The sequence below is a fragment of the Rhizobium sp. AB2/73 genome, from assembly GCF_020871915.1.
GTDB lineage: Bacteria > Pseudomonadota > Alphaproteobacteria > Rhizobiales > Rhizobiaceae > Rhizobium > Rhizobium dioscoreae.
This window is the reverse complement of sequence record NZ_CP067074.1, coordinates 460,785-518,455: the sequence shown is the minus strand read 5'-3', so window position 1 is coordinate 518,455 and position 57,671 is coordinate 460,785. Positions and strand designations below refer to the sequence as shown.

Here is a 57,671-nt window from a genome sequence, read left to right as displayed (position 1 = left end):
TGCCTGCCAGCTTTCTGCCAGACTGGGTACGAACTCCTCCGGTCTGGTTGCCCAGCGACCATCGGGTGTCTTGACCAGCGTGTCGTAGATCTGAGCGCATACCCAGTTGTCCGCCCCAAGCAGACCCTGGAACTGGGGATTGAGCGCGACCGGCGATCTGGCTGCGAAGGCCATGGTGATGGTGTCGTTTTTGGCCTGTGCCATGGCAGGGGTTCCTCCAACCCCGACGATGGCCAGTGCCGATCCGGCTACACCGGCATGAAGAAGCTGTCTGCGTGTAATCGTCATTTCATCCTCCCAGATGGCGATTATTACCCGGCGATAGGCTGGCGCCGTGCCTCCATTTCCTTTTCATCGAACTGGATGCCCAATCCCGGCGTTTCCGGAACGGTAAAGCACCCATCGACCGGCTGAGATGGGTTGACGAAAATGGGCTCTCCTCTTTCCCATTTGTCGGCAAGCTCCACAGGCTTTGCGAGATGCATGATCGTGCTGAGCACGTGAATATTGGCTAGATGCCCGACGGTCGGCTGCGTCTGGTGCGGAACCAGTTCGACGCCATGGGCATGGGCAAGCGCCGCACACTGCATCATGCCGGTGATACCACCCATCTTGACGATATCCGGCTGCACCATGCGTACACCCGCCTCGATCAGGTCTTTCAATCCCTGAATGGTGTAGGTCTGTTCACCTGCGGATACCGTGATGTCCAGCCGGTGTGCGACTTCGCCCATGGCGGCAACGTTGTAATGCTGGACCGGCTCTTCGAACCACGTATAGCCGAGGTCTTCGAGGACACGCCCGACCCGCATCGCACCGCCGATCGAATAGCCATTATTGGCGTCGAAGCCGAGTACGAAATCATCGCCGAGCAGTTTTCTGACTGCTTTCGCCTTTTCTATATCGCCCTTGATGTCGACGTCCTGACGGGTGCGGTCGCCATCCCAGCGGATTTTGACTGCCGCTGGCTGTTCCTTATTAACGCGTGCTTCCACGGCACGTACGACTTCATCGACGGTGCGACCGGCGTTGCCGCCGACCGAACTGTAGCAGGGCAGGGTCTTGTTCCAGGCTCCACCCAGCAACTTGTAGACCGGTTGTCCAAAAGCCTTGCCCTTGAGGTCCCAAAGGGCAATGTCGAGCGCCGCAAGCGCACCCGTCACAATGCCATCGGGGCCGAGTTTGATGCATTTGTGCAGCAATGTGTCCACCAGAACCGCGTGATCGAGCGGATCCTTGCCGATCAGAAACGGCGCCATGTCCCGAGCGATGACGACCAGCGAGGCATAACCTCCCTGCATGGGGGACGCTTCACCGAGACCGAACAGGCCTTCATCGGTTTCGATCCTGACGAAAGCGCTTTTCGGCATCCAGCCACTGCCATCTCCCATGGCAAGCTGGAACACGTCGATTTTGGTGATTTTCAAGACAGTCTCCTCCGACCTGTTCCGGTTACCAGCTGACGGCGATGTATTTGGTCTCGCAGAATTCAAGGATGCCGTGATGGGCACCTTCGCGTCCCAGACCGCTTTGCTTGGTTCCGCCAAAAGGTGCCGCTGGATCGGACACCAGACCGCGATTGAGGCCCACCATGCCGCTATCCATACGCTCAGACACGCGCAGGCCGCGTGCGAGGTCTTTGGTGTAAACGTATGAAATCAGGCCATATTCGGTGTCGTTAGCGAGCTCGACGACTTCATCGTCACTCTCGAATGTCGTGATCGCGGCAATCGGCCCGAAGATTTCCTCGGAAGCGATATCGGAAGCAGACGAGACACCAGAAAGGACCGTTGGTGCGAAGTAGAAGCCGTTACGATTCAGCGGCCCGCCACCGGCCAGAACATTCGCACCCCTCGCCTTCGCGTCTTCCACCAAAGCCTGAATGCGATCGACGGCTTTCTGGTTGATCAGCGGTCCGCACTGGGCGCTGCGATCATAACCGGCAGCGACCGTCATCGATCCCATCCGCTCGGCCAGCTTGCGGGAGAAGGCTTCGGCAATGCCGGACTGAACATAAAAGCGATTGGCAGCCGTACAGGCCTCACCGCCGTTACGCATCTTGGCAATCATCGCGCCTTCGATTGCGGCATCGAGATCCGCATCGTCAAAGACGATGAATGGCGCGTTGCCGCCTAGTTCCATGGAGCAGGAAACGACTGTATTGGCCGCCTCGCGCAACAGAACACGACCGACCTCGGTCGAACCTGTGAAGGAGAGCTTGCGCACGCGCGGATCATTCAGCATAGCGCTGACTGCGGCACCGGATTTCGAGGTCGTGATGACGTTGACGACGCCATCCGGCACACCGGCTTCCTTGTAAAGTTCCGCCAGAACGAGAGCCGTAAGGGGCGTTTCTGTCGCGGGCTTGAGGACGCAGGTGCAACCCGCTGCCAGGGCGGGCGCTATCTTACGAGTGGCCATTGCTGCGGGGAAGTTCCACGGCGTAACCAGCACGGCAACGCCAATCGGCTGATGTTCCACGATGATCTTGTTGGCGCCGGACGGCGCTGTCGAAATTTCACCATTCAACCGAACGGCTTCCTCGGAAAACCAACGGAAGAATTCGGCGGCATAGGCCACCTCGCCCTGCGCATCGGCAATCGTCTTGCCGTTTTCAAGGCTGATGAGTTCGGCAAGCATTACCTTGCGCTCGATCATCAGCTCGAAGCAGCGACGCAAAATCTCCGAGCGCTTGCGCGGTGCGATTGCTGCCCATCCCTTGGCGGCACGGTGAGCGGAGGCGACTGCCTCCATCGCGTCCTCCACGGTCGCGTCTGCCACCGGTACGATGACATCGCCCGTCGAAGGGTCGATGACGTCAATCGTGTTACCGCCCTGCCCCTGACGCCATTCGCCACCGATGAAAAGCCCGGTCGGCAGCGAAGCGATATCGAAGCTCAGCATGGAATCGATCTTTGCAGCAATATTCATGTCAGCTGGCCTTTCTATGATTTTCAGATGCCCGAAGAGATGTGCAGTCGCCGGAGAATGCAGCGCTGACCAGCATATCCATAGACGATGCGTCGAGCGGACGCGGGTTGTTTTTGATGAGGCGGGCAATACCCAACGACTGCTCGCACACGGTAGGCAACTGCTCGCGGGTGATACCCAATTCCTGCAAGGTGGCGGGTATGCCAATCGCCTTGAACAGCGAAGCCACGGCGTCGATGGTGGCGTCCGCTGCCTTGTCGCCTCCGCCTTCCGGCAGGGAAACGCCAAGCGCGCGGCCGATTTCAACGATTTCCGAAACGCACCAGTCGCGATTGATCTGCATGACATAGGGCATCATTAGCGCAACCCCGGTGCCATGCGGCGTATGTGTCATCGCACCGACCGGATATTGCAGGGCGTGCGCAGCGGCAGTTCCCGCCGTACCGAAGGCAAGTCCGGCAGCCATGGCACCGAACATCAAGCGCTCACGCGCGACCTGATCATCGCCATTTTCGACAGCTTGGCGAAGACTGGCGCCGATATGCCTGATCGCCAGTAAGGCATAGTGATCGCTGAACGCATTCTTTCCGAGAAATACATGATCGTGCACCAGACTGGAAGTCGCTTCACGGCGGGCGGTCGTGAATGCTTCGATGGCATGTGTCAGCGCATCAGCGCCCGACACGGCAGTCAGTGATGGGGGGCAGGAATAGGTCAGTTCCGGATCGCAGATGGCGGTATCGGAAATCAGATACGGGCTGGCGATACCGATTTTCAGCGCCCGGTCGGGATCAGTCAAAACCGCAACGGGCGTAACTTCCGAGCCCGTGCCAGAGGTCGTCGGCAACAGGACGAGCGGGAGAACCGGCCCCGGAACCTTGAATTCACCATAATAATCCGACGCCGTGCCGCCGTGGGCAAGCAGCAGCGAAATCGCTTTGGCCGCATCGAGGCAACTGCCTCCGCCGATGCCGATCACGCAATCGGCACCGAAAGCTTTGCCCGTCGCGACACCTGCCGCGATGCATTCGACGGGAAGTTCCGCGATGACGCCAGTGAAGGTGTGCGTATCGACACCTCCAGAGTGGACGGCGTCGATCATGTCACGAAAGTCAGGATCGGCTGCGAGACGTTCGTCTGTTACGATCAATGCACGCAGTCCGGAGCGCGATGCGAATTGTGGAAGCGACCTGCGCTGGCCCGCACCGAACACGATGTTTCGTGGTGTGCGGATGGCTCCGAATAAAGTCACTTTGCTCCTCCCAATGCTTACAAAATCAAGAAATCATTTAATTCAGGCCGCAGCAGATGCCCCGGCAAGCTGAAGCAGGCTCTGGTAAACCTCGGCGACAACCGGAACGCCGTCGCGCAGCCTCTGCTCACGGCAGGCACGTCCCCTCTCCCCGGGGATAAGCACCTTATCGAAACCGTCAGCTGGCGGCATATCTCGGATCGCCTGCAAATAGCTGGCAAGCTCGCGGCGCGGACCCGGCATGACGATGATAAGGTCGCCCTTATTGCAGACACTCGTGTCATCCAGCGTGCCATGCACATCACGACCGATTGCAGACGCCGCCAGGCCGCTGACCAGAAGTTCGAAAGCGAGACCAAGGGCGTAGCCTTTCGCTTGGCCGAATGGTGCAATCGCGCCTTTCTTGGCAGCTTCCGCATCCGTCGTCGGATCGCCGTTGTCATCGAGCGCCCAGTGCTTTGGGATGCTTGCCTTACGGTGCGCATGGTCATGGATTTCACCCATCGACACCAGGCTCGTCGCCGTATCCATGACGAATGGGCCATCTTTCGTCGGCACGCCAATCGCAATCGGGTTCGTCCCGATCATCGCCTTGCGCGCGCCCCAAGGATGAACGAGCGCTTCACTCGTCGACAGGACGACGATCGAAAAACCTTTCGATGCAACCTTCTCGGCATACCATGCGAGCATCCCGATATGATTGGAATTGGTGATTGCCGCAGCCGCGATGCCTGTTTCCCTGGCGCGCTCAAGCAGCGCATCTATCGCGGCGTTTGCAACGACCGGACCAAGGCCTTTTTGACCATCAACCGTCAGAAACGCGCTCGACGCCCAATCATGCGAGCCAGTCGCTGCCGGATCGGAGACGCCATTCTGAATGCGAGCAATGATGCGTGAAAGTCTCAACAGACCATGTGACGGCACGCCACGCAGTTCAGCTTCCAGAAGAATATCTGCCTGAAGGGCTGCATGCTCCGAAGAAACCCCTACCTTTTGAAGGGCTGAACTCGCGAGGTTGAGAAGGGCTGTGGCGTCGATGGTGGACACAATATAAAATCCTATCGGATATCTGATTGATGTCAGGGAGCTTAATTGATAGATTGCAGTCGTCAAGGCCAAAATTTATTGCGAGGAAAGAAATGAAGTTGTTGGAAGATGGCGAGATGGAACAATTGCGGCGACCGACAGGCCTTGGAAACGAGGTGTATGAGGCTCTATACGGCCAGCTCATGTCCCTGAAAATTCCGCCCGGTGGCCGGATTTCAGTCGACAGGCTCGTTCGCTCTCTCGGTGTTTCTCAGACACCGATTCGCGAAGCGCTGTCACGGCTGGAGGCTCAAGGACTAGTCATTAAAACGCACCTCGTCGGCTACCGAGCCGCCGAACAGCTTGATCGTGATCGCCTCAATCAACTCTACGAGTTGCGTTTGTTGTTGGAACCGTTTGCTGCTGGCAAGCTGGCACTCAAGCGCAGCGCCGAGATCATTGCCAAGTTGAAAGCACTTGATGCCGATATGCAAGGCGAAAACAAGGTCCAGTCGAGGGCAGCTTATGGTGAGTTCGCCAAGCGCGACGCCGCTTTCCATAACTTCATCGCGCGCAACTGCGGAAACGAGCTCGTTTACAACAGCTTGCAGCGCCTTCACACGCATGTGCATCTGTTCCGTCTTTATTTCCACGCGAGAGCGACCACCGACGCGAACCAAGAACATAGGGACCTGATCACAGCTATCGAAGACGGGAACTCTGAGAATGCGGAAGCGGCAATGCGCCACCATATCCTGTGCTCGAAATCACGTTTCGAAGACGCGTTTTTGAATGAATGAGCCGGGATAGGAAATCGACGATGCCTTTATTCCATTCCTGGGATTGCCATTGCAGCATCTCAACCGAGTTTCAATAGTAGTGTGAGAGCACGACGTCGACGACAACCAAACCCGAAACATTGAACGCCGCTCTTGAGATTTCAAACGCTTCTTGAACCGCTTCACGACAAAGTGTCGGAGTGAGGTTGATCCGACCTGAGAGATAGGTGACGTTTTGTACCGGAGACATTGTGCGCTCTTGAAGGGATCCGAACCGGCGATCCTGTTAGAAAACTCACTCAAAACGCGATCAGTAGCTAGGCAGAACACGCGATGGCTGGAATGGCTGATTTGGGACTGGAGCCGGAGTGAGACCTCCCAATATCCAAACTGTGACAACGTTCTTTTATCGAGATATGTAAAGGAGGAGGCTTCCGATCTCACTCAAGTCATTCACAGTTTGGATCGTGGCATCACAAAGTGGCATGATTCGATAGGCGGAACGGATCACAGGCTTTGGGATATTTGCGACAGCCCGCTCGATTTCAGGCTCCAGAACCCTCCACAAGATGATGGCCCTGCTGTTAGCTATCTGCCGATATTCCTCTGTAAAGCCAGTTCCAGGTCCTGTCGAAATACAGATCGACAGACTGCCTTGTATCAAATTCGGCGCTGCCCATCATCGCCGATGAGGTGGGCAATGCGACAAGACAGTGGATGAGATGGTTGGCGATCAGGCTCACATCCCCGGTCGAAACCATGCCCGCATCCTGCGCTGTCTGTACGGCATCAACGAGCCGGTTCATGATCGGATCGGGCTGCGGCGGGATCGGTCTTTTCTTTTCGAACACGACAGCTTCACTGAAGGTGATGCGCTTCAGTGCAATGAGGTCCGGCTCCATGTTGATATGCAGCAGTTCGCGCATCAGGGTCCGCAGGCGCTCAAGAGCGTTGCCCTGTGCCATCGGCAAGTCTCTCAGCCGCGCCACCGCTCGGGCATGAGCATGTTCCACCACGGCCTCGAACAGGGCGACTTTCGAGGGAAAGCGGCGATAGACAGTATCCTTGCCTGCGCCGCACTGCGAAGCGACCTGCTCCATGGATGTACCGGCAAAACCGCGCGTCGCAAACAGCGTGGTCGCAGCGTCGATTATCCTTTCCGCTGCGGCGTTCTGTTCCGCCTTCAGAGGACGACCTACCCGCGCTGTTGCGTTCGTTCTTTCCGACACCAGATTCCTCCGCATTTGCCCGTGCTCGACCTGCTTGAAGACGTCGACCAGGATTGCCAACATAAAAGTTGACCAGCGCTTTCATATTAACTGGACAGGACGGTCCCGTTTGATTTATTCACTCTAGCAGATTTCCCAAGCTTCGACCATGGGGGCGAATAGTGAAGCAAGGTCTTTCCTTTAAAAACATTCTGACAGCCACAACCTTTCTGGCGGCAACCCATGCCCTGGCTCAGGAGCAGGGCACACGGTTGGAAACAATCGTTGTGCAGGGCAATGCCGACGCCGCTGGGATTGCTGCCAAGTTCACTCGGTCGGCAACAAAAACCGGGACACCTTTAGCGGAAACGCCGCAATCTGTTACGGTGATAACGCGCAAACAGATCGACGACCAGAACCCGCAAACGGTCAGTGAAGCGCTGCGTTACACGGCCGGTGTATTGTCCGACCGGGACTCGAACTCGCGTTACGATTCCGTATTTCTGCGCGGCTTCGGCGCATTTGGCACGGCGACCAATTATGTGAATTATCTGGATGGTTTGAAACTTCAACGTGGTCAGGCCTTTGCGAAACCCTCCATTGATCCGTTTCTCCTTGAGTGCATCGACGTCCTGAAGGGGCCGGCGGCACTTCTTTATGGCCAGGTGAGCCCCGGCGGCCTTGTCAATCAGGTCAGCCGCAAGCCATCGAGCGTGCCGTCAAACGAGGCAAGACTTGAAGTCGGGACCGATGGAAGGGTTCAGAGCGGTCTTTATTCCACCGGCCCCATCGCCACCGATGGAACGTGGCAATATGGTATCGGCATTGTTGGCCGTTCCTCCGGCACACGCTATGACGATGTGGATGAAAAGCGTCTCGGCATTGCGCCATCCCTCAAGTGGCAGCCGGACGAGGATACCTCGCTCGTTGTGTCCGGTTATTATCAGCGCGATCCGGAAGGCGGCTATTTCAACTCGCTTTATCCGAAGTTTCTGGCGCCCGCAGGCAATGCCGGTTTCCTCAGTCGGGACCTCAATGTCGGGGATCCCAACTACGACGCGTTCAGGCGCACCCAGTATGGTGCCGGTTACGAGTTCGAGCAAAGGTTCGATGACCAGGTCACCATCCGCTCCAACTTCCGATATTCCGGCGTGGATACCGATATGCGTTCGCTCCAGATGAACGGGCCAATGTCCGCGACGGGTATTATTCCCCGCTGGGCTGTCCATTCCATCGAGGACGCCGAAGGCTTTTCCTTCGACAACCAGGCTGAATTCAAGTTCGAAACCGGCGCCATCGGTCATACGCTTCTTGCCGGCCTCGACATTCAGCACTCAAGCAGCAGCTGGGAATATCTGCTGGGTGGCGCGACGCCGCTTGATGTGGCCAATCCCGTCTACGGCCGACCGGTCGGCCCGTTCATGACGGCAGTCGACAATGATCAGTCGCTTCGCCAGACAGGCATCTATCTCCAGGATCAGATCGAGATCGGCGGGCTGCGCGGTGTTTTCGGGGTGCGGCACGACTGGGCCCGTCAGGACACTGACAATCTCCTTGCCGGAACATCGTTGAAACGATCCGACAGCGCAACAAGCTATCGCGCCGGCCTGCTTTACCTTTTCGATAACGGCATTGCGCCTTATGTCAGTTATTCCACCTCGTTCGAACCTTCCACCAGCGTTGGCGCCAATGGCAGTCCGTTCAAGCCGACGGAAGCGCAGCAATATGAGGTGGGCGTCAAGTACCAGCCTACAGGGCTTGACGCCATGTTCACGCTCTCCGCTTTCGATATTCGTCAGCAGAATGTGGTCTATTACAACGCCTCATCAGGCTTCAACGAACAGCAGGGAGAAATCCATTCCCGCGGGCTGGAGTTCGAGGCGAGAGGAAACCTCACCAGCAATCTCGAACTGATCGCTGCGGTTTCCCTGCTCGACACGGAAGTTTCCGAATCCGGCATCACATCGATCATAGGCAACCGCCCGCAGGCCGTGCCGCGTTATTACGGTTCTCTCTGGGCGAACTACACCGTCTCATCCGGTGCGCTGGAAGGCTTGAGCATCGGCGGCGGACTGCGTTTCGTCGGCTCCAGCTATAGTAACGACACAAACACGGTGAAAGCCGATGGCTATACCCTGCTCGACGCCGCACTTCGTTATGATTTTGGAGCAACGAACCCGAAACTCAAGGGGCTGCAGGCGACACTGAACGTCACCAACCTGCTCGACAAGGACTATTACTCCTCCTGCAGTTCCGAGTATTATTGCCAGTACGGCAACGGTCGCACGGTGCTCGCCGGCCTCAGATACAAATGGTGATGTCGCCGTGATCATAACGAGACGAGGCTTTTGCATCTCCTTTGCGGCGGCCGGCATCCTTTCCGGCATTCAGCCCGCCGTAGCCGAACAGTCGGTTACCGTGAGGGATATGGCGGGGCGCGAGGTGCGCCTCCCTGCCCTGCCGAAAAGGATCGTTCTGCTGGAGGCGCATGACCTGCTGACGATGTCGCTCCTGCATCGCGATCCTGCGTCGCTGGTCGTGGGCTGGGCCGCCGTCGATCGGCTCGACAGCGGTGAATTGCAGACGATCCTGCTGAACGGCCATTCCGTCAGCACGGTCGGAACGCTGAGCCCGGACACGCTTTCCCTGGAAGGACTGATCGCCCTGTCTCCCGACCTGATCGTGACCACGGCCTTCATGACGCCGCAGGGGGATGAGAATTCCCTGCTGCAGAGGCTGCAGGAGATCGGCATTCCCGTGGTGTTCAGCGACGCCGCCTCAAACGCGGTCGATGAGGCGCGGGCAAGCGGCCCTGTTGATGCGATGAAAGCATCTATGCGCATGTGGGGAACACTTCTGGGCGCTTCAGACAAAGCCGAGGCCTACATCGCCTTTGTCGAACGGGAACTGGCGGGCATTGCAACGCGCATTTCAGGTGCGAAGCCCGTCACGACCTATCTGGAGGTCCAGTCGACGCTCGACGACTGCTGCTGGGCGGCGGGCAGAAAGAACTGGGGCGAATTGCTGGCGCTGGCCGGTGGTCAGCCGCTTCCGGGCGTGGTCGCGCCGTGGTTTGAGAAGCTGGCGCTCGAATATCTTCTCGCCACACCGCATGAGGTCTACATCGCCTCCGGCGGCGGCTGGGCCTCGGGTGGCCGTCCGTCCATCGGCCCTGGAATCGACGCCGAACAGGGTCGACAAGGATTGCAGCATCTGATCGAGGGCCGCCGGAGTTTCGAACATCTGCCGAGCGTTCGTTCAAAGCGTGTTTACGGGATATGGACCGGGTTGATTACCAACTTGCCCCTCAACGTGCTGTTTATCGCCCAGGCAGCCAGATGGCTGCATCCGGATCGATGTGCCGATATCGATCCAACCGCCATTCTCGACACCATCAATCGCGACTTCGCAGCATTTCCCATAAAGGGACCGCTGTGGGCGGCGATCTGAGACACGGAGCCACGCCCGATGCCATCGACCAGCAACAACCGATACCGCGCACATGCCTCGGTCCAGTTTGAAAAGATTAACGACTATATCGAACCGATTGTTGAATCGATTGCAACGCACGACATGACCGTTAAGAAGGCAGGTGGCATTCATCATATCCACTCGCCATTCGGCAACGCCACATTCGAGGCGACCGGAAACGGTTTCCGGTTGACGGCGGAAGCTTCCGATCCCGGCGGTCTGAACCGGCTGAAACATGCTCTGGTCGGGCCGATCGGTTTCATCGCCGCCCGTGAAAATCTCGATATTCAATGGGAAGGCGACCATGCGGATCCCGCCTTACCTGACGATCTGCGCATTTTGCAGGTGCAGACCATTGAGGACCTGTCGCCCCGCTTTCGCAGGATCGCCTTCAAGGGCGAGAACCTCGAACGTTACGACCGTAAAGACCAGCTCCACTGTCGTCTCATTTTCCAGCCGCGCGACATCGCCGCGCCACGCTGGCCGCTACTTGACCATCGCGGGCATGTCGTCTGGCCGGACAATACTGCGGTTCCCACGCGTGTCTACACGATCCGCTTCATCGACATGGCAAGGCAGACAATCACGATCGACTTTGCGCTTCATGCTCATCCCGGGCCGGCGACCCAGTGGGCGATGAATGCGCGGACAGGCGATGTCGTCGGCATTCTGGGGCCGGCGGCCAACGGCCCCAGGCCGGCAGACTTTTATGTTCTCGCCGGAGACGAGACTGCATTGCCGGGCATTGCCAGAATTCTCGAGTATCTGCCGCCGACGGCAACCGGCCATGCCTTCATTGAAGTCGACACCTCCGCCGATAAACTGCCGCTTTCCTCTTCCAGCCGCGTTTCGATCCAATGGTTGTATCGCGACGGTAAGGGTGCAGGCACAACGACGCTGCTTCAGGACGCAATTCGCTCCATTCAATGGCCAACATGCCGAGAGAGCGTTTTCTTCTGGGGTGGATGCGAACACAAGGCCTTCAGTGCCATTCATCGTCACCTGAGGAATGTCGTGGGGCTATCGCGTGATCGCTTCGTGCTCTATTCGCACTGGCACCGTTCCCTTAGCGAAGAAGACATCATTGCCAAGGGCGGCGATGCCTATCTGCCTCAGCAAAGAGAATGATTTAACCTCTTGATAAGATCGGAGCCATCAACCCTGTCATTTAAGCAGCACAGATTTTTACTGACGTTGATAAGCGGAAGATTAACTTTTACTCCAGGATCGCGGGGATTGAGCCAAGACAGACCGACAGGTTTGTTTGTTCAAGACTGATAAATTCGCCACGGATGGCAGACCTATTCACCGCTGCAACAAATGGCTGATGCAGCGGTGTTTTATTCAGTTCGGACGCAAGTCTTCAGATTTTATCATAAATGCCCGATGACCTCACGGTGATCGTCAAGGACGCAGCGTGGTCTTACTCGACCGTGGTTGACAAGCTGTATGAGATCAAGCTTTGACATGCCCTCGATACCCATGCGCCGCAAATTCCGCCCGGCCTCGAAATAGTTAACGTTGTTGATCACCGAGGCGAGCTCTACAATTGCGTGTATCATCGGAACCTTGACGCCAACCATAGAAGCTAGTTCACACCACGGCACTAGGACGAAGGGAACATCTTCAGCAATAAAGCGGTCACGCATGTTCGCAGGCGCCGCCTTGGTAGCGTTATGAACTTTCGTGTGGAACGCGAAGTCCGAAAGGCGTTCATAGTTCCCGCCGTAAAAGCCCGTCAACTCGCTGAGGACAGTCGGCAACTCGAAACCAAAGGCCTTGCAGATCTTTAGGCGTTCCTTGTCAGCCGCCTCCACCACATTCCCGACCGAGGGTGAAATACCCTCGCGATAAAAGTAGAAATCCCCCTTGGTGCTTTCGATCCACCCGGTATGCAGAACCGAAGGAATCGCGTGCAAAACTCCGTTTGTACAAAATAACCCGATCTCGAGAATGTTTTTATACCAGTGTAGCGGTACTCCCAAAATATCGGCGGCCACCTTCTGATCCTGCGTGCTGATGTTTGAAGGATATGCAGCAATGGGCAGGTTGGCTTTGATGCCGGTTACTTTTATCTCACCGTCGCTCATGCGAGAGGCGTAGGTCGATCCGTTGGCTTCAAGAATTAATCTGGCATTCAACCGGCCGAAGGCCGCCAGCGTGAAGAAGTTTCCACTCATAACAGCGATGGTATGGTTACTGAGGTCAAATCGCTCAAGTTCAGAGACGATAGTCTCGTGTCCGTAAGAGGGAACGCCGATGATCAGGAACCTCGAGAAGTTAACGGCGTCGGCAATATCCGTCGTGGTCAAAGGGTGAAAAGTACCCTCGATTTTCATACTCGCCGTTAAACCACCTCTTTGCCGGATGGCATCGATATTACGGCGGTGATCGGGATGGCTGTAAAGCAACACATCCATCCCCCTCTGACAAAGATCCGCAGCAAAGGCACAACCGCAATTTCCTGCGCCGATTATAGAAACAGAATACGTATCAGACATTCGTTTACCTCCACAAATCGTTGTTTGATTGCAGGTTCAGGGAATTAACCGCTAATCTCAGCTGGAAAGTTGAGCGCACTCGGCATTCGCCGCTGACGATTGGATCGCCTCTGCGAGGCGTTCCATATGCGCTTCACTGGGAACGGTGATGCGCAGCCAGTTTTCTGTCTCGGGATAGCCGAACCTTCGAACGAGAACATTGAAGTGTTCGAAATGCTTCTGAAGGGAAGTACCGGTGATCTTGGGGTGACTTGTGAAGATAAAATTTCCGTGCGGCTCAACAACGTCGAAGCCGTAGCGAGAAAGCAGGTTTAGCAATTGCATACGGACGTGCAGCATCCGAGCTGCGGACGCTTCAAACTCATTCGCATCGGTCAGCGCCTGGATAGCCATGGCCTGGGCGACGCCGTTCACATTGTACACATCTTTAATCTGGTTAAGGCTGGAAACCAGCTCAGGACTACCGATGCAGTAGCCAATCCGCAGACCTGCAAGACCATAATATTTGGAGAAACTACGAACGATGGCCATATTCGACATGTCATCCGGGATCTGTAATCTTCTGTCTTCGAAGTCACCGTAGCAATTGTCCCAGATGACGAAGTTCGCAGATGCGCCAGCGATATTCTCGTAGACAGACGCGGGAACTGTCGCTCCAGTGATCGCGTTAGGCGAGTCTATGACCGAAAGCCCCACAAGTAGGCTCGTGTCTTTCTCGTTCAGGATACTCCTGTACCGCCTGACGCCATAGTTAAAGCGTGCTGCCAAAATGTCGTAAACCTTATAGCCGACATCGGGGAGATTTACCCGTTCAAACCTGAGCCGTAGCAAGGCGAGTATGTCTGCCAGGACTCCGTCCGACCCGTTGCCAACGTAAATATTAGACGAGTCGACACCATAAAGCTTCGCGAGCTCTTCTCTGATTGTAGCGGAAAATGGGTCAGGATAGCAGTCGAACCTGATGTTTGCGCTTGCACGAAGCGCGCGTTCTGCCCACGTAGGGGAGATAAAATGATTTTCGTTTTTGTGTAAGGCGATCCACCCGCTGCCTTCCACAACTCGTCCTGCGTCGTAAGATACAGACATCAAACACCCTTCCATGTTGGATTGTAAGGCGCTTGGATAGTCTACCAATAGGAGAGCCAATCAATACATGATCGGCGGCAATGACATTCCAATTGGTTATGTTTATTCCGCGCGGTGATCATGCCGAGGCACGCTGATGGCCTGTGTCATCAAAATCGTTGGTGAAGTAGGCGCGCGCTGACGTAAAATTCGGTGAACGTAGTAGCTCCGACAGCTCCGAAGCTATCACCGAGCGATATGGATCTAGGAAGCACCAAAGGTGGCGTTGCGTAATCGCGGAAGGGCTATCGTCAATGTCAGGCCCCTCAATATCAGAAAAATGTGCAGTGCCAGCCAAAGGCCGTAATTTGCGAAAAAGTGCCCAAGTATGAAAAGTGCTGCAATGTAAATAGTAAACGACAGCAACATCATATTCCGGAGCGTTGCGGACCACGTAGCCCCCAAGTAGATTCCATCCATCTGGAAGGCAAGAACCCCCGTCAGACCAGTGAGAGCCGCCAAAGGAAGATATTTGATAGCTTCCGACCTCACCTCTTCTGAAGTCGTTATTACTCCGATCAGAGAGCCACCCCAAATGAGAGCGACTGCGCAAAATATTAGGGCAAGAACAGCTCCCCAAAGTGTCGTGAGTTTGATTGCTTTGTCGAAAGCCGGCCGGTAGCGCGCACCGACGGCCCGACCTGACAGCTGCTCCACAGCCGCCGCAAAGCCATCCAGAAAAAAGCCGGCAATGACCAAGAAATGCATCAGGATTGCATTTGCCGCGATCTCAACAGTTCCAAGATGCGCGCCTTGCCTTGTGAATAGCGCGAAAGCTCCCATCAGCACAAACGTTCTAATAAGGATATCTCTATTAAAAACCATCAACCTTTTGACCGCCGTACGCTCTGCCAGTTCTTTCAAAGAGAAACTAGCGAAGCGCTGAAATCCACTAAGGACGATCCCGGTACCGAGAGCGGCGGCGAGGGTTTCGGAAGCTACCGCTGCCCACGCCACACCACCAACCCCCAGGTCCAGGTACAGTCCCCACCACACCGAGAGGGTAATGTTCAGCACATTTATAAGAACCTGAAGACCAAGCGCGATCCGTGCTTCTCCCTTCCCGAGCAGGTAACCGAGGATCACGTAATTCAACAACGACAGAGGCGCGGCTAACAGGCGGATTTTGATGTAGGTGCTCATCGCGGCACTAACAGCTTCAGATGCGCCGATAAACCACATCCCTACGAGGGAAATGAGCGGAGAAGCGATCGCTAGGATTAAACCGCATAAAATCGCCAGGGCAGAAGCCCGCCAGAATATCGTCTGCTCCTCAGCTGGATTCCCTGCGCCGTAGGCCTGAGCTATAAGTCCTGTCGTTCCCGCACGCAGAAAGTTAAAGCTCGTGAACACGAGATCAAAAATGACCGCGCCAGCCGCCAGTCCGCCTAACAACGCAACATCTCCCATTTGCCCGACGACTGCGGTGTCGACCAAACCTAAGAGGGGCGTGGTGAGGTAGGCGACCGTCATCGGTGCCGCGATGGAAAGGACAACTCTGTTGGTAACCTCGAACGGGCGCCGATCAGAACCGTCAACGGTCTCAATGGACATCATACGTCGCACTCCTTCAAATGCCAGCCAAGTCGCTTGTGCCAGGCATCCAGGCCACACACTCTTCCGGAGTCAGTTTGGGACCTTCGATGACTTTCATTTCAGGACTGCTATGGCTACAACATGATAGCTACTAATAACTCGCCATAGGTCGGCTGAAATCAATACAAGATTGGCCTTTCTGACATTCCAAAAGGTTATAGAAGAGGTGGGAAATTGCGGATCCGCCAAATCGAGTTGTTCCGGCTGATCGTTCGTCATGGGACATTAACCGCCGCAGCGGATGCCTTATCTATAACACAGCCGGCCGCAAGCAAGCTTCTTTCTCAGCTTGAAAGTCGCGTTGGCCTGGAATTGTTTGAGCGAACACGGCGACGTCTAATCTTGACGAGGGAAGGTGAGGTGTACGCCGCGGAGGTTGAACGCGCCTGGGAAGGAATACAGCGTCTTCACCGCACCGCTGTCGATATAAGGCAGCTGAAATTTGGACGCCTGAATATCGCTGCTATGCCGAGCGTCGCCGGTTCTTTCCTGCCATCGATCGTCACCTCTTTTTCTCAGAAGAAGAAGGGCGTTTCCATCTCTGTACACGCCAGAACTTCCGAGCGCATCCACGAGTGGGCGATAGCGGGGCAGATCGATATCGGCTTTACCCACAATCGAGCCACGCATCCTCAGGTTTCCAGTGAACTTTTGACGCGAGTGCAAGAGGTCTGTGTAATGCCGTCGAGCCATAGACTGGCCGATCGCCAGAATATCAGCCCAAAAGATCTCGACGGCGAACAGTTTGTGCGGATCGGAGATATCGGCGATGTCACTGAAGCGGACCAGGTGTTCCTCGACGCTGGGGTTTCGCGCAAATTGAATCTGGAGACGCCGATGTCACTCGTTGCATGCGACTTGGTCGCCAACGGCGCTGGTGTTTCTCTGGTCGATGAACTCACGGCGGGAAGCTACGGGAGACCGGGTTTAGTCTATCGCCCATTCGTGCCGACAGTCTTTTCAGAAATTTGGTATGTTAGGCCCAAGATGCTCAGAGCATCTGGCATTGCGGAAGAGTTTCTCGCTGCTGTCCGGTCGTCCATTTCGAAACTCGATAAGTCAGCTTCCAAGGCGGCGGACGCGCATCAAACACCCCGTTAAACTCCGATGGCGCACCAGCAAATTGCTATAGCTCTTGAACAGATTCGAACTGTCGGCCCGCCATAGCTTTCGATGAATGCCGGCAGATAAATGAGGCAGTTCAAGTATCTAATCAATTTAAACGCCTGGAATGGGGCCGCGAGCGGGACTGTCCGCTGAGGTGGCGCAAGGCCGTAACGCGACATTCGCGCGCCTCGGGTAGAGTTATCTGCGTTCGACCCTTAGCGGACCCTGAAGTTTAAGTTTGATTGGAAGCACCATAACTCGGTGTCCAGGAAAGCCGCAGCAGGCCGCAAAGTTTAGATAAAATTTACGCTAAATGCTAACGGTTTGAACCGATCCGCCCATGCTACGTTTCAGGTAAAGTCGAACCGGGAGCCCGCCTGTGATTATCTGGAATCTGGAAAAGTTCGAAGAGGAACGTCTCGACCTCATTGAGGTCATCGACAATCTCAAAAGGTGGGAACGTTTCTCGATAGATGATCGGCACATCATCTCATTGCAGATCACCGCCCATATGATGAGGCTGAGCGAATTGGATGAGAACTTGGCACGCCTGCGCGATGAAGAAAGGCGCGTTACGGCGTGTCTTGCCGCCAGCTAAGCCTTGTCATGAATGAGGCAGCAAGCATCGGGGACGAGTCGCGCGCAGGCAAGAAGGTATCCTGCGCGCACATAGGCATCACCCTTTTTCAGGGTTTGCTTCAAGGAGTTGCTTGACCTCTTCCAATAGCCCGCTGACCCCCGGCATTGCGATGCGATAATAGACAACAAGTCCGTGGCGTCTTGTTTCCACGACACCCGCCTCGCGCATTTTTGCAAGATGCTGCGAAAGCGCCGATTGCGACAGATCGATCTGGTGCGCCAACTGCGTCACGCTCCGCTCGCCTTTGAACAATGTTAGCACGGCCTCCTGTCTTTTTGCGTTTCACAGGACGCTGAGCACCTGACTGCAACGCTGGAAATAGAGGGAGCTATCATGTTCAGACAATCGACGCATCTTCGTTCTCCCTGTAAGGGGGTGGCTTCAAGCTTGAAGTGCGACTTGCGAATGATACCAATGGGTTATCAGTCACAAGGAAGATGCAATGGAACGCTCCTACTCCCACATCGATCTCGATGAACGTCGGAAAATCGCCTGCTGGCGAACGGCCGGCTGAGTGTTGGTGCGATCGCAGAGCAGCTCGGCTGGCATCGCTCGACGATCTTTCGCGAGATCAAACGCAACACTTTTGTCGACAAGGTGGTGCTCGATCTAACCGGCTATTACTGCGTGACTACGCACGACATGTCGTGTGATCAACATGCGAAACTCTGCAAGCTGGCGCGGTTCTCTCACGTTCGACAGTCGGTGATCGAACGCATCATGCATGGCTGGGCGTATCCGAAGCGGAAATCGCCAAAGCGCTCGAACGAATGTCCCACGATCGTTGCTCTCCTATCTAAAACCAGTTGAAATGGATGCACGACACCGGATTTTCCGAGGTGGACTGCAGCTCCAAAGAATTGCGTTTCGCGGTCCTGGCCTGAGCCGCAAAACTTCCTTCAAATCCTGGTAGGGTCGGTTGTTCTGAAGAGACAGGCAGCACCAAGCACCGGTCGCTTAAAAGACGGCTAGCGACTATTTGATCAGCGGATCATTTACCGGAGGCGCCCACAGATCCTGAATGACCGCATCGATCAGGCGGGTCTGTGGGATCGAGGACGGAGGTGCCGCTCTCCAGAAAGCACACAAAGAAGAGCAACCGAAATATTCAGTTGAACTCTCGTAGCAATTTCAATCCTGAGGCACTTGCAGTCACCGCCGCCATTATTCTCGGTCACATCCTGACAACGATCAGCAGTCCGCCGCTTCAACGGCAGAAATAACCCCGTGATTTTAGCGATCTCGTTGGCCGCTTAATTCTTTCTCATTCGACCAATAAATGGTCAAATCCCACAAGTTTCGCCGACCCAAAAGCGCGATATCCGTCTGAAAATTGAATTGGCACGCCGTTTGCTTGTGACTGATTTGACCGTTTTGACTGATTTGACGGTTTATTCAAAATAGAAAAGGGGAACTCGATGGGTTCAGAATTCAGTCGTCGTCGCTTCCTGCAAGGATCCGCGGGCGCAGCCGCCGTCGCTGGCTATATGCAGATCAATCCTGACTTCTTCATCTCGCCGGCCTTCGCGCAGGCCGGCAAGACCATGACCTTCCTGTCGGCTGAAAACATCACCGGCAACTGGGACCCGACCGCTCATACGACACTTTCTCAGAAGAATATCGAAGGTTTCGTCATGGGCTTTCTTACCCGCACGCCGATGAAACTCGATGATCCCGGCGCGGTCGTCTACGAACTGGCCACCGACATCAAGCTGCTTGACCCCCACCGGCTACAGATCAAGCTGCGAGAAGGCATCGTCTTCCATGACGGCAAGCCGTTCAAGGCAGAAGACGTCAAGGCAACCTTCGAATACGGCTCCAGGGCAGATCGTCCGGCGCAGTGGTATCCCGGCCCGACCGAGACTCTGACGATCGAAACACCTGACGATTACACCGTCATCGTCGACACATCCAAGGGCGGCTATCCGGCCCATCTCTTCATCTTTCTTGCATCCTTCCTGCCGATCATGTCGGCCAAGGACGTCGCCGGCGGCCCCGGCGGCCCGCTCTCCCAGCGGCTCAACGGCACCGGTCCATTTAAATTCGTCGAACAGCGCGGCAACGACACCGTGATGCAGGCCTATGACGGCTACTTCAAGGGCAAGCCGGTCATCCCCGGCATCAACTTCACTTTCACAGGCGACTCCACCACCCGTATGTTGTCGCTGATGAACGGCCAGGCTTCGATCGTTGAACGTCTTGAGCCTGAACAGGTTGACACGATCAAGGACAATCCCGCGATTTTCATCAACAAGGTCGTTTCGGTCGAGAACAAGTATCTGTGGTTCCGCTGCTCGAAACCGCCTTTCGACGATCCGCGTATCCGTCTTGCCGCATGCCATTCGATCGATCGCGACATGATTATGGAACTGATGGGCTCGGCCGGCCATGCCTCGTCGAACTTCGTCTCGCCGGTCAAATTTGGCTATGTCGATCTGGCGAACTACCCGAAATTCGACCCGGAAAAGGCTCAAGCCTTGCTCGCCGAAGCCGGTTTCCCAAACGGCAAAGGCCTGCCGCCACTTGAATACATCACGTCCGTCGGCTTCTATCCGAAGACCAAGGAATATGGCGAGATGCTGACCGCCATGCTGCAGGAGCAGGGATTCAACGTCAGCCTGACCGTGCTTGAACCTGCGGCCTGGAACGAGCAACTGTACCATCGCCCCGGCGGCGGCCCGGGCCATATGGTCGATTGCGGCTGGTCGACAGCGTCTCCGGAACCGGATCTGGTGCTGCGCACCCATTTCCATTCCACCTCGCACCGCATCTGCGGCATCGAGGACAAGGAGATCGATGCCAGCCTCGACAAGGAACGTTCGGCACCGACTCTGGAAGAGCGCAAGAAGATCCTTCAGGAAGAGACCATGCCTCTCATCACCGCCAAGATGCCGGCACTCTCGCTGTTCACATCCGTGATGATCCACGCAATGCAGAAGGACTTTGAGGGCATGTACATCTATCCCGACGGGTCGATCGACGCCGCCAAACCTGCTGCCTGACCGTGATCAGCCACACGCCGCGATCAGGCGGCGTGTGGACATGCCCGTGACTTCTCGAGCGGAGTGACTGAATGTTTGCCGTGAACTTCCTGATGCGACGCCTCATGCAGGGCGCCATCATCATATTCCTTGTGTCCTTGCTGATCTTTACCCTCTTGCGGGTGGTGCCGGGTGACCCGGTACGCCTCATGGCGGGCGGCATGGCGCCCGAAGCACTGATCGAAAAGATCGCAACCGACATGGGCCTTCGCGATCCCATACTGGTGCAATTCGGTCGCTACATGGGCGGTGTGGTTCGTGGCGATCTTGGCCAGTCCTTCGTGCGCCCGGCAAACGGCGCCTCGACCGGTGGCGCGACATTCAACGACTCAACTCGCGGCGAACGAGCAAAGGTCTTCGACCTGATTTTCGATGCACTTCCAATGACGCTTCAACTGGCGGCCGTGACGCTGGTGATTGCACTGATCTTCTCGGCAATCATCGGCATTGCGGGCGGGCTTTCGATCGGCAGATGGCCAGACAAGCTTGCCTTCTACATTTCATCGATATTCATCTCGCTGCCAAATTTCTGGCTCGGCATCGTTCTGGCATTGCTTTTCTCGGTGAAGCTCGGATGGCTTCCTGCCATTGGCTATCAGGGCTTTGCCTACACAATCCTGCCGGCAATCGTGCTGGCGGTCGAATTGTCTCCGGTGCTGATCCGCACGCTGGTCAGTTCCGTATCCAGCCAGATGATGGAGCCCTATGTGGCAGTCGGACGCGTACGTGGCCTGAGCCGTTCGCGGATCATCTCCAACCATGCCCTGCGCAACGCCTCGGTGCCGCTTCTCAACCTGCTCGGTGTGCAATTCTCCAGCCTGCTCGGCGGGGTCATCATCGTCGAATATATCTTCGATTATCCCGGGCTCGGCCTTCTGACCATCAATGCCGTGCTGCAGCGCGACTTTCCGTTGATCCAGGGTATCGCGATCGTCACGAGCGCCATCTTTGTACTGATCAACATTGTCGTCGATCTCGTCGCAACAACCATCGATCCGAGGCTTGAATACTGATGTCCATCACATCCGCACTCGACACCCCGATCACTTCGAAAATGGCAAGCCGCTCGATTGCGCGCCGCATATTCGATCGCGCCGCATCGACGCCCGGTTTTCGCATTGGCCTTGCGATCTTCCTGCTGCTTGCGATTGCCGCCGCACTTTATCCGGAAATCAGTGGCGTCGACCCGACCAAGATGGATGTGAAGGCCCGCCTTCTGCCGCCACTTTTCTTCGGCGACAACTGGAGCTGGGGCCACCCGCTTGGCACCGATCAGATTGGCCGCGACATGCTGGTGAGGTCGCTTGTCGGCCTGCGTTACTCCTTCCTGATCGGGATTGCATCGGTTGCAGTGACACTCGTCATCGGCTGTGCCCTCGGCACGATCGCCGGTTACTTCGGCGGTCGTATCGACATGCTGATCATGCGTCTGACCGATGCGCAGCTGTCTATCCCGATGATCATTCTGGCGATCGCCGTTCTTGGCGTGTCGCGCCCGACAATTCCGGCCATCGTCCTGGTGCTTGGTCTCTCAAGCTGGCCGGTCTATGCGCGCATCATGCGCAGCATTGTGATGACGGAAAGGCAGCGGGAATATGTGCGCGCTGCCAAACTTGGGGGCTCGACCGATTTCCGCATTATCGTCAGCCTGCTTCTGCCGCTGCTCCTGCCGCCGGTGATCTTCACCTCGGTGCTTGATGTGGCGCGCATGATGATCTTTGAATCGACACTCGGCTTCCTCGGCCTGGGTGTCCAGCCGCCGACGCCGACCTTCGGCAATATCATTGCCGATGGCCGAAAGTATCTTCTAAACGCCTGGTGGATCGCAACCATGCCCGGCATTTTCCTAGGCCTCACTTTAACCAGCATCAATCTCATAGGCGCTTCGCTGGAACGGGCCCGCAACACCATTCACGGAGGGTCCGAGTGATGATCAAGCCGCTTCTTGAGCTGCAAAACCTCACCGTTAATGCCGGTCGCTCGGACAAGGCGAAGATTATTCTGGACAATATCTCCTTCAGCCTCGCGCCGCGAGAGATCGTCGGTGTGGTCGGGGCCAGCGGAGCCGGCAAGACGGTGCTGTCCAAGGCAGTCGTCAACTGGCTGGAACCGCCGCTTTCCGTGCGTTCCGGCAGCGTCCACTTCGAAGGCAAGGATATTTACGGCATCTCCGAGAACGAGATGCGTACCCTGCGCCGCCGGGTCGCCTATGTCGGCGCCAATCCGATGGGTGCACTCGATCCGACACTGCCGGTCGGCGTCCAGATCGTCGAGAAGCTGCGTGCGGTCGTTCCAGGAACCTCGCGGAAAGAGGCGGAAAAGCGCACGATCGAGCTTCTGGAGGCCGTCCGCATTCCCTCGGCCCGCAGCCGTTTCAGCGACTACCCTTCGCAGTTTTCCGGCGGCATGATGCAGCGCGCACTGATCGTTGATGCGTTGGTAACGAACCCGGCGCTGCTGATTGCAGATAACGTCACCCAGCCGCTCGACGTTACCGTCGCAGCCCAGGTCATCCGTCTGATGAAGGAACTGACAGATGGTTTCAATACCGCTGTGCTGTTCGTCTCCTCCTCCCTTCCCGTTGCCCGCGAAGCCTGCAACCGGATTTTGGTGATGGAGAAAGGTCGCATCGTCGAGGAACAGGAAACCGAAAGGCTGATCGCCGCCCCTGCATATGCCTATACGAAGGAGCTTGTCGAACAGACGCCGAAGATCTGGATCGAAAAGACCGAGATGCCGCGTCTCAACGACAAACGCGACGTTGTCTTGAGCCTGCGCGATGCCTCACAGGTCTACAGGGTAAAGAAGAAGACCGGCTTCGGTGGCTTCAACCATGTGCGTGCGGTTCGCAACGTCACATTCGATGTCCGGCGCGGCGACAGTTTCGCGATCGTCGGTGAATCCGGTTGTGGCAAGTCGACGCTGATGCGGCTTCTGAGCAGGCTGGAACTGCCGAGCTCCGGCCAGGTTCTGTGCGGTGCCGACGATATCGCCATGCTCGGTGGCAAAGACCTTCTGACCTTCCGCAAGAAGCTGCAAATGGTACTGCAGGATCCGTTCGGCTCCCTGCCGCCACGCACATCGGTCGGGAAGATGCTGGAGGGCCCGCTTCGCACGCACGGATGGAAGGACAGTGCCAAAATTCGTGAGCGGGTGCTCAAGGTCATGGGCGAAGTCGGCCTCTCCGCCGATCTCTACGAGGAATTGCCGATCGGCCTGAGTGCCGGCCAGCGCCAGCGCATCAACGTTGCCCGTGCGCTGGTTCTGGAGCCTGAAATCCTGATCATGGACGAAACGCTTTCTGCCCTGGACCAGACAGAACAGTTCAAGCTTCTCGATCTTTTCCAGAAGCTGCAGAAGGAATACGACCTCACTTACATCTTCATCTCCCACGACCTTGCGATGGTCCGCAAGGTCTGCAACCGGGTGGCGGTGATGTATCTCGGCGAGGTCTTCGAACTGGCTGATAACGAGCGGTTGTTCTTCGATCCCGGACATCCGTACACAATGGCGTTGCTCAGCGCGATGCCGACACTTGAAGAACGCCGCTACAAGGCGGAAGACTGCCTTCTGGAAGGTGAACCGCCAAGCCCGATCGATATTCCTCCAGGTTGCAGCTTCAAGTCGCGCTGTCCGCGTGCGATGGAGAGATGCGGCAGCCTGCAGCCTGCGCTTACCGCGCGTGGCAGCCAGGATTTCGCCGCCTGTCATCTCATCCAGCCATTGGCTCTCGATGACGCAACCCGTCAAATGGCTTTAGCCTGACCATGGTTGCGGCGCCACAGACGGGGCCGCGACGATCACTAGAATCCAGGGTGCATTCATGAGTTTCACCGAACATCGCCTCAAGCTTATCCTCGACATGCTGAAGCAAACCCAGCGCGTCAATGTGAGGGAGCTTGCCGATTATCTGCAGGTCAGCCAGGAGTCCATCCGGCGCGACCTTAAGGAACTTGAGATGCGCGGTTATGCCCGCCGCGTCTATGGCGGCGCGGTCCTTGACCAGCAGGAAAGCGATCAGCCGTTTACCGACCGACTGCGCGTCAGCTCACGCGAGAAAGCCAAGATCGGCGAGGCCGCAGCGTCGCTGGTCGAGGACGGCATGAAGGTGTTCATCGATACCGGCACTACAACGATTGCCTGCCTGAAACATATCGAGACGCGCAAGGACTTGACTGTTGTCAGCAATTCGCTGGCGGTCGCAGCCCACTTCTTCAATCTGCCGCAGGCAAGTGTGCGGGTTCTTGGCGGTCGCATGCGCCCGGATTATCAGGCGACCTACGGCCATGAGACCGTGGCCGCGCTGAAGGAGCATTTCTTCGATCTCGCGATTATCGCCATCAGCGCCATTCACGCCGAACGCGGGTTCATGGATTTCGGCGAGGACGAGGCGATCCTGCGCCGCGTCGCCAAGGCCCAGGCAAAACGTTCGATCATTGTTGCCGACAGTTCCAAGTTTGGTCGCCTCGGCTCCATCCACACATTCGGCCTCAGCGAAATCGACGCGGTGGTGACCAGCGGCGTCATCGCGCGGGAATTTGAAGATCAATTCAATCAATCCAAAGTGGAAATCATACATGCCTGATGTCTCCTCCTCCCCTGCCCCGATCAATGCCGCGCGGCTCCAGATGCTGATGGAGACCCTCTCCACTTTTGGCGGCGGCCCCGATGGCTCGATGACCCGCCTGACGCTTTCCAGGGAAGACGGAATGGCACGCGACTGGCTGGGGCACTGGTTTGCCGAAAACGGCTTCGAGCAGGCCGTAGACGCGATCGGCAACCAGTTCGGCAAGATGACCTTGGCGGGCGCAAATGCGCCCGTCATCATGGTCGGTTCCCATATCGACAGCCAGCCGAACGGCGGTCGTTTCGACGGAGCGCTTGGCGTCGTCGCCGCCTGCGAGGCGGTTTTATCCGTCAGCGAACGTCTCAAGGCGGAAGGCAGGTTGTCCGCCTGCAACTTCCAGATCGTCAACTGGACCAACGAGGAAGGCGCCCGTTTCCAGCCGAGCCTGCTCGGCAGCAGCGTGTTTACCGGCGCCATTGACCTGGAATGGGCGCTGGAACGGGCCGACGGTGACGGCATTACGGTGCGCCAGTCGCTGGACGAGATCGGTTATGCTGGCAAGGAAAAGGTGGAAATTCCCGACGCATTGATCGAGCTGCATATAGAAGGTGACACGACGCTCAGCCGCGCCGGGGAGCGGTTCGGTATCTTCACGCGGTTCTGGGGCGCGACAAAATATCGCCTCGCCTTCCATGGACGCCAGGCACATACCGGCGCAACCCCGATGGCAGATCGCAAGGATGCGCTGCTTGCTGCTGCCTATCTGATCGCCGATCTCAAGCAGATATCGACCGAACACGGGCTGGACCTGCATACGTCGGTTGGCCGCCTGGAAGTCTTCCCCAATTCACCCAATGTCGTGCCGGCCGAAGCCGTGCTGTTCATCGAGCTGCGCTCGGGATCGCCAGACGTCCTGACGGAGGCGGAACGCAAGATGAAGATCAGGATCGAGGAAGCGGCGATGAGAGCCGGCGTCACCTCGGAAGTCCGCTCTATCGACCGCCGCAAGGCAGGAAGGTTCGCGCCGGGCCTGGTGACGCTTGCGCAAAGTGCTGCGGCGCATCTCGGCCAGAGCGCCCGTCACCTCGATACGATCGGAGGCCATGATGCCGTTGCCGTCTCCGATGTCTGCCCGGCGGTGGTACTGGCGGTTCAGAGCCGTGACGGCGTTATCCACCACCCCACCGAGTATACCTCGCCTGAAGACCAGGCCCTTGGCACGCAGATAGTGGCGGACATGCTTTACAAGATCGCCTGCGAAGGTTTGAAAGTTGTCGAACTCAGCGAGGCTGCCGAATGAAGAGATCGGGCTCTCCTCAATCACCGATGGAAGCCCGCGCGGAGAAGGCGCTTTCAGTCTTTTCCGCAGTGATTGGCGACACCCCTTCCTATGCGCCGGGGACGGCAGCTGTCGCATCGCCGTCCTATCATGCCGTCGAATCCTGCGGTTTCGTGGTCGCGCCGACAGACGGGGAGGCACGTTATTTCCTGCGTCTCGGTGCCGATGAGGTAACCGATCTCGTGGATGCTGAGACCGCAAATGCTGCAGCACACCGTTTTCACAGCCTTGGTCTTTCGCCTGAGCCGATTGGTTACGATGCCGGAACGGCCAGCATGCTGTTTGCCCGACTTGGCGACGGCTGGCGAGCGGCAAGGATCGACGATCTGATGCAGCCGAAAACTGTTGCCCGCCTGATCGAGATGCAGACGACGATCGCAGGGAGTGTTTCCACCGGCCGAACATGGTCAGTCTTCGACGGCATCGATCAGCTCTGGGCGATCGTGAGTGCCGGTGACACCAGCCTGCCCGGCGATGTCGAATGGATGCTCTCCTGGATGACGCCGATCCGCGAGGCAGTTTCAGCGGCCGGCGTGGACCTGAAACCGGCCCATGGTGATCCGCAGGCTTCGAATGTCATGCTAGGCCCAGACGGGAAAATGCAGCTCGTGGACTTCGACATGGCTGCCGACATTGACCCCTACTATCAGCTCGGCGTCCAGATGAACGAACTCTACCAGTTCGAAAGCCAGATGAGGCCCTTGCTGGAAATGCACGATGGAGGTTTCAGCGAAAGAACCTTCAACCGCTGCCGTGTCTATGCGGCGGCAGACGACCTCTACTGGGCGTTGCGCAGCCTCGTACTGGAGCTTCGTTCGCCGCCGCGGGGTGTCGAATTCCTGAAATATGCCGGCTGGCGGTTCCTGCGTTGCCGAATGCTGCTCGGCCAGCCGGATTTCGAGGCCAGGCTGAGAGCGCTCTAGGCATACGATAACGACAACGGGCTAGAAACAATAACGGGAACAAGCCTATGAATGAACTGGGAATGGCACGATCCGATGCCGAACGGGCAGTTGAGGCTGCAATCATCCAGGTGCCACCTTGGGAAGGACGGCGGCTGCGCTACAGTCCGGTTTCCGGCGGAATCAGCAACACCAATTTCCGCATTGAGGTCGAAGGCGAAGAGCGCGGGTATTTTCTAAAGATTCCCGGCCGAGGCACCGAGATGTTCATCGATCGCAAGGCCGCCGCTGCCGCCAGCAAGCAGGCAGAAGTCATCGGAATCGGCCCGAAGACATTCGACTATCTCGATCACCTCGACATCGAAATCGCCGAGTTCATCGATGGTCGCCGCGCCTCGACACATAGGGATTTTGCAGACCCGGCGATCCGCAACGAAGCGGTACGCGTCTACCGGCAGTTTCACGATGCCCCTGCCCTGCCGCTGACAAAAACCGTCTTCGACATGATCGAGGAACATTTCGACCAAGTGCGTCAGCTTGACGGCCACTGGCCGCTCGACCACGACTGGCTCTTCCGCAATTACAGACAGGCGCGCGCCGCGCTTGAGGCATCCGGGCTCGATCTGGTGCCCTGTTTCAACGACCCGATGCCGGGCAATTTCCTGATCGGTGACGACAAGTCGATTAAGCTGATCGATTTCGAATATGCGTCGAACAATGAGAGGCTCTACGATCTCGCGATCTGGAGTGGCGAGATGTTCTATTCCGAGGCGACCGACTGCGAGATAATCGAGGAGTATTTCGGTCGTTACGACAAGGCGCATCACGCTCGCTTCATCGTCCACAAGGCACTCGCCGACATCAAGTGGAGCACCTGGGCGATGGTACAAAACCGGATATCGACCCTCGATTTCGACTTTTACAAGTACGGAATCTGGAAGCATATGCGCGCCCGCTCGATCATCCACGATCCCCGTTGGCCCCTGTTTTTGAAAGCCCTTTGATGCCCGTCACCGATATCAGCCCGCAAGAAGCTGCGACCTATATCACCTTCGCCGCGGAACTCGCCGACGCCGCGCGTCCGCTGGCGCTCTCCTATTTCCGGACCCCGCTCGACGTGATCTCAAAACTCGACGATAGCCCGGTGACAATCGCCGACCGGACGATCGAAAAACATCTCCGCGAGATGATCGAGGCGCGCTTTCCCGATCACGGCATCCATGGTGAGGAGTTCGGCGTAAAGGAAGGTAACGCCTTTACATGGGTGCTGGACCCGATCGACGGCACCAAGAGCTTCATCACCGGTTTCCCGCTGTTTGGTACGCTTGTCTCACTGACATTTCAGGAAAAGCCATTCTGTGGTCTGATCGATATTCCGGCCACCGGCGAACGCTGGCAGGGCCGGCCGGGAGAGACACTCTTTGCTGGCAAGCCGGCCCACGCCAGCGGCTGCGAGAACCTCTCCAGCGCCCGTTTTTATACGACTTCGCCGGACATGTTCGTGGACAGCGAAGCCGAGAGCTTCGAGCGTCTCTCCCGCAAAGCCAGGCTGCGGCGTTTCGGTGGAGACTGCTACATCTATGGTCTGATCGCTTCCGGCCATTGCGACATCGCTCTCGAGACGGGACTTCAACCTTACGACTACATGGCTCTCGTGCCCGTTGTGACGGGTGCCGGCGGATGCATTACGGACTGGCGAGGCAATGCGCTTTCGATCCATTCCGACGGACGGGTTCTGGCGTCGGCTACCCCGAGACTTCATGACGAAGCCCTGGCCCTCCTCAACCGGTGACGTGAACAAATGCCCTATACTACGACAATCGAGCAGACTGTCTTCCGCTTTGATGACCTGAAAATGCTGCTGGCGAAAGCAACCCCGGAGCGCTCCGGCGACCAGCTGGCCGGTATTGCGGCGCAAGGCCCGGTCGAGCGCTTGGCAGCCCAGATGGCGCTGGCCGATCTCCCCTTGAAAGCATTTCTCGGCGAGGAGCTCATTTCGTCGGAGGATGACGAGGTTTCCCGACTGATCGCGCAACGGCACGATCCGGCAGCCTTTTCCGCAGTTTCCTCGCTTACTGTCGGTGAATTGCGCGAATGGCTGCTCAGGCCCGAGACGACGCACGAGCGGCTGGAGGCGGTGACCTTCGGACTGACACCGGAAATGATCGCGGCCGTGTCGAAGATCCATGCGCCTGCAGGACATGATAGCTGTTTCTGCCAAGCGACGTGTCGTGACGCGATTCCGCAACACGATCGGGCTCGCCGGGCGGCTTTCCACCCGCAACCAGCCCAACCACCCGACGGATGACAGCCGCGGCATCATAGCGTCTGCCATCGACGGGCTGCTGATGGGGTCGGGAGATGCCGTGATTGGCGTCAATCCCGCGACCGATGCGACAGATGACTATATCCGCATTGTTTCCTTGCTCGACGAATTGCGGGAAAAGCTTGCGATCCCGACGCAGACATGTTGCCTTGGCCATGTAACGACGGCGATCCAGGCAATCGAACGGGGTGCGCCGGTCGATCTCGTCTTCCAGTCGGTGGCGGGATCGGAAAAAGCCAATCGCGGCTTCGGCGTCGATCTGGCGCTTCTGAAGGAGGCGCACGAGGCGGGGCGGTCGCTGGGTCGTGGCGGGCCGGGCGCAAACGTCATGTATTTCGAGACTGGGCAGGGCGCGGCGCTTTCGGCCGATGCGCATTTTGGCGTCGACCAGCAGACGATGGAGGCACGTGCCTATGCCGTGGCGCGCGAGTTCGATCCACTGCTCGTCAATACGGTCGTCGGTTTCATCGGGCCGGAATACTTGTTCAACGGCAAGCAGATCATCCGTGCCGGCATCGAGGATCATTTCTGCGGCAAGCTCCTTGGCCTGCCGATGGGCGTCGACGTCTGCTACACCAACCATGCCGATGCTGATCAGGAAGATATGGATACGCTGTTGACGCTCCTCTGCGCAGCCAGTGTCAATTTCGTCATCACCGTTCCCGGCGCCGACGATATCATGCTGAACTACCAGTCGCTATCGCATCACGATGCCGTCTATTGCCGCGAGACGCTGAAGCGGCCACCCGCACCAGAGTTCGAGAAATGGCTTTTCGAAATCGGCCTGACCGATCCAGATGGCGCGCTGGTCGGCGAGCCTGCCGCGCTTTCCCATTATGTCCGCAACAGCGCATTGATCGGAGCCTGACATGGAAAAGGTGCGAGAACCCACTGCTGCCGGAAAAAACCTCACTATCAAGGATATGACCGATGCGCGTGTTTCGCTCGGCCGTCATGGCGCGGGTCTTCCGACACGCGCTCAACTTGCCTTCCTTCTGGACCACGCGCGGGCACGCGAAGCGGTCTGGACGAGCGTCGACCGGCCCTCGCTGGCAGAGAGGCTCGATCGTCTCGGCCTTCCGGCTGTCAATGTCGATAGCATGGCAAGTGACCGCAGCACCTATGTGCGGCGGCCGGATCTTGGCCGGCGGCTTGCGGCGGAATCCGAAAAACGGCTGAAACATGAGAGAACGATCAATGGCTATGATGTCGCAATTATCGTCGCGGACGGCCTGTCGTCCCACGCGATCGATCTCAATGCCGTGCCGTTGATCGAGGCGCTTGTTTCGAAGCTCGCTATCCTGAACCTGACGGCTGCACCAATTGTGCTGGCGTGCCAGGCGCGCGTCGCGCTCGGCGATCCTGCCGGTGAGGCACTAGGTGCAAAACTGACGATCGTGCTTGTCGGCGAACGTCCGGGACTTTCAGCTGCCGACAGCCTCGGTGCTTATATCACTTACGGTCCCAAGTCGGGAAACCTGGATTCCAGCCGAAATTGTGTCTCCAATATCAGGGATGGTGGTCTGCCGGTCTGCGAAGCTGCCGAGATCATTGCGACGCTGACCAGGGATATGATGAGGACCCGCGTCAGTGGCGTGGCGCTCAAGGCTGCCATGGTGGAGTTTCTCGAAAGACATGACAATTCGCTTCCAGCTAAAGACCTACTGACAATTTGAAGTTTTTGGGGTGCGAAACCCTCGGAACGTGGCGCATCTGCTTTGGAAGGATTGCGGCCTGTCGTCGAAAGTCCAGTCGGCTGCGTCGTGTTGAGTGCGGAGAGGCTGATGAAGGGAAGTTAGACATCGCTCGCTGGAGCAAGGAGGGTGTGCGTATTCTCGATGCTCAGGCGAAAACGTGGAGGAATTTTGATCTCATGATTTTACATTTTCGAGTGTTTTCGGCTCTCCTCCATGTTGCCACCGGACAAGGAAACTGACATCATCATTTTGCAGGCTTCAACGGGCCGCTAATATTCCATGAGCAGGGTAGCTCTCGACCGGAAACGGGCGGGAGCTTTTTTATTTTTTGGTGGGCGATGATGCATTCAGAAAGCTGGCGGGTCGGTGTGCTGTTCTCCGAGACGGGTGTGACCGGAGCCGTCGAAAAAACCCAGAGGTTCGCGACCTTGCTGGCGATTGACGAAATCAATGCGGCTGGCGGCGTCCTCGGCCGGATGATCGAGCCTGTCGCCTATGACCCTAAATCGACGCCCAATTTCTATAAGGAACTTGCGGTCAAGCTTTGCGACGAGGATCGGGTCCGGGTCGTTTTCGGTTGCCATATGTCTAGCACCCGCAAAGCCGTACTGCCCGTCATCGAAGCTCGAGAGGCCCTGCTATTCTATCCGACACTGTATGAGGGGTTTGAATACTCTCGGCACTGTATCTACACCGGGGCCGCACCCAACCAAAACTCCGTGCAGCTGGTCGACTTCCTCACAAAGCATTATGGAAAGCGGGTTTTCCTTGTGGGTTCGAACTACGTCTACCCTTACGAATCCAACCGGACGATCAGCGATCTCTTTCTTCAGCTGGGCGGTCAGGTGCTGGACGAAATATATGTTCCTCTCAACCTAAAGCCCGAAGACGTCGCCAAAATCATCCGGCACATTCGAGCGGCGAAACCGGATGTCATCTATTCAACGATCGTCGGCGACGGTATCATTCCCTTCTACACGGCGTTCAAGGAGGCAGGGTTTGATGCGGCGACGATGCCCATCGCCAGTCAATCGACAAGCGAGGCCGACGTGATCCGCATGCGGCCGGAGGTGGCCGAAGGACATATCACGGCTGCGCCCTTTTTCGCCTCCCTGGATACGCCTCGCGCGCGTGCCTTCGTCTTGGCTTACCAACAGCGATACGGCCAGCAGATGCTGCCGACGGCGCCGGCCGAAGCGGCCTATTTCCAGGTCTATCTCTATGCGGGAGCTTTGCAGCGGGCCGGTGGCGATGGGCTGGAGCAGCTTCTTCCAGCCCTTTACGAGGTCGAGTACGACGCTCCGCAGGGCGCTGTGAAGATAGACCGGCTGACGAACCACACCCATCTGTGGCCAAGGGTTGCAAAAGTAAATGCGCAAGGCAGCTATAACATCGTCCATGACCCGTCGCTGCGCGTGGCGCCAGATCCGTTCATGCGAGAATATCGCCCGGACCTGACACAGCCGTTCCCACATCGTGTTCAGGTCTGAGAAGGAGCGACGATGTCTTTCGCCCTTCTCAGAGATTTGCGGGACCTCAAGGTTCTGGTGATTCATCCCCGGACATCCGAAGGAGAGTTTCTCGTCGATCACCTGCGCCGTATCGGTTGTACGGTCAGTTGCCTCTGGCCGGTCCCTGCCGAGTTGCCACACGGCACGGATGTCGTCTTTCTTGCCATGGAAGACGAGGCGCGACCGGAAATCGAACGCCTGCTGAAGTGCCTCCCCAATCCCGCTCCGACCATGCTCGCCATCGTCGGTTACGAAAACCCCTCGACGTTGCAGATCGTTCTGGAGAGCGGCGCTCTCGCCATTGTCGAGAGACCGATCAAACCTTTCGGCCTGCTGACCAATCTCGCCATCGCCCGCAGCCTCTGGCTCGAGCGGCAAAAGCTGGTCAAAGAGGCGCGCAAATACAAGCGCAAGGTATTGGGCGACCAGAAACTCGCCCGGGCAAAAGCCATTCTGATGGCCAATCGCGGCACCAGCGAGAATGAAGCCTATCGCGAAATGCGCGAGCAGGCTATGGCCCGGCGCGTGCCGATCGATGAGATCGCCAATTCGATTATCAGTGCCGAACAGCTCTTGCGCCCTCCCCAAAAACATGATTAGTTTTTCGTGTGTTCCAGATGAACACCTCCGGCACATCCCTTCCTTTTGCGAAGCCATGTGTCGCTGTTGCACGCGGCAAAAGCCGTGATGCGGTGATGGCAAGGGTGCCCGCAGGCTGTGACAAGCCTCGCGGGTTTTTTGTTATCTGCTGACAGTGACGTCAGCCCTCCAATATTTTCGGCATGAAAGCCTCGCCATAGAGCCGGGCAGTGCCGTCGCGTGCGCCAATCAAAAAAAGGGGAACCAAGATGGTGTTCAACAGACGTGAATTTCTGAAAACCGCAGCCACCGCTTCAGCCGCACTCGCCTTGCCGGCGCTGGGCGGCCGGGCCTTTGCAGCCGATGCTATAAAGGTCGGTGCGCTCTACTCCCAGACCGGCGGGCTTTCTGTCGCCGAGAAGCTTCTCGCCAACGGTGTCATGATGGCCGTGGCCGAAATCAACGCGGCGGGCGGCATTCTCGGCCGCCAGGTCGAAGTGGTGGTGGAAGATGGGGCTTCCGATCCGAAAACCTTCAGCGAGAAGGCTTCGAAACTGATCCTCAAGGACAAGATTTCCACCGTATTCGGTTGCCATACCTCTGCCAGCCGCAAGGCGGTTTTGCCGATCTTCGAACGGCGCGGCGCAATGCTGTTCTACCAGACGCATTATGAAGGCTTCGAATGCTCGCGCAACGTCGTCTATTCCGGCGCCGTTCCAAACCAGCAGCTCTCCAACTACATTCCCTGGATCGTCGAGAAACTGGGCAAGAAGAAGTTCTTCATCGTCGGCTCGAATTATGTCTATCCGCGCGAGATGGCCAAGGTTTCCAAGAAACTGATCGAAGCGGCGGGCGCCGAATGGGTGGCGGACGAATATCTGGAACTGGGCCACTCCGAATGGGCCGTGATGGTCAGCAAGATCAAGGAATCAGGTGCCGATGTCGTTCTTTCCAACGTCGTCGGAGACTCGATCATCGCCTTCTACCGCGAGTTCAAGAACCAGGGCCTGTCGCAGGAGGTTATCCCGATCTGCGCGACGGTCACGTCCGAGATCGAGATAGCGGCCATGGGTGCTGAATATGCGGCGGGCAGCTACACCTCATTCCCTTATTTCATGTCGATCGAAACGCCTGCAAACAAGAGCTTCATCGACCGCTTCAGGACATTCGTCAACGATCCGAAAGCCGTGACATATCATTCTCTCGAGGCGGCCTATTTTCAGGTATTCCTGTGGAAGCAGGCTGTCGAGAAATCCGGCGACCTGTCCGCCGACGCGATCCGGGCCGGTATTCGCGGCCAGACCTACGATGCGCCCGGCGGCAAGGTGACGACCGACCCCGACAACCTGCATTGCTGGCTGACGCCGCGCATCGGGCAATGGCAGCCGGATGGCCAGAGCAAGGTCGTTAACGCCTATCCGGCGCCGATCAAACCACTGCCCTATTCGGCCTATGGCGAGACGGAAAGCAATCTGTTCTGCACCGCCAACGGTCTCGACGCCGCAAAGCTCAAAGGCTGACCCCTCCCCGCGTCGTCCCGCCGAACCATGTTTGGCGGGACAATGTCTCGGCAAGGCGGATCTGCGTTTTTGTCTGCTCGGCACCAACCCGATTTCGGCAATGGTAAGAAGTAGAACAAAGTCTGGTCCGCCCTTCTCACGAACGGTGGCGTTATGCTCGACATTCTCTTTATCGGCCTCAGTCTCGGCTCGATCCTTCTTCTGGTGGCACTCGGTCTCGCCATCACCTACGGCGCCATGGGCGTCATCAATATGGCGCACGGCGAAATGGTCATGATCGGCGCTTATGTCGCCGTCCTCTCGGGTATCTGGCTGAAAACAAGCCTTCTGCTCGCAATACCACTGGCTTTTGTCGTAACAGCGTTGCTCGGTCTGATAATCGAGCGGGTGGTAGTGCGCCGGCTCTACGGCCGCCTGCTGGACACGCTTCTTGCCACCTGGGGCATCGCCATCCTTCTACAGCAAGTCGTAAGGCTCGAATTCGGCCTCACCTTTTTCGGCATTCATATCGAAGGTCTGGGAGCCGGACTGCAAAACGTCGCCGTGCCTTCGTATCTCCAAGGCACCTTCAGGTTCGCCGGCGCCGACATCAACGCATACCGCACCTTCATCATCGCAGTGACCGCCGCGCTGACGCTGGCGACATGGTTCATCCTCTACCGGACGACGGCGGGCATGCAGGTGCGGGCAATCATCCGTAATCCAAAAATGGCTGCGGCCTGCGGCATCGACGTAAAACGCATCAACGCGCTCACCTTTGCTTTTGGTTCCGGTCTGGCCGGCGTCGCGGGCGTCATGATGTCCGGCTTCAAGACCGTTTTCCCGGACATGGGCACAACCATGGTCGTGGACGGTTTCATGGTCGTGGTAACGGGCGGCGTCGGCAGTCTCTTCGGCACGGCCCTTTCATCAGGGCTTCTGGGGGAAATCAATGCGCTGGTGGCCATCGGCACGAACGACATTCTGGCACGCGCCGTCGTTTTCGGGGTCGTCATCCTCGTCATTCTCGTAAAGCCCAGCGGGCTGTTCTCGTTCAAGGGGCGCTGACATGAGCAACGAACGAAAATTTCAGATCGCCGCCTATGTGCTTTTCATCGCGGTCATTTTCGCAGCACCCGTTTTCGGCGACGAATTCTGGCTGAACCGCATTTCGAAATATCTGGTCTACGGGATGCTCGGTGTCGCCATTGCGCTGACCTGGGGGTATGCGGGCATTCTCAATCTCGGCCAGGGGCTGTTTTTCGGCCTTGGCGCCTACATGCTTGCCATGTCGCTGAAGCTGTCAAGCCCGACCAGTCTGCAACAGGGCTCCGACAAGCCGGTTCCGGATTTCATGCTCTGGAATGCCGAGCCCGGTGCGCCGACCGAACTCTGCTGTATCAACAAGGGCTCCTTCCTCTGGCTTCCGTTTCAAAGCCAGTCAGTCGGTCTCGTGCTCGGCATCCTGCTTCCGGTGGTGGTGGCCGGCGCGCTCGGAATGCTGGTTTTCCGTAAACGTATTTCCGGTGTCTTCGTCTCGATCATTACATTGGCGCTGGTTCTGCTCGTGCGTCTCGTGATGGTCGATGCGCAACCGGTGACGAATGGCTTCAACGGCCTGACCGATCTTGGCTGGCTGACGATCAGTGGCATCGAATTCGACCCTTACAGCCGGGCGACCTATTATTTGTGTGCCATATGTCTGTCGTTGACGCTCATCGGTGCGCGTCTCGTCGTGGAAACCCGTGCTGGCATGATCCTGCAGGCGATCCGCGACGATCAGGTGCGCGCCCGCTATCTCGGTTTCGACGTCTCGCTCTACCAGGTGTTCTTCTTTGCCATTTCAGCCGGGATCGCCGGCGTTGCAGGTATGCTTTATGTGGTCGTTGCGGAGTTCGCCTCTCCGACCTTCATGGATCTGTCTTTCTCGGTGACAATGGTCGTCTGGGCTGCCGTTGGCGGTCGCTCCTCCCTGCTCGGTGCCTGTATCGGCGCGATCCTGATCAACATGATCGAGGCCGAGGTCAGCGAAACCGAAGCGCTGGTCGAGGCGTGGAAAGCGATCATCGGCCTCATCTTCGTCCTCGTCGTCCTGTTCATGCCGCGCGGACTTGGCGGCCTCGCGCATGATGTGCTGCGACAGTTCCTCCGCCGGGTCAAACCAGATGCGGCGTCTTCATCGTTGCAGCAACAAAACGAGGCATTGTGATATGAGTGCAATCGCATTGACCATCGACGGTCTCAGCGTCGATTTCGGCGGCTTCAGAGCCGTCAACAATGCCAGCATCACCGTCGAAGATGGCGAACTGCGGGTGTTGCTTGGCGCAAACGGCGCCGGCAAGACGACCCTGATGGATCTGATCAGCGGTAAAACGCGCAGCACGCAGGGCAAGGTCTTCGTCTACGACACCGACATCACCAACTGGCCTGAGCACAAAATAGCGCGCGCCGGCATCGGTCGAAAATTTCAGATCCCCAGCATTTTTCGCGATCTTACCGTGCGTCAGAATCTGGAAGTGGCGAATTGCCGAAATCCCTCCGTTTTCGCCAACCTCCGGTTTGGGTTTTCGCGCGCGGAAGCCAAACGCGTCGATGAGGTGCTCGCCCTCACGGGCCTCGAAGCGGAAGAGGACATGACGGCCGCTTATCTCAGCCATGGCCAGACGCAATGGCTGGAACTCGGCATGCTCATCGTTCAGGATCCCAAGGTCGTTCTGCTGGACGAACCGACAGCCGGCATGACCCAGGCCGAGACCCGCAAGACGGCCCAGATCATCAAAAACCTCAAAGGCCGCCACACCATTCTCGTCGTCGAGCATGACATGGGGTTTGTGCGTGAAATCGCCGAGCGCATCACCGTCCTTCATCTGGGAGAGGTTCTGGCAGAAGGAAGCGTCGAGGATATCGAGCACAATCCGAAAGTCCGTGAAGCCTATCTCGGTTCGAAAGGAATTTCCTGATGCTGACATTGAAAGACGTGCACAGCTATTACGGCCGCAGCCATATCCTGCACGGCGTCACACTGGATGTTCCAACCGGCAAGGTGACGAGTATTCTCGGCCGCAACGGCACCGGCAAGACGACCCTGTTGAAAACCCTGATGGCGCTGACCGACCGCATGACGGGCGAAATGCACCTGCAGGGAAAAGACATCGCCTCTTCCCCGACGCATGTAAGGGCTCGGGCGGGGATCGCCTATGTCCCCCAGGGCAGGGAGATCATTCCCGATTTCACCATCCGCGAAAACATCCTGATGGGCGCTTTCGCGCATGCCGATCGCAAACGCGAAATTCCAGCACTCGTCCCGGAACTTTTTCCCTATCTGATGGCCAACCTCGACCGACCGGGCGGTGTGCTTTCCGGTGGCCAGCAACAACAGCTCGCCATCGCCCGCGCCCTGGCTGCGGACCCGAAAGTGCTGCTGCTCGACGAACCCAACGAAGGCATCCAGCCCTCTATCGTCGAGGAGATTGAAAAGATCATCATCCGGCTCAATCGCGAGATCGGCATGACGATTATCCTCGTTGAGCAAAACGTGGCGTTTGCGCGGCATGCGTCTCACCACTTCGCCATGCTGGAGAAGGGAGGCGTGGTTGCGGCAGGCGCCATAGACGCGCTCTCCGACACGCTTGTCCATCGGCATATGGCTGTCTGAGAAGACGGATCCTTTATTAAAGACAATGGGAACAATCATGACACCGACACAGAGCTACACCGCCGCCGCTATCCAGTTCGAACCGACCATGTTTGAAAAGGCACGCAATATCAGCCGGCTGACAGCCCTTTGCGAGGAGGCGGCGCAGGCCGGCGCACGCCTGATCGTTACGCCCGAAATGGGGACGACAGGCTATTGCTGGTTCGACAGGGCGGAGGTGAAACCATTCGTCGAGACCATTCCCGGACCGACCACCGACGTTTTCCATGCCATTGCCCGTCAACACCGTTGCTACATCGTCGTTGGCATGCCGGAGGTCGATCCAGAGAGCGATCTCTATTACAACACGGCCGTCCTCATCGGTCCCGATGGCGTCATCGGCCGGCATCGCAAGTCGCACCCCTATATCGCCGAGCCAAAGTGGGCCGCCAACGGCGATATCGTGCACGAGGTCTTCGAGACGGAGATCGGCCGGATTTCGATGCTGGTCTGCATGGATCTGCACTTCTTCGAAACGGCGCGGCTGGAAGCTCTGGCCGGCGCAGACATCATCTGCCACATCTCCAACTGGCTGCAGGAACGCGCACCCGCACCCTACTGGATCAACCGCGCCTTTGAAAATGCCTGCTATGTCATCGAAAGCAACCGGTGGGGGCTGGAGAGAACTGTGCAGTTTTCCGGTGGAAGCTGCCTGATCGAGCCCGACGGAACAGTTGCCGCATCCATCGATACAGGCGACGGGATTGCCTACGGCAAGGTCGATCTCGCCCGCGCACGCCGCCGCGAAGTCTTGAGCGAACCCGTCTTCAAATCGCGCCGGCCCGAGCTTTACATGAACATGATGACCAACAGCTTCACCTGGAATCCGGGCGACTACTTCCGCCTCTATGGCAACCAGCCCATCCCGCGCGGGCGCAAATCGCGCGCGGCAGTTGCGCAGTTTGCCCCCTCCTCCTCGGTCGCAGACAACATTGCCCGCATCACCGCCCTTGCCACGGAGGCAAAGGCGACGACAGCGCCGGACATTCTGGTTTTCCCGGAATTGTCGCTGACCGGGCTTGAGGCTCCCCAAACCCGGGCGGAACCGCTTTCAGGCCCGACTGTCTCCGCCTTCGTGCGCCTCGCAATGAAGCTCGGCTTTTATCTCGCCGCCGGATTTGCCGAGGCGGACGGAGACAAAGTCTATAACACAGCAGTGCTCGCCGGCCCCGAGGGGCTGGTGGGCAGCTATCGCAAGACGCATCTCGGTATTGCCGACAGCTGGGCGACAGCCGGTGACGAATGGAAAATATACGATCTTGCCATCGGCCGAGTGGGCCTGGCGATTGGCCACGACGCTCTTTATCCGGAAGCGATCCGTTCGCTCGCCCTTATGGGGTGCGATCTGATAGCCTGCCCTTCGGCAATTGCCGGTACGTTCACCGGAAGCCACGCAGGAACGAAAATCCCGCACAACTATCCCATCCCGAAGGGCGCCGACCCCTTTCACTGGCATGCTTTGCGGGTTCGTGGGGGCGAGAACAACGTCTATTTGGCCTTCGCCAATGTGCTTGATGAAACGGAAGGATATCTGGGCAAGAGCGCCGTGTTCGGGCCGGACTCCTTTGCCTTTCCGCGTCAGGAATCGGTGATATTGGATGAGGAAGGAATAGCCGGTGCGACTGTCGACACCACCAATCTCGACACACCCTATCCAACGAACATCGTCCGTCGAAAAGACCTTGTTGTCATGCGGCAGCCGCATCATTATCAGCCCCTCGTCAAATGGCATCAGTGAAAGGCTGGCAGGATGTCCGCATTCACATTCGCAACCGTCCCGCAGATCATTGCGGGACCCGGCTCTATCGCAAGGCTTTCGGAGCTGAGGAGCATGCTCGGTCCGCGCGTTCTGGTGATTTCGGACGATGGGGTCGTCAAGGCGGGGCTCGTTCAGCCGGCGCTTGCCAGTCTTACAGAAGCCGGCGCCGAAACATCAATCTTCACCGGCGTTGTCGCTGATCCACCGGAAGCCATCATCCATACGGCTGCGGCACAGGCGGTGACGTTTGGCGCAACCGGTGTGCTGGGCATCGGCGGCGGCTCGTCGCTCGATGTCGCAAAGCTTGTAGCGCTTATTGCCAAAAGCGGCGAAGCGCTCGGCACTATCTACGGCGTTGGCAAGGTGACGGGGGAGCGTCTGCCGCTGGCGCTCGTGCCGACAACGGCCGGTACCGGATCGGAAGTCACGCCGATTTCGATCATCACCACGGGTGAACACCAGAAAAAGGGCGTAGTATCACCCGTACTTCTGCCAGACGTGGCGCTTCTCGACGCGAACCTGACCATCGGACTTCCTCCCGCCGTGACCGCGGCGACGGGAATTGACGCAATGGTCCACGCCATCGAGGCCTTCACGTCCGCCAGTGCAAACAACAATCCCGTTTCCCGTGCCCTTGCCAAAGAAGCCCTGCGGCTTCTCGGAGCGAATATCGCGATCGCCGTCGAGGATGGAACCGACCTTGCCGCCAGACAGGCGATGCTGCTGGGTGCAATGTTGGCGGGGCAGGCCTTTGCTAATTCGCCTGTCGCTGCCGTTCATGCTCTCGCCTATCCGATCGGAGGCCGCTACGGCGTTCCCCACGGTCTTTCCAACAGTCTGGTACTGCCGCACGTCTTGCGCTTCAACGCGACGGTGTGTGGTGATGCCTACGCGGAGCTGGCACCGTGTCTCTTTCCTCACCTTGAGCCTGCCGATCAGAACGGACGGCTCTCCGCTTTCATCGACGGACTAACGATGCTGCCAGTGCGCCTTAATCTTCCCGTAAGGCTGAGGCATGTCGGAATTCCAAAGGAGGGAATTCCTCTACTCGCGGAAAGTGCGATGGAGCAGACCCGGCTGCTGGTCAACAACCCGCGTACCATGTCGCTATCGGATGCCGCCAATATCTACGAGGTTGCCTGGTAAGCAGGCCAGTGCACACGTCACATGAGTTATAGCCATCCTTTTTTTTAACTCAATCATCAAAATATTGAGCTACGATACAAGCACCACACGGAGATATCTGGCGCGATTATTATCGCAGCAACTTCGCGAGGCCCTTGGCCAATATTGGTCCGGTCGGCCGCCCTGTCGGCGATCCGCCCGCCTGTTCCAGCGTGATCTCATAGAGCTGATCATTTCTTGGCGTCGGCAATTGCGGAACAGCCAGACGTGCCGATCGCACACCATCGATGAGGCCGAGGGAAACTGGCCCCCTGTCTCTGGACGGCAGGGTCCAGACCTGAATCGCCTTGTCCCCGGGGATATTGAAATCGGCCAACATACGGATCGTCGCCTGCTCGTTGCCGAAATCCTCGACTATCGCCTGCACCTCCCCGGCATCATTGATCAGAACCGCGACGACAAGCGGTTCCACCGTCCGGGTCAGGCTGTAAGCGAGACCGATCGCGAGCAGAAAGGTGGCGGCGATGGCCGAGATCGCGGCCATTCGCCAACCGTTCCTACGGTTATCATTCGCGTTTGAGATCAGAGGCATAAGACCGGTTTGATCCTGGACCGGCAAGGCCGCTTCGATGCGCTGCCAAAGCTGCTCGGTGACGGTAGCAGGTGCCACGCTCATGTCGAGTGGCAGGAAGCGCTCACGGCTGGCAGCAATTGCGGCGCGCAGTTCAGCATCGCGTTCCATGGCAACCTCAACCTCGTTAACATCCGCGGCCCCTAGCAGGCCCAGGACATATTCATCGGCAATAGCAGGGATATCCTTGCGATCGTAGGTCATGCCATGCACTCCCGGAGAGCTGCAAGGCCACGCCTGATCCAGGATTTGGTCGTACCGAGCGGAATACGCAGCCTCCCGGCGATCTCGCCGTGCGAGTAGCCGCCGACATAGGCCATAAGAATGCCGCTGCGTTTGCTCTCGTCGAGTCCACCAAGGCAATCATAGAGCCGCGAACTGCGGTCCAGCCTGTGCCATGCCGCCATGACCTCATCCGCCTGCTCGCTTTCGCGCAGGGCCTCCACTTCCTCGACGGTGTGCTCGCGCTTTCCATCCCGCAGGAGATTAAGTGCCCGGTTGCGGACAATGGCATAGATCCAGCCTCGGGCAGAGCCGCGATCGGCCCTGTACTGATGTGAATGGGTCCAGATCCGGATGAAGGCGTCCTGCACTACCTCTTCGGCAAGCTCACGACGCCGGACAATGCGCTCGGCGACCGCAATCAGGCGTCCCGCCTCCCGATCAAAGATCAGGCGCAGAGCGTTGCGATCACCCTTGGCGCAGGCAACGAGTGCCGTATCGAGATCGTCCGGCTTAGAGCCCATCAGCATCAATACTTTCTCCCAACACCGACGGGAAGACTGTCGGTTTTGAAAGTTATACCCGCCGGATCGACGAATGGATGCAAGTCGAAATTATTTTTTCACAGGCTGCATCCAAACGGCATGGCTGGCGTGTCTTCAATTCAGGAAGCGTCGAAAGCCGAGCGCTACACGACTTCCGAACGGTTTAACACGGGAGAAAGACATGAAGATCATTCGTTTCGCACTGATTGCCTCCTCTGCTTCCATCGCAGTGGCATCGACCGCATTCGCGGCCCCCGTCCTCGGCCTGACCGGCGACAGGACGCTCGTCATCTTTGATACGGAGAAACCGGCGGTGACGAAAAAGATGGACGTGACTGGCGTCGACAAGCTTGTCGGCATCGACTTCCGTCCGGGCAACAAGACGGTGATCGGCGTCACCCCCGATCATCGCATCGTCTCGATCAATCTCGAAACGGGTGCCGCCGCCGACGTCGCCAAGATGGACAAGATGCTGACCATGACGCAAGCCCCCGTCGTGGTCGACTTCAACCCTATGGCCGATCGACTGCGCTTCATGACCGGAACGACCAACCATCGTGTCCACCCGGATACTGGCGCTGTGACGGTTGACGGTGTGCTCGCCTTCGAGGAGGGTGACATGCACAAGGGCGAGACCCCGAACATCGTCGCTGCTGCCTATACCAACTCCGTCGGCAAGCCTGAAAAAACCGCCATGTATAATATCGATGCCACGATCGGCGCGCTGATCCAGCAGACCAAGCCGAATGACGGCACGCTGAAAGCAATCGGCAAGCTCGGCCTCAAAGACAAGCCTGCGGCCTATGCCTTTGATATTCAGAGCATGGCGGACGGCAAGAACGTGGCCTATCTCGCTGCATCCAAGACGCTCTACACCGTCAACCTCGAAACTGGCGCGGCAACCGAAATCGGCCCGATCACAGGGCTCGATAACGAAGTGCGCGACATCGCCGTTCTGCCGAGCATGTAATTCAGCGGACGTTCAACGATGAAACTGAAAAGGCCGGCGCCCTCAAGTGTCGCCGGCCTTTCTGATGATGGAATAGCCCCGAACGGCATCTTGGTCAAAGAACCGTGTCGATGACATGGATGACGCCGTTGGATTGTTTGACGTCGGCGATCGTCACCTGCGCAATACAACCCACTTCGTGGGTGAGCTTGATCGTGCCCATGCTTTCCTGGCCTTCAGAAGGCATCCGCCGACGATGAAACTTTGCGAATTTCGTCAGACGCCACGCCTGAATGGCCAGACGACGATATTTCCCGCAAAGAGCGCCAACCACACCAGGTATGGCTGCAAAGGCAACCGGATGAGATGGTAGGACCATTGCCATGGTGAAACAGCCGCGGCACCAAGGCTGTCGACGGCATGCTTGATATTGGCCGGGAATACGCAGATTGCATAGAACGCCAGGCCAATGCCGGCGGCTTTCCGCAGCCGCGGCACCAGAAGTCCGACGGCACCGGCAATCTCACACAGGCCAGTCAGGAAAATAACGGCCTCCGGCTCAGGAACCCAGGCCGGCGTGATACCGAGGAAGGGTTTCGGCAGGACGAGATGCAGAATGCCCGCGAGACCATAGAGGCTGGATAGTCCCCACTGGCACCGCCGCTGCCAGACATCAATCCTTGCCGTCACGTGCTATCCTCTGCTCGACATCCCTTTTCACGGCGTTGAGGTTCGACTTGCGGCCCGCGACCGTCTCGATCGCTGCGATTACCAGATCGTTGGCAACGAAATCCGACTTGTGCCCTAGATTGTGCACGACGATCAGACGGGCACCGAGAATATCGCGGGCGAGATGACCGGAGTGGATCTCAGGGGAGACAATACTATCAGTATCCCCCGTGATGATGACCGTAGGCACTTTGATTCTGCGGTAATTCACGGAAGCCGCTCTGGCCCAGTCGCTCAAAGCCGCAACTTCTCTCGCATTGTGCCGAAATGCGAGCGGCCGCAACGCTTGCAGGGCACGTGTCTTGTCGATGTAGTCGGCGGGAACCGGGTTCGGAGCAAAGACGCCTTTCGTGGCATTATCGATCATCATAAGCCCGATAGGTGGCACGATAAGAGTGCTGAATAGAGTGCCTGTGATCGGGGCGCTGGCGGCCTCGTAGTACCAGGCGATCCCGCTATTCCATGGGTAGACCGCAGGAGACAGGAAGACGAGGCCTAAGACCATATCCGGATGGCGCACGGCGAAGGACGCGGCAATTGCTCCCCCGAAGGAGTGACCGACAATAATAGCGCGGTGAATGCCGCGCTTCTGCATGAGGACGGCAATGGAATCGGCTTGACCGTCGGGGAAAATGTTCTCCTCGCCACCGACGTCGGAATTGCCGTGACCCGGGCGATCGACGAACAACAGCTTGGCCCGTTCCTGCAGCTTTGTCCGAAACGAGAACATCGGATCGTAAAGGCTGGCACTGGCGCCATGAATAAAGACGATTGGTGGCAAGTCTGGCTTCCGACCAGTCTCAACCAGGACGCTATTGAGCTTGAATCCACCGACATCGGTACGGACTTGATCGTCCCGCTTTGGCGCAGCAACCGCTTTAGAAGCAATCAACACGAAGCAGCCGATCATCAGAAACGCGGCGGTCAGGCAAAGAGTTCGATCCGGCATATCCTAGAGCTGCCCCGCGGTGCCACTGGCAAAGATCTGACCTGTCGGAAGGCCCGTCGGCATCAAAACGAAGGCATTGTTTCCCGCCATTACATGCCGAATGATGCCGGCTTGCCTGCCGCGAAACGCATCGTAGCCATAGACAGTCTTGAGGATATGCAAGGGATCAGCGGTCACGGCGGTTTTTATCCGAAGTGGAATGATTGTGCATCATCACGGTTTTGGGATCGATGGCAATGCCGAAGATGGAGTTGGTCGTGGCAGCAGGTAGCGCGATTGATGTTGTGAGCAACCACAGCGACTGCAAATAGGGCTCCGAGTTTCCTCGGAGCCCTTTGATAAGTCTCGTAAATTTTGGTTGCGCGAGCCTGAGCAAACAGAGACTTGTAAATTCAGGGCCATCGCCAATCTACGAATCGTCTATCCCTCCCTCGCAACAGTTCTTCAAGAAAAAGAGCGCACCAAGGGATAGCGTTCGCCATAGTTGATGTCGCCAAGAATATTACGGCCGGACCTGCCGTGAAGTTGCAAGGGGACTTTTGGGATCGAATTCCTCCTGTTCGTGTACGAGACCTACCTGCTCAATAAACGAAGCAAGCTCTGCGATCGCGCTCTCCGCCATGTCGCTGACAAAGCGATTTGCCGAAGAAGATCTACATTCATCATGTGCGGCTGCAAGCTTACTCCGATCGATTCAAGATGTTGCTCAATGTAGCGAAAGATGCGCACCCGCGCACCTGCCTGCCTTGCCATATTTACTATCGTGTCCAACACGGGTCGCGACGGGAAACCGCCACAAGCCGCCACAGACCAAATGGGCTACCGGATCGAACCTCGCATTCGTCAGCTATGCGGCCGACCCGGAGCGCCACCTGGTAATCGCGAAATCGCCCAGTCGCCGTCGAAAAACAGAAGCCGGCCGCCGGGACGGAGAAGCCTGAACCATTCGCGGAACGTCTGTTCGGGCTGCGTCAAAGTCCAGACCAGATGCCGGCAGATGGTTGCGTCATAGGATGCATCGGGTTCCATGGTGTTTTCGGCGTCCGTCATGACGAAACGCAGCCGCGGTTTGCCGGCGTGTTTGGCGCGCGCCACAGCCAGCATCGCCTCTGAAAAGTCGAGTGCCGTAACATCGTGGCCGAGATCGTGGATCAGGTGCGTCACCTCGCCGGTGCCACAGGCCAGTTCAAGAACACGTTTCGGCTCCGGGCCGATCAGCTGCCGGATCGGTTTCTGCCACACATCAGCCTCCGGACCGGCGGCGATCCTGTGTCCGAAGGCGAGATCGAAGGTCTCCGATCTTTTCGACCAGTAGTCGCGGATTTCTTCCTTGAGATCGAAATTGCCGCCATCCAACGTATCGTTCCTTGTGTGTTCCATGTTCAAGCTCAGCGAAATGATCAGTCGGAAGCGTCGAATACGATGTTGAGCGTCGCAACCGTGATGGCGATTGCGATGCCGGGCCAGATCATCAGGCTTGGATGATCGAAGATGAAAACGCGATATTCAAACAACATCGAGCCCCAGTCCGGTTTGGAAGGGTCCGCGCCAAGCCCGATGAAGGCCAGCGAGGCATAGGCGGTGACGGCAAAACCCGCCTGATTTCCGGTATGGGTTATCATCAGCGGCAGGATATTCGGCAGAAGGTGGCGCAGGACCATTCGCAAGGGCGGAACGCCCAGCGCCTGTGCGGCATGGACAAAGGGTTGCCCAAGCACACGCCGGCTGAGGGAATGGGCAAGCAGAGCCGTCGGGCCAATGCCGGCAAGACCAAGCGCCAGCCCGGCCGTTATCAGCGTCAGGCCAAAAATCGCGGCCGCCGTCAGCGCGATGATGAGCGTCGGAACGGTGACGAAGAATTCGCAACAGCGCAACACCACCCTCTCCTGCCAGTTGCCCAGCACCGCGGCGCCGGCGCCGAGCAAGGTGCCACCGGTAAAGGCGATGGTGCCGACCGACAGAACCAGAAGCGCGGTGCGCCATCCGCCCGCCATGAGGCGCGAAAGAAGATCGCGTCCGAGATGATCGGTTCCCAGCAGATGCTGCGCCGTCACACCGGAATGGCGGGCTAGGATATACGATCCGCTTCATCGACACGGCAAGACAGACAATCACAATCGATTTCGCGCTCCATGCCAACCCCGGCCCCGCGACCGTGTGGGCGATGGATGCACGGGCAGGCGATGTCGTCGGCATTCTGGGCTCTGCGGCGAATGGCCCGGGGCCGGCGGACTTCTACGTTCTCGCCGGCGACGAGACTGCATTGCCCGGCATTGCCAGAATTCTCAAATATCTGCCGGCGCCGGCAGCCGGCCATGCCTTTATTGAATCGATACGCCCGCCGACGAACTGCCGCTCTGTTCTTCCAGCGGCGTTTCGATCGAATGGTTGTATCGCAACGGCAAGGGTGCAGGCACAACGACGCTGCTTCAGGACGCAATTCGCTCCGTTCGCTGGCCGGAATGTCCAGCGGGCGTCTTCTTCTGGGGTGGATGCGAATACAAAGCATTCAGCGCGATTCATCGTCATCTGAGGAAGGAGGTCGGGCTTCCGCGTGACCGCTTCGTGCTCTATTCGCACTGGCATCGGTCTCTCAGCGAGGAAGACATCATCATCAAAGGGGCCGATGCTTATCTACCTCAGTGAAAACAATGAGTTTTGCAATTGATAAGATTCTAACCGTCGGCCCCATGGGAAAGAATCGATTTAGCTTATCGGCACAGACTCTGGCCATTCCTGCGCGCCATGCAATACACGAAGAATTCGAACTGTCGTGTCGGTAACGGCATAAACAGCTACGTAGGGCGTGCCGTTGATGACGAGTTCGCGTGTACCGGCAATTCTACCAACACGGCCGCTGGCGGGAAAATCGAGCAAGCGACGTGAGGCTGCGACTATCCGTTCGTCGACCAGAACGGCGGCCGCAGGATTATCTGCCTCAATGTATGTGAAGATGGCGTCGCGATCCGATAACGCGAACGCAGACCAAGTAAGTTTCACGATTTGAGCGCACCAGCTTTAAGACGGGCAGCCGCTCGACGTTCGGCAAAATGCGCCTCAACCTCGTCGTCGGATACGTCCGGGCGAGTATCGTTTAGCGCTTCGAGCACCTTGTTGCGAAACCAAACGTCATGAGCCTCACTCCCCGAAAGGAGCTCAAGGGGGAGCGCCCCTTCGTTGGCAGTCCGTGTAAGCAATATACGGACCGCATCGGATACCGTAAGGCCCATGCTCTCAAGAACGGCAGAGGCACGATCCCGAACCTCGGCATCAATACGTGTTTGGACAAGTGCGTTTGCGGCCATGACTATCTCCATATCTGACGAGATAGTAATGCAATTGAATGACAAATTCTACACAAAGTTTCAGGTTGTCGTTGTCCACCTAGTCTTTCTTAGTCTTGATAAAGGATACAAACCACCGACCCAGCCGTTCGGCAACCGCTTTAGCTCTTGATCGGAATCGAACCGGCGTTCCGAAGAACCGCCCCATCACCGCCATCGCAACCAACCCACACTTTCAGTTATTGCAGATAGAGGTCTCTCTCGCTATATTGGCTGCTAAGGAGATATCGCATGGCCAGCCAGATTGTTCATTTCGCCAGACTGTCAGATCGCGATCGAAAAACAGCAATGCCGTTGCCAAAGCTGGTTGCCGGTGACAGGCTGGAACTCCACGTTCGTGATGCAGGTGGCAAGGCGCGCACGCTCCCGATCCCACCCTCGGCCGCCGCAGCTGTCGAAGCCCTTCTGGCGCATATGCTGCGCGGTGAGCGCGTTGCAGTGCTGGCCGAGGACCAGGAAGTGAGCCCAAGTGACGCTTCAGCCATTCTCGGCATCTCTCGTCCGCTCGTCGTCTTGCGCATGGACCGTGGCGATCTGCCATTCCGCTACGTCGGCAAACACCGCCGCGCCCTCCTGAAGGATGTGCTCGCGTTGAAGTCGAAGCTCGACAAACGACAGATGGCAATGGACGCACTTGCCGAGGACACAGAGGACCTGATCGAGACCTATGGCCTCTAATCCGCCCGTCGCGGTCTACGATGCCTGCGTCCTCTACCCCTTCCACCTCCGCAACATTCTGATCCAGTGCGCCTTCGACGGTCTTGTCGAGGCGCGCTGGACCGACGATATACATGATGAGTGGATGCGCAATCTCGCCGCCAACACACCAGGTTTGTCCATCGACCGTTTGAGAGCCACGCGCGACCGGATGAACGCGGTCCTCCCAGAAGCCGTCGTGGCTGACTATCGCCCGTTGATTCACGAACTCACGCTACCGGATCCCGATGATCGACACGTCCTCGCGGCAGCCATCGCGGGCAAAGCCTCCGTCATCGTCACCTGGAACCTGAAGGACTTTCCCGCAAGCAACCTTCTCGCCCATGGTGTGACGAGCAAGTCGCCAGATGATTTCCTCACCGATCTCCATGCGGCGTTTCCGGAAGCGCTAATCTCCAGTGTCAAAAGTGCGAGGCATAATCTGCGAAAGTCGATTCCATCGGTTGAGGCGTTCGTCGACGCGCTTCATCAAGGCGGGTTGAAGAAGTTTTCAGGGATGCTTCGCCGGAACATAACCGGATTGAAGTGAGCCCGCGCAATCCTTGAAAAATTGACGAGACCGCCCGACGACTTCTTTGGGTTGTCGGGTCGTCCTTATAGACTTTACGGATTCTTAACCGTCTACCACTAATTCCGCACGCCCTCGGCCTGAGGCCCCGAGAGAATACGGGATGACACATGCCAAACGAAGACCTTTCCAAACGCCATTTCCAGAAAAAGATCTCGACCTACTGCGATGTCCGCATTGTTCCTGTCGCGCCGGATCGGGTAGTTGACAACGTCCGCGCCTACCTTCTGGCGTTAATCACATTTCGAAAGACACCCGCTCTAGCGAACAACCGCTATGATTGGCGGCAGATAGCGCACGATTGTGGGATCGATGAAGCGCTGACGATAACGTTGAAGAAACAGCTGCGACCAGCGCTGGATGCGATCATGCGCTGGCTGAAGGAGCCGCTTGTAGAAGACGATGCTCCGAAAGGCAGAAGACTGCAAGCTGCGCCGATATCCGGTGCCACGGGAAAGTTTACCCCCTCCCCGACAAGCCAGCATCACGAAATCGAAGAGATCGAGAGCTCGCCCTCACCTGGCCGCCCCGGCCCTAAGCCGAGATCAGTTTCTGACAAACCAGAACCCTTGTTCGAGGCCAACGAAGACCCGAGTTCATTCGCCGATGCACTCGCCTATCAAATGCGCCGCTTTGGTGAGAGTTACTGGCAACTCCACCGGGCGGTCGTTCGCATAGACGAAACCTTTGATGCGAAGACCTTGCTGTCGTGGATTGAGGGCCAGCGTGTGCCGCGCTCGGTGGCAAGCTTTGATATCCTTTGCCGGATCGAGCGCAGATATGGCTTGGAGCGAGGCTACTTCAAAGCCAAACTGCCACATCAGTCCAGGTCCTTATATGGCCACGATCTGGAAGACATCAGCCCGGCGGAGCGGCGCCGGCTTGCCTGGCATCTTCCCGACGACTTCAGCAGCCTGCCTTTTTCAAAGCGCGCAGAGATCCTGGAATGGGTCCGGCGCGTCATCATCTCGGGGTCGACGGATTACAGGCGTTTCCAGGCGGCAGCAACGAAGCAGCGCTACGCAATCCGGTTCCCTGGGATCACATATGGCGGGAGTGCACCTACTCCTCGACTAGCGGCTTCTAGCTGGCTGCGAGATGAGGACGAAAAAGGGCGTTTGACCAAGGCTTTCGAGGATCCAGACCTGCTCTCCGGTGTCGTTGACGCACCCCCTCGGCTTGCGATGGAGATGGCAGATCTCATCCGCTTCAAAACGTCGACTCTCACCGAGATCGGCTTCCGCAGAAATGGCGTCTGGAATGAGGAGACCGCCAGCCAGAAAATCGAACATCTCGGCCTGATGTTTGGGGCACTTGCGGCATCCCCGAACGGGGTTGTCAAAGGCCGAGGCGTGCCGCTCAATCGACTTACCTTCGGCCTCCTGATCTTCCCGGGCGTGTGGGATTGGTATCTGCAGTGGCGCGAGCGCCGTCGCGGCTTCTTTACTAAATGGGAAGACGACATGCTGATGGTGGCCATGGCCCTTACTCGCGCTGAAGTCGGCTGGCTTCGCCAACATCCCGAACTCCTGCGCAACGTGAAGCCGATCGAAGGACTGCTCACGACAGACGAGATCGAGTCTGCTCGTCGGGACTGGCATGGCGCATGCGAAAACTTCCACCGCCATGCCGCCAACCGTTCAAAAGAAATCCAGCGGGTGATGCGCGTGCACCGCGATCCATTCGAGCCGATCATGTGCGTGCTGGAAGCAGAAAGCCCGCTCGCTGAATATCGGAAGATCACCGAGGAGATCTTGAAGCGTATGCCCGACGAGCACCGCTACCCGAGAGCGGCCGCTGAGGCGGTCCGTTCGTTCCTTATGCTGAGGCTGGGCTTACATCTCGGCCTCAGGCAGAAAAACCTTCGGCAATTGCTGGTCTGCCCACGCGGACAATTCCCAACGGCAGAACGCCGGCTCGAAGACATGAAGAGAGGCGAACTGCGTTGGAACGAACGGGAGCGTGGGTGGGAAGTCTTCATCCCATCCAACGCTTTCAAGAACTCGGGCTCCTCCTTTTTCGGGCAGAAGCCGTTTCGTCTGGTGCTGCCGGATCTTCTTGATCTCTACACCTATCTCAACGCCTATATCGAACGGCACCGGAAGGTGCTCTTGGGACGCGCGCCCGATCCCGGCACGCTGTTCGTCAAGACAGTTAAGACGACCAGCATCGACGCCGCTTACAATCAAACGACGTTTTACGAGGCTTGGCGGTTAGCGATCCAGCGCTACGGCATCTACAACCCCTATACAGGCCGCGGTGCCATTAAGGGTTTGCTACCACATGGTCCACACAACGTCCGAGACGTGCTTGCCACTCACATCCTGAAGCAAACAGGATCCTATGAGCAGGCCAGTTATGCCATTCAGGACACGCCCGACGTCGTGCAGCAGCACTACGGACGTTTTCTGCCTCAAGACAAAGCAGCATTAGCTGCGCGGATCCTCAATCAGGTATGGGAGGCAGCTTAGTATGTTGGATGCGTCGCTCAGGCCATTGCAGGCATATGCGCAAAATGTCCGCAGCCGTCTGGGACACTACTTATCGTCTCCGCCTTGACGGGATTCGAACCAGCGACCCTATCGGCATTGGTGAGCCACGAAACTGCTAACGCTTTACGCAGAAACGCCAATTGCTAATCCGCACAGGTCCCGAGGATCGGCGACATCAGCTTGATGTGGGCATCAACCCGTTCCAATACTTTATTGGGGAGAACAGCTCGTTCAGGCAGAGACCACCAAGACTGGTTGACGCGCTCCACCGTCTCCATAACAGCCTTCAGCACAGCGGCTTCCGGCATTCGCGCACGATGAGCGAAGACTTTCCATCGCTGGGTGTTCATTGCCTTGAACGGCCTTTCACCGGCCAGCGACAGTGCCATGGCATCCGACGGAATGTATGGGACGGTCGATAGCACATCATAGACTGGAGCGAGTGCAGGCTTGTCGCCCTTCCCATGATAAATCAGCGACCAATTCTTGAGGTGCATGTCGCCATTTCCTGTCAGCACAGCCAAAGCCAGTCGTCGGACGAACTCGAGGGCTGCCGCTGAGGAAACGGCGATCCCAAGAGCCACAGCGATATCATGATAGGCGGCCCCCTCATATTTTCGAGACGGATAGACGCCGAATACCTGAGCGAAATCTTCGATATGGACGCGCTCACCACCGGCTACCCGATCGAAACGTTTGACGAGAAGTACTTTGCCGTCGGACAGCGTCTCAAACTCCGCCGGAATACCCTCGAACTGCGATTGCTCCACGAGCTCGCGTTCCGGCACTTCCATTCCAATCGCTTCGGCCAATGCGAGATTTGCAAATTCGTTTTCCGAGACAGCGGGGAATGAAGTCGATGGAAATTTGGCGATATATGAGCCCTGCTCGTCGCCTAAGGGGATCGTCAGACCGCCACCCTTTCCTGTGTTCTTGATGACGGAAAGTTTCATCTGCACACCGGCGAGCGAAAACCGGGCCTTCGGTCTGGGGGTTGTCAAACCCTCATTACGAACAACGGTGCCTTCGCTCGGCACAATTCGGACAGCCCCCGGCAGATCCGATCCAAGTGCTGCAAGCAAATCGAAATCATTTCCTGCCCGCACGCTACCTGAATGGTGCTTCTCCATCGCCTCGCGCAGTTTATCCTCTGGAAGAAGGTTCGCAAAGAACGGTGGCAAAGCCCTCGCGACAGGCTTCGGGTCCTTCCGCAACCCCCCATGTGCGGCGCGGAATGACAGACTGAGCACTGGGAAACCACCCGTCTGTCGATAGCTCTCCTCAAAGCTGAACGCGTTGAAGTCTCCCGGCGTCCTCACGATCATGCCTACCTTCAGGTCATTCAGCAGCACGTCCAGCGAGGTTATAGATCTTGGATCAAGAGGCGCATCAGACATTGCCATCACCATCAGGACTGGCGATGAAAGCAGGAAGGTCATCTTCGGCGCCACCTGGCTGTAGCAAAGCTTCAACCGCCGGGACCATCGCCTGCGGGATGAGCATCAGTTCCAGACCAAGCGCACGACCGATGTTGATCAGTGTGGTCGTACGGGCAGCGCTGGCTCCGGCCTCAATCTCGCGGTACCGCGGACGCGATAGACCCGCCATATCCGCAACCTGCTCCTGGGTGAGGCCCAAAGTCTTGCGTGATGTCTTGAGCAGCCGCCCTATCGCCTGAAGAGCCTCCGAATCCGACTTCATTTGATACCTTAATGCTTCATCTCGCTCACTCTGATATGTTTACGTATCTCATAACCTCTACCCATGTCAAACCAGATGCCGCCAATAGGGATCATCTGAGACCAAAAGATCTTCCTACAGATCAATTTTGCTTCCTCTACTGAGAGAACGTTAAGCAATCAGGGTAGCCACTCAGATGACTGGCTGATCCACATCGCCCATGCAGATGAAAACCAAGCCCCGCATCTGCGTGGGCCCTGCCGGTCGTCTGCACCTTGAAGGGATTTGAACCGTTGGCCCATCAATTTGTCATGAATTGAGAGGCAAGGGATCGGTGCCTTCTCCTAGAATCGCAAGGTATCGTCGATAGCTGGAACACCCGGCCACGCTTACGGCCGGTAATCTCATCAACGATGCCTAATCGCTCCAGGTCGGCAAGTGCGGCGTTGACCGTTGGTGCGGACAAACCCGTCACCTGAACAATTTGGTTCGCTGTGTGAAAGGGATTCTGCTGGAAAAGCTCGTGAATGCGAAGGGCCGATCCTGCTCTATCACTCCCCGTTGAGCAGGCGAGCCAGTTGCGTCCTCTCGGCGATTTGCAGCAGAATATCGCGGCATTCGTCACGAACCAGTTCTGGCAGATCGCTGTTTTCAGCTTCGACCATCGCTTCAATCCGATTCAGGTGCCCAATGCCTCGAGGAACCGGATGCCCAAATTCGTAGAGCACTGATCGCAGCGCGCTCACCAAGTCGTTATGCTGACGTTCAAGTGTAAGCGCTGTTCTGGGGCCACGGCGGGTGGAGGCTGATACTGCTATTTTGTGCGTTCGTGGGCAGCCAGACGCTCTGCTTCTGCCAACGCGGCAGTTTTGGTTTTGAAGGGGCCGACATCGTTTTCTTCCGTGTCAGGTAACCACTTTGGAAGGAACCACCAGCCTCCAGGACGATAGCTGGAACTGCTTCTCACGGAGCCGACATTCGCGGCGAAGAACCAGCCGGAGTCGATTCCATCCTGCTCCCACGAGATGCTCTGCTCTGTCACGGCACACTCCACGCCTATTCTTTTGTCGGGAGGATTTTATCGCTCCTGTATGACCAGGGCAACAGCTCGTCGATCTGGCTGTTGGGGTGACCGTTGACGATCCTGATAAGCACGTCGGCGAGATAGCCAAGCGGCTCGACATCGTTGAGCTTGGCGGTCTCGATGAGTGATGCGATGGTCGCCCAGTGTTCGGCTCCTGCATCGGAACCCGCGAAGAGTGCATTTTTCCGATTGAGGGCAATTGGTCTTATGGATCGCTCGACTGTGTTGGAGTCGATCTCGATGCGGCCGTCATCGATGAACCTGGTCAGCCCATCCCAGCGCGACAAGGTGTATCGGATCGCTTCGGCCAGCTTTGTCTTCTGGCTGATGAGCCCGAGCTGTTGTGTGAGCCAGGGCGCTAGACTGTCGGTGATCGGACGACTCTTTTCCTGACGCGCGATGCTGCGCTCTTCCTGCGTGCGGCCACGTATCTCGTCTTCGTTTCTGTAGAGTTCGGCAATGCGCCGTAGCGCCTCGGTGGCAATAGGTGCGGGACCGGCAGCGGCCAGTTCGTAAAAGCGCCGACGAACATGTGCCCAGCAAAATGCCAGCGATACGGTGTTCTTGGCAGCTAACGGGCGATAACCGCTGTAGCCATCTACCTGGAGAATGCCGACAAAACCGTCGAGATGGGTCATCGGGCGTTCGGCCTTGCGATCCGGTGCATAGACATAGGCAACTCCGGGCGGATCGTCTCCCCGCCACGGCCTGTCGTCGCGAGCATAGGCCCAGAGTTGCCCGGTCTTGGTCTTGCCCCGTCCGGGATCGAGAACCGGGGCAGTCGTTTCATCGGCAAAGAGCTTTGAAGATGTCTTCAAAACGTCGAGCAACCGTTGATGAACAGGACGCAAATGCCAGGCGGCGCGGCCTACCCAATCCGCGAGTGTCGAGCGGTCGAGGTCGATCCCTTGCCGCTTGTAGATTTGCGTCTGACGATAGAGCGGCAGGTGATCGGCATACTTGGAGACCAGAACCTGGGCGACGGTTGCTTCGGTCGGAATGCCGCCTTCGATCAGCCGGGCGGGAGCCGGAGCCTGAACCACGACATCCTCACAGGCCCGGCAGGCATACTTCGGGCGGCGCACGACCAACACACGGAACTGAGCGGGAACGATGTCGAGCTTTTCGCTGACATCCTCGCCGATCCGATGCAAATCATGGCGGCAGCCTGGGCAGGCATGGTCATCGATATCGACGATCATCTCGATGCGTGGCAGGTGAGCTGGCAAAGAACCCCGGTTCGTTCGCCGTTTGGCAACACGTTCCTGGCGCACAGCGGCAGAGGCTTCTTCTTTCGCTTCCAGACCATCCGCCTCGACCTGTTCAGCTTCTTCCAAGCCTAAGAGAAGCTGATCCTCGGGAAGCGTTTCGGCTCGGCGACCGAACCGGTGGCGCTGCAATTCCTTGATGATCTGACGCAGGCGGGCATTCTCCGCCTCGCGCGAAAGCACCATCGCTTTCAGCGCGTTCAGGTCATTGGGAAGATCGTCCGCCCTTATCGTCATGGGGCAAGAACAGCATATTTTGCCCCACAAAACGAGATATTGAATGCGGCTGATTCAATTTGTCGCGGCCGTTATCCTGCCATAACGGGGGTGCGTGTTTCGGTTGGCACATGGACGCGTTTCCAATCCAGCCCCTCAAATAGAGCCGAGAACTGGGCGGATGTCAGATGCATCGCACCATCCTGCATCCGGGGCCAGTGGAACTCGCCATCCTCAAGCCGCTTGGCGACCAGGCACACGCCGCTACCGTCCCAGAAGATCAACTTGATGCGGTCGGTTCGCTTGGCCCGGAACACATAGATCGTGCCGGAGAACGGGTCGGCTCCCATCTCTGCCTTCACCAGTGCCGCCAACCCCTCTGCACCCTTGCGGAAGTCGACAGGCTTGGTGGCGATCATGACTTTCACCGCGCCGGACGGACCAATCACGATGATGCCTTCATGGCCGCAATGACGGCTGCAATCGTCGTGGCGTCAGCGCCAGATGCAATCCTCAGTATTGCACCACCAAACTCCAGCTCAATCACAGCCTCACCATGAGCCTTCCTCGGTGACCGTGCTCGCCGTACCTTTTTCGCCGGG

The 57,671-nt window shown here is 57.5% G+C and carries 53 protein-coding genes and 7 pseudogenes (2 of these 60 cut by a window edge); 33 read left to right on the top strand and 27 right to left on the bottom strand.

Annotation, left to right across the window (positions count from 1 at the left end):
- The 5 genes in view from I8E17_RS33495 to I8E17_RS33475 are tightly spaced (at most 42 nt apart) and all read right to left on the bottom strand, a layout consistent with a single transcriptional unit that may run on beyond the window.
- Window positions 1–288: the start of an ABC transporter substrate-binding protein gene (locus I8E17_RS33495; protein ID WP_209160017.1), read on the bottom strand. The gene continues 1,326 nt to the left of window position 1, outside the view; 288 of the gene's 1,614 nt are visible here — the first part of the coding sequence; it begins with the start codon at window positions 286–288; its stop codon lies beyond the left edge, outside the window.
- A gap of 23 nt (window positions 289–311) precedes the next feature.
- Window positions 312–1,427, bottom strand: coding sequence for a mandelate racemase/muconate lactonizing enzyme family protein (locus I8E17_RS33490; RefSeq protein WP_209160016.1), 1,116 nt, complete (start codon window positions 1,425–1,427; stop codon window positions 312–314).
- A 25-nt stretch (window positions 1,428–1,452) separates the two neighbouring features.
- On the bottom strand, window positions 1,453–2,931 hold the full coding sequence (locus I8E17_RS33485; protein ID WP_209160015.1) for an NAD-dependent succinate-semialdehyde dehydrogenase: 1,479 nt from the start codon (window positions 2,929–2,931) through the stop codon (window positions 1,453–1,455).
- 1 nt (window position 2,932) lies between these two features.
- Window positions 2,933–4,183: an iron-containing alcohol dehydrogenase gene (locus tag I8E17_RS33480; RefSeq protein ID WP_209160014.1), complete on the bottom strand. Its 1,251-nt coding sequence runs from the start codon at window positions 4,181–4,183 to the stop codon at window positions 2,933–2,935.
- A 42-nt stretch (window positions 4,184–4,225) separates the two neighbouring features.
- A complete protein-coding gene (locus tag I8E17_RS33475; protein WP_229002296.1) occupies window positions 4,226–5,230 on the bottom strand; it encodes an Ldh family oxidoreductase in 1,005 nt (334 codons plus the stop codon).
- A gap of 92 nt (window positions 5,231–5,322) precedes the next feature.
- Here I8E17_RS33475 and I8E17_RS33470 point away from each other — a divergent pair, with 92 nt between their 5' ends.
- Complete coding sequence (locus I8E17_RS33470; protein WP_219256742.1) at window positions 5,323–6,009, top strand: GntR family transcriptional regulator; 687 nt, start codon at window positions 5,323–5,325, stop codon at window positions 6,007–6,009.
- A 563-nt stretch (window positions 6,010–6,572) separates the two neighbouring features.
- Here I8E17_RS33470 and I8E17_RS33465 read toward each other — a convergent pair.
- The gene (locus I8E17_RS33465; RefSeq protein ID WP_229002295.1) at window positions 6,573–7,217 is read right to left on the bottom strand and encodes a TetR/AcrR family transcriptional regulator; all 645 of its coding nucleotides are present in this window, start codon (window positions 7,215–7,217) and stop codon (window positions 6,573–6,575) included.
- Window positions 7,218–7,378: 161 nt separating this feature from the next.
- On the opposite strand from I8E17_RS33465, the gene I8E17_RS33460 reads away from it, so the two are divergent.
- Genes I8E17_RS33460 through I8E17_RS33450 form a run of 3 tightly spaced genes read left to right on the top strand, consistent with a single transcriptional unit; the run spans window position 7,379 to window position 11,795 of the window.
- A complete protein-coding gene (locus I8E17_RS33460; protein WP_209160013.1) occupies window positions 7,379–9,514 on the top strand; it encodes a TonB-dependent siderophore receptor in 2,136 nt (711 codons plus the stop codon).
- A 7-nt stretch (window positions 9,515–9,521) separates the two neighbouring features.
- Entirely contained in the window at window positions 9,522–10,646 is a 1,125-nt protein-coding gene (locus tag I8E17_RS33455) for an ABC transporter substrate-binding protein (protein WP_209160012.1), read from the top strand.
- A gap of 18 nt (window positions 10,647–10,664) precedes the next feature.
- The gene (locus tag I8E17_RS33450) at window positions 10,665–11,795 is read left to right on the top strand and encodes a siderophore-interacting protein (RefSeq protein ID WP_209160011.1); all 1,131 of its coding nucleotides are present in this window, start codon (window positions 10,665–10,667) and stop codon (window positions 11,793–11,795) included.
- Window positions 11,796–12,040: 245 nt separating this feature from the next.
- On the opposite strand, the gene I8E17_RS33445 is transcribed toward I8E17_RS33450, so the two are convergent.
- The 3 genes from I8E17_RS33445 to I8E17_RS33435 form a co-directional block, all read right to left on the bottom strand.
- The gene (locus I8E17_RS33445; protein WP_209160010.1) at window positions 12,041–13,168 is read right to left on the bottom strand and encodes an NAD/NADP octopine/nopaline dehydrogenase family protein; all 1,128 of its coding nucleotides are present in this window, start codon (window positions 13,166–13,168) and stop codon (window positions 12,041–12,043) included.
- A 57-nt stretch (window positions 13,169–13,225) separates the two neighbouring features.
- Window positions 13,226–14,254 (bottom strand): histidinol-phosphate transaminase, encoded by a 1,029-nt coding sequence (locus I8E17_RS33440; RefSeq protein WP_209160009.1) that lies wholly within the window; start codon window positions 14,252–14,254, stop codon window positions 13,226–13,228.
- A 243-nt stretch (window positions 14,255–14,497) separates the two neighbouring features.
- Complete coding sequence (locus I8E17_RS33435) at window positions 14,498–15,850, bottom strand: MATE family efflux transporter (protein ID WP_229002294.1); 1,353 nt, start codon at window positions 15,848–15,850, stop codon at window positions 14,498–14,500.
- A 213-nt stretch (window positions 15,851–16,063) separates the two neighbouring features.
- Here I8E17_RS33435 and I8E17_RS33430 point away from each other — a divergent pair, with 213 nt between their 5' ends.
- Window positions 16,064–16,990: a LysR family transcriptional regulator gene (locus I8E17_RS33430; protein WP_209160008.1), complete on the top strand. Its 927-nt coding sequence runs from the start codon at window positions 16,064–16,066 to the stop codon at window positions 16,988–16,990.
- Window positions 16,991–17,378: 388 nt separating this feature from the next.
- Window positions 17,379–17,594, top strand: coding sequence for a hypothetical protein (locus I8E17_RS33425; RefSeq protein WP_209160050.1), 216 nt, complete (start codon window positions 17,379–17,381; stop codon window positions 17,592–17,594).
- Between the two features lie 78 nt (window positions 17,595–17,672).
- Here I8E17_RS33425 and I8E17_RS33420 read toward each other — a convergent pair.
- Window positions 17,673–17,900: pseudogene (locus tag I8E17_RS33420) on the bottom strand (metalloregulator ArsR/SmtB family transcription factor); the annotation flags it as partial.
- Between the two features lie 178 nt (window positions 17,901–18,078).
- Here I8E17_RS33420 and I8E17_RS33415 point away from each other — a divergent pair.
- From I8E17_RS33415 to I8E17_RS33315, 21 genes and pseudogenes are all read left to right on the top strand, one after another.
- A pseudogene (locus I8E17_RS33415) lies at window positions 18,079–18,371 on the top strand (helix-turn-helix domain-containing protein); the annotation flags it as partial.
- Window positions 18,372–19,054: 683 nt separating this feature from the next.
- On the top strand, window positions 19,055–20,638 hold the full coding sequence (locus tag I8E17_RS33410; RefSeq protein WP_219256740.1) for an ABC transporter substrate-binding protein: 1,584 nt from the start codon (window positions 19,055–19,057) through the stop codon (window positions 20,636–20,638).
- Window positions 20,639–20,709: 71 nt separating this feature from the next.
- Window positions 20,710–21,690, top strand: coding sequence for an ABC transporter permease (locus tag I8E17_RS33405; RefSeq protein WP_003516948.1), 981 nt, complete (start codon window positions 20,710–20,712; stop codon window positions 21,688–21,690).
- Window positions 21,690–22,607, top strand: coding sequence for an ABC transporter permease (locus I8E17_RS33400; RefSeq protein ID WP_219256739.1), 918 nt, complete (start codon window positions 21,690–21,692; stop codon window positions 22,605–22,607). Before I8E17_RS33405 ends, I8E17_RS33400 begins: the two co-directional genes overlap by 1 nt.
- Window positions 22,607–24,442 carry an ABC transporter ATP-binding protein gene (locus I8E17_RS33395; RefSeq protein ID WP_219256738.1) on the top strand — a complete coding sequence of 612 codons (1,836 nt, stop codon included), beginning with the start codon at window positions 22,607–22,609 and terminating at the stop codon, window positions 24,440–24,442. The genes I8E17_RS33400 and I8E17_RS33395 overlap by 1 nt, the downstream gene beginning before the upstream one ends.
- A gap of 58 nt (window positions 24,443–24,500) precedes the next feature.
- A complete protein-coding gene (locus I8E17_RS33390; protein ID WP_219256737.1) occupies window positions 24,501–25,262 on the top strand; it encodes a DeoR/GlpR family DNA-binding transcription regulator in 762 nt (253 codons plus the stop codon).
- The gene (locus I8E17_RS33385; RefSeq protein WP_219256736.1) at window positions 25,255–26,544 is read left to right on the top strand and encodes a Zn-dependent hydrolase; all 1,290 of its coding nucleotides are present in this window, start codon (window positions 25,255–25,257) and stop codon (window positions 26,542–26,544) included. Before I8E17_RS33390 ends, I8E17_RS33385 begins: the two co-directional genes overlap by 8 nt.
- Window positions 26,541–27,506, top strand: a complete 966-nt coding sequence (locus I8E17_RS33380) for a phosphotransferase (RefSeq protein ID WP_229002293.1) — start codon at window positions 26,541–26,543, stop codon at window positions 27,504–27,506. The genes I8E17_RS33385 and I8E17_RS33380 overlap by 4 nt, the downstream gene beginning before the upstream one ends.
- 47 nt (window positions 27,507–27,553) lie before the next feature.
- Entirely contained in the window at window positions 27,554–28,489 is a 936-nt protein-coding gene (locus I8E17_RS33375) for a choline/ethanolamine kinase family protein (protein ID WP_219256735.1), read from the top strand.
- Window positions 28,489–29,277, top strand: a complete 789-nt coding sequence (gene hisN / locus I8E17_RS33370; RefSeq protein ID WP_209160002.1) for a histidinol-phosphatase — start codon at window positions 28,489–28,491, stop codon at window positions 29,275–29,277. Before I8E17_RS33375 ends, hisN begins: the two co-directional genes overlap by 1 nt.
- A 9-nt stretch (window positions 29,278–29,286) precedes the next feature.
- Window positions 29,287–30,679: pseudogene (locus I8E17_RS33365) on the top strand (ethanolamine ammonia-lyase subunit EutB).
- Between the two features lies 1 nt (window position 30,680).
- Window positions 30,681–31,487: an ethanolamine ammonia-lyase subunit EutC gene (eutC, locus tag I8E17_RS33360; protein ID WP_219256734.1), complete on the top strand. Its 807-nt coding sequence runs from the start codon at window positions 30,681–30,683 to the stop codon at window positions 31,485–31,487.
- A gap of 359 nt (window positions 31,488–31,846) precedes the next feature.
- Window positions 31,847–32,998: a transporter substrate-binding domain-containing protein gene (locus tag I8E17_RS33355; protein ID WP_209159976.1), complete on the top strand. Its 1,152-nt coding sequence runs from the start codon at window positions 31,847–31,849 to the stop codon at window positions 32,996–32,998.
- Window positions 32,999–33,010: 12 nt separating this feature from the next.
- Window positions 33,011–33,619, top strand: coding sequence for an ANTAR domain-containing response regulator (locus I8E17_RS33350; protein WP_006313570.1), 609 nt, complete (start codon window positions 33,011–33,013; stop codon window positions 33,617–33,619).
- Between the two features lie 248 nt (window positions 33,620–33,867).
- On the top strand, window positions 33,868–35,118 hold the full coding sequence (locus tag I8E17_RS33345; RefSeq protein ID WP_219511822.1) for a transporter substrate-binding domain-containing protein: 1,251 nt from the start codon (window positions 33,868–33,870) through the stop codon (window positions 35,116–35,118).
- Between the two features lie 153 nt (window positions 35,119–35,271).
- A complete protein-coding gene (gene urtB, locus I8E17_RS33340; RefSeq protein ID WP_209159994.1) occupies window positions 35,272–36,165 on the top strand; it encodes an urea ABC transporter permease subunit UrtB in 894 nt (297 codons plus the stop codon).
- 1 nt (window position 36,166) lies between these two features.
- Window positions 36,167–37,306, top strand: a complete 1,140-nt coding sequence (urtC, locus tag I8E17_RS33335; protein ID WP_209159993.1) for an urea ABC transporter permease subunit UrtC — start codon at window positions 36,167–36,169, stop codon at window positions 37,304–37,306.
- Between the two features lies 1 nt (window position 37,307).
- Window positions 37,308–38,057: an urea ABC transporter ATP-binding protein UrtD gene (urtD, locus tag I8E17_RS33330; protein WP_209159992.1), complete on the top strand. Its 750-nt coding sequence runs from the start codon at window positions 37,308–37,310 to the stop codon at window positions 38,055–38,057.
- Window positions 38,057–38,752 carry an urea ABC transporter ATP-binding subunit UrtE gene (urtE, locus tag I8E17_RS33325; RefSeq protein ID WP_209159991.1) on the top strand — a complete coding sequence of 232 codons (696 nt, stop codon included), beginning with the start codon at window positions 38,057–38,059 and terminating at the stop codon, window positions 38,750–38,752. Before urtD ends, urtE begins: the two co-directional genes overlap by 1 nt.
- Before the next feature lie 25 nt (window positions 38,753–38,777).
- The gene (locus tag I8E17_RS33320; RefSeq protein WP_209159990.1) at window positions 38,778–40,529 is read left to right on the top strand and encodes a nitrilase-related carbon-nitrogen hydrolase; all 1,752 of its coding nucleotides are present in this window, start codon (window positions 38,778–38,780) and stop codon (window positions 40,527–40,529) included.
- 12 nt (window positions 40,530–40,541) lie between these two features.
- The gene (locus tag I8E17_RS33315; protein WP_209159989.1) at window positions 40,542–41,696 is read left to right on the top strand and encodes an iron-containing alcohol dehydrogenase; all 1,155 of its coding nucleotides are present in this window, start codon (window positions 40,542–40,544) and stop codon (window positions 41,694–41,696) included.
- A 109-nt stretch (window positions 41,697–41,805) separates the two neighbouring features.
- Here the strand turns inward: I8E17_RS33315 and I8E17_RS33310 are convergent, their stop codons facing one another.
- Window positions 41,806–42,510 carry an anti-sigma factor gene (locus I8E17_RS33310; protein ID WP_209159988.1) on the bottom strand — a complete coding sequence of 235 codons (705 nt, stop codon included), beginning with the start codon at window positions 42,508–42,510 and terminating at the stop codon, window positions 41,806–41,808.
- On the bottom strand, window positions 42,507–43,052 hold the full coding sequence (locus tag I8E17_RS33305) for a sigma-70 family RNA polymerase sigma factor (RefSeq protein WP_209160000.1): 546 nt from the start codon (window positions 43,050–43,052) through the stop codon (window positions 42,507–42,509). Before I8E17_RS33305 ends, I8E17_RS33310 begins: the two co-directional genes overlap by 4 nt.
- 202 nt (window positions 43,053–43,254) lie before the next feature.
- Here I8E17_RS33305 and I8E17_RS33300 point away from each other — a divergent pair, with 202 nt between their 5' ends.
- The gene (locus I8E17_RS33300) at window positions 43,255–44,043 is read left to right on the top strand and encodes a DUF4394 domain-containing protein (RefSeq protein ID WP_209159987.1); all 789 of its coding nucleotides are present in this window, start codon (window positions 43,255–43,257) and stop codon (window positions 44,041–44,043) included.
- Between the two features lie 94 nt (window positions 44,044–44,137).
- Here I8E17_RS33300 and I8E17_RS33295 read toward each other — a convergent pair.
- The 6 genes and pseudogenes from I8E17_RS33295 to I8E17_RS33270 all read right to left on the bottom strand — a co-directional run.
- Window positions 44,138–44,277, bottom strand: a pseudogene (locus tag I8E17_RS33295) (fasciclin domain-containing protein); the annotation flags it as partial.
- A gap of 21 nt (window positions 44,278–44,298) precedes the next feature.
- The gene (locus tag I8E17_RS33290; protein ID WP_209159985.1) at window positions 44,299–44,712 is read right to left on the bottom strand and encodes a DoxX family protein; all 414 of its coding nucleotides are present in this window, start codon (window positions 44,710–44,712) and stop codon (window positions 44,299–44,301) included.
- Window positions 44,696–45,700 (bottom strand): alpha/beta hydrolase, encoded by a 1,005-nt coding sequence (locus I8E17_RS33285; protein ID WP_209159984.1) that lies wholly within the window; start codon window positions 45,698–45,700, stop codon window positions 44,696–44,698. The genes I8E17_RS33290 and I8E17_RS33285 overlap by 17 nt, the downstream gene beginning before the upstream one ends.
- A 166-nt stretch (window positions 45,701–45,866) precedes the next feature.
- On the bottom strand, window positions 45,867–46,007 hold the full coding sequence (locus I8E17_RS33280; protein WP_219511825.1) for a hypothetical protein: 141 nt from the start codon (window positions 46,005–46,007) through the stop codon (window positions 45,867–45,869).
- Window positions 46,008–46,588: 581 nt separating this feature from the next.
- Window positions 46,589–47,056 (bottom strand): annotated as a pseudogene (locus tag I8E17_RS33275) (class I SAM-dependent methyltransferase); the annotation flags it as partial.
- 44 nt (window positions 47,057–47,100) lie between these two features.
- Window positions 47,101–47,754 carry an ABC transporter permease gene (locus tag I8E17_RS33270; RefSeq protein ID WP_229002292.1) on the bottom strand — a complete coding sequence of 218 codons (654 nt, stop codon included), beginning with the start codon at window positions 47,752–47,754 and terminating at the stop codon, window positions 47,101–47,103.
- Between the two features lie 26 nt (window positions 47,755–47,780).
- Between I8E17_RS33270 and I8E17_RS35430 the strand changes: the two are divergent.
- Window positions 47,781–47,984, top strand: a pseudogene (locus tag I8E17_RS35430) (siderophore-interacting protein); the annotation flags it as partial.
- A gap of 104 nt (window positions 47,985–48,088) precedes the next feature.
- Window positions 48,089–48,346 (top strand): SIP domain-containing protein, encoded by a 258-nt coding sequence (locus I8E17_RS35345; RefSeq protein ID WP_255610431.1) that lies wholly within the window; start codon window positions 48,089–48,091, stop codon window positions 48,344–48,346.
- Between the two features lie 60 nt (window positions 48,347–48,406).
- Here the strand turns inward: I8E17_RS35345 and I8E17_RS33260 are convergent, their stop codons facing one another.
- Both I8E17_RS33260 and I8E17_RS33255 read right to left on the bottom strand, forming a co-directional pair.
- The gene (locus tag I8E17_RS33260; RefSeq protein ID WP_209159983.1) at window positions 48,407–48,700 is read right to left on the bottom strand and encodes a type II toxin-antitoxin system RelE/ParE family toxin; all 294 of its coding nucleotides are present in this window, start codon (window positions 48,698–48,700) and stop codon (window positions 48,407–48,409) included.
- Window positions 48,697–49,005, bottom strand: a complete 309-nt coding sequence (locus I8E17_RS33255; RefSeq protein WP_209159982.1) for a type II toxin-antitoxin system RelB/DinJ family antitoxin — start codon at window positions 49,003–49,005, stop codon at window positions 48,697–48,699. The genes I8E17_RS33260 and I8E17_RS33255 overlap by 4 nt, the downstream gene beginning before the upstream one ends.
- A 270-nt stretch (window positions 49,006–49,275) precedes the next feature.
- Here I8E17_RS33255 and I8E17_RS33250 point away from each other — a divergent pair, with 270 nt between their 5' ends.
- The 3 genes from I8E17_RS33250 to I8E17_RS33240 all read left to right on the top strand — a co-directional run bounded on the left by I8E17_RS33250 (window position 49,276) and on the right by I8E17_RS33240 (window position 52,800).
- Entirely contained in the window at window positions 49,276–49,722 is a 447-nt protein-coding gene (locus I8E17_RS33250) for a DNA-binding protein (protein ID WP_209159981.1), read from the top strand.
- Window positions 49,712–50,290: a PIN domain-containing protein gene (locus tag I8E17_RS33245; protein WP_209159980.1), complete on the top strand. Its 579-nt coding sequence runs from the start codon at window positions 49,712–49,714 to the stop codon at window positions 50,288–50,290. Before I8E17_RS33250 ends, I8E17_RS33245 begins: the two co-directional genes overlap by 11 nt.
- A gap of 149 nt (window positions 50,291–50,439) precedes the next feature.
- Window positions 50,440–52,800, top strand: coding sequence for a hypothetical protein (locus I8E17_RS33240; protein ID WP_209159979.1), 2,361 nt, complete (start codon window positions 50,440–50,442; stop codon window positions 52,798–52,800).
- Between the two features lie 164 nt (window positions 52,801–52,964).
- Here the strand turns inward: I8E17_RS33240 and I8E17_RS33235 are convergent, their stop codons facing one another.
- The 7 genes and pseudogenes from I8E17_RS33235 to I8E17_RS33205 all read right to left on the bottom strand — a co-directional run.
- The gene (locus I8E17_RS33235; protein WP_209159998.1) at window positions 52,965–54,218 is read right to left on the bottom strand and encodes a HipA domain-containing protein; all 1,254 of its coding nucleotides are present in this window, start codon (window positions 54,216–54,218) and stop codon (window positions 52,965–52,967) included.
- Window positions 54,211–54,522, bottom strand: a complete 312-nt coding sequence (locus I8E17_RS33230) for a helix-turn-helix domain-containing protein (protein ID WP_112960086.1) — start codon at window positions 54,520–54,522, stop codon at window positions 54,211–54,213. The genes I8E17_RS33235 and I8E17_RS33230 overlap by 8 nt, the downstream gene beginning before the upstream one ends.
- Before the next feature lie 288 nt (window positions 54,523–54,810).
- Window positions 54,811–55,057, bottom strand: a pseudogene (locus tag I8E17_RS33225) (winged helix-turn-helix transcriptional regulator); the annotation flags it as partial.
- A gap of 258 nt (window positions 55,058–55,315) precedes the next feature.
- Window positions 55,316–55,543: a hypothetical protein gene (locus I8E17_RS33220; RefSeq protein WP_209160201.1), complete on the bottom strand. Its 228-nt coding sequence runs from the start codon at window positions 55,541–55,543 to the stop codon at window positions 55,316–55,318.
- A gap of 14 nt (window positions 55,544–55,557) precedes the next feature.
- Window positions 55,558–57,090, bottom strand: a complete 1,533-nt coding sequence (locus I8E17_RS33215) for an IS66 family transposase (protein ID WP_209160202.1) — start codon at window positions 57,088–57,090, stop codon at window positions 55,558–55,560.
- A 71-nt stretch (window positions 57,091–57,161) separates the two neighbouring features.
- Window positions 57,162–57,518, bottom strand: a complete 357-nt coding sequence (gene tnpB, locus I8E17_RS33210) for an IS66 family insertion sequence element accessory protein TnpB (RefSeq protein ID WP_209160203.1) — start codon at window positions 57,516–57,518, stop codon at window positions 57,162–57,164.
- Window positions 57,515–57,671, bottom strand: partial view of a transposase gene (locus tag I8E17_RS33205; RefSeq protein ID WP_229002291.1) — the 3' portion only. 317 nt of this gene lie beyond the right edge of the window; only the last 157 of its 474 coding nucleotides appear in the window; its start codon lies off the right edge, out of view; the stop codon is at window positions 57,515–57,517. Before I8E17_RS33205 ends, tnpB begins: the two co-directional genes overlap by 4 nt.

Excerpts from the sequence above, each read along its gene's own strand:
- I8E17_RS33435 (WP_229002294.1), bottom strand. The coding sequence starts at position 15,850 with ATGATGTCCATTGAGACCGTTGACGGTTCTGATCGGCGCCCGTTCGAG.
- I8E17_RS33215 (WP_209160202.1), bottom strand. The coding sequence starts at position 57,090 with ATGACGATAAGGGCGGACGATCTTCCCAATGACCTGAACGCGCTGAAA.
- I8E17_RS33400 (WP_219256739.1), top strand. The coding sequence starts at position 21,690 with ATGTCCATCACATCCGCACTCGACACCCCGATCACTTCGAAAATGGCA.
- I8E17_RS33445 (WP_209160010.1), bottom strand. The coding sequence starts at position 13,168 with ATGTCTGATACGTATTCTGTTTCTATAATCGGCGCAGGAAATTGCGGT.
- I8E17_RS33470 (WP_219256742.1), top strand. The coding sequence starts at position 5,323 with ATGAAGTTGTTGGAAGATGGCGAGATGGAACAATTGCGGCGACCGACA.
- I8E17_RS33255 (WP_209159982.1), bottom strand. The coding sequence starts at position 49,005 with ATGGCCGCAAACGCACTTGTCCAAACACGTATTGATGCCGAGGTTCGG.
- I8E17_RS33395 (WP_219256738.1), top strand. The coding sequence starts at position 22,607 with ATGATCAAGCCGCTTCTTGAGCTGCAAAACCTCACCGTTAATGCCGGT.
- I8E17_RS33410 (WP_219256740.1), top strand. The coding sequence starts at position 19,055 with ATGGGTTCAGAATTCAGTCGTCGTCGCTTCCTGCAAGGATCCGCGGGC.
- I8E17_RS33380 (WP_229002293.1), top strand. The coding sequence starts at position 26,541 with ATGAAGAGATCGGGCTCTCCTCAATCACCGATGGAAGCCCGCGCGGAG.
- I8E17_RS33300 (WP_209159987.1), top strand. The coding sequence starts at position 43,255 with ATGAAGATCATTCGTTTCGCACTGATTGCCTCCTCTGCTTCCATCGCA.
- I8E17_RS33310 (WP_209159988.1), bottom strand. The coding sequence starts at position 42,510 with ATGACCTACGATCGCAAGGATATCCCTGCTATTGCCGATGAATATGTC.
- I8E17_RS33440 (WP_209160009.1), bottom strand. The coding sequence starts at position 14,254 with ATGTCTGTATCTTACGACGCAGGACGAGTTGTGGAAGGCAGCGGGTGG.
- urtC (WP_209159993.1), top strand. The coding sequence starts at position 36,167 with ATGAGCAACGAACGAAAATTTCAGATCGCCGCCTATGTGCTTTTCATC.
- I8E17_RS33315 (WP_209159989.1), top strand. The coding sequence starts at position 40,542 with ATGTCCGCATTCACATTCGCAACCGTCCCGCAGATCATTGCGGGACCC.
- I8E17_RS33350 (WP_006313570.1), top strand. The coding sequence starts at position 33,011 with ATGTCTTTCGCCCTTCTCAGAGATTTGCGGGACCTCAAGGTTCTGGTG.
- I8E17_RS33405 (WP_003516948.1), top strand. The coding sequence starts at position 20,710 with ATGTTTGCCGTGAACTTCCTGATGCGACGCCTCATGCAGGGCGCCATC.
- I8E17_RS33245 (WP_209159980.1), top strand. The coding sequence starts at position 49,712 with ATGGCCTCTAATCCGCCCGTCGCGGTCTACGATGCCTGCGTCCTCTAC.
- I8E17_RS33250 (WP_209159981.1), top strand. The coding sequence starts at position 49,276 with ATGGCCAGCCAGATTGTTCATTTCGCCAGACTGTCAGATCGCGATCGA.
- hisN (WP_209160002.1), top strand. The coding sequence starts at position 28,489 with ATGCCCGTCACCGATATCAGCCCGCAAGAAGCTGCGACCTATATCACC.
- urtD (WP_209159992.1), top strand. The coding sequence starts at position 37,308 with ATGAGTGCAATCGCATTGACCATCGACGGTCTCAGCGTCGATTTCGGC.
- I8E17_RS33285 (WP_209159984.1), bottom strand. The coding sequence starts at position 45,700 with ATGCCGGATCGAACTCTTTGCCTGACCGCCGCGTTTCTGATGATCGGC.
- I8E17_RS33230 (WP_112960086.1), bottom strand. The coding sequence starts at position 54,522 with ATGAAGTCGGATTCGGAGGCTCTTCAGGCGATAGGGCGGCTGCTCAAG.
- I8E17_RS33235 (WP_209159998.1), bottom strand. The coding sequence starts at position 54,218 with ATGTCTGATGCGCCTCTTGATCCAAGATCTATAACCTCGCTGGACGTG.
- I8E17_RS33390 (WP_219256737.1), top strand. The coding sequence starts at position 24,501 with ATGAGTTTCACCGAACATCGCCTCAAGCTTATCCTCGACATGCTGAAG.
- I8E17_RS33305 (WP_209160000.1), bottom strand. The coding sequence starts at position 43,052 with ATGGGCTCTAAGCCGGACGATCTCGATACGGCACTCGTTGCCTGCGCC.
- I8E17_RS33355 (WP_209159976.1), top strand. The coding sequence starts at position 31,847 with ATGATGCATTCAGAAAGCTGGCGGGTCGGTGTGCTGTTCTCCGAGACG.
- I8E17_RS33345 (WP_219511822.1), top strand. The coding sequence starts at position 33,868 with ATGGTGTTCAACAGACGTGAATTTCTGAAAACCGCAGCCACCGCTTCA.
- I8E17_RS33450 (WP_209160011.1), top strand. The coding sequence starts at position 10,665 with ATGCCATCGACCAGCAACAACCGATACCGCGCACATGCCTCGGTCCAG.
- urtE (WP_209159991.1), top strand. The coding sequence starts at position 38,057 with ATGCTGACATTGAAAGACGTGCACAGCTATTACGGCCGCAGCCATATC.
- I8E17_RS33320 (WP_209159990.1), top strand. The coding sequence starts at position 38,778 with ATGGGAACAATCATGACACCGACACAGAGCTACACCGCCGCCGCTATC.
- I8E17_RS33485 (WP_209160015.1), bottom strand. The coding sequence starts at position 2,931 with ATGAATATTGCTGCAAAGATCGATTCCATGCTGAGCTTCGATATCGCT.
- I8E17_RS33375 (WP_219256735.1), top strand. The coding sequence starts at position 27,554 with ATGAATGAACTGGGAATGGCACGATCCGATGCCGAACGGGCAGTTGAG.
- urtB (WP_209159994.1), top strand. The coding sequence starts at position 35,272 with ATGCTCGACATTCTCTTTATCGGCCTCAGTCTCGGCTCGATCCTTCTT.
- eutC (WP_219256734.1), top strand. The coding sequence starts at position 30,681 with ATGGAAAAGGTGCGAGAACCCACTGCTGCCGGAAAAAACCTCACTATC.
- I8E17_RS33385 (WP_219256736.1), top strand. The coding sequence starts at position 25,255 with ATGCCTGATGTCTCCTCCTCCCCTGCCCCGATCAATGCCGCGCGGCTC.
- I8E17_RS33240 (WP_209159979.1), top strand. The coding sequence starts at position 50,440 with ATGCCAAACGAAGACCTTTCCAAACGCCATTTCCAGAAAAAGATCTCG.